53 protein-coding genes and 1 pseudogene (1 of these 54 running past the window's edge) are annotated in these 57671 nt (G+C 45.9%); 33 read left to right on the top strand and 21 right to left on the bottom strand.

The features are described 5' to 3' along the window. Window positions 1-254 carry the 3' end of an amidohydrolase gene (locus AC1RR2_RS04235; protein WP_493221054.1) on the top strand. Its footprint begins 1459 nt before the window's first position, so the window shows 254 of its 1713 coding nt (coding positions 1460-1713); its start codon lies beyond the left edge, outside the window; it ends in the stop codon at window positions 252-254. A gap of 84 nt (window positions 255-338) precedes the next feature. Here the strand turns inward: AC1RR2_RS04235 and AC1RR2_RS04230 are convergent, their stop codons facing one another. Both AC1RR2_RS04230 and AC1RR2_RS04225 read right to left on the bottom strand, forming a co-directional pair. Next, window positions 339-2168 carry an ABC transporter transmembrane domain-containing protein gene (locus AC1RR2_RS04230; RefSeq protein WP_493221053.1) on the bottom strand — a complete coding sequence of 610 codons (1830 nt, stop codon included), beginning with the start codon at window positions 2166-2168 and terminating at the stop codon, window positions 339-341. Window positions 2169-2368: 200 nt separating this feature from the next. Further along, the gene (locus tag AC1RR2_RS04225; RefSeq protein ID WP_493221052.1) at window positions 2369-5002 is read right to left on the bottom strand and encodes a prolyl oligopeptidase family serine peptidase; all 2634 of its coding nucleotides are present in this window, start codon (window positions 5000-5002) and stop codon (window positions 2369-2371) included. A 259-nt stretch (window positions 5003-5261) separates the two neighbouring features. Between AC1RR2_RS04225 and AC1RR2_RS04220 the strand changes: the two genes are divergently transcribed. From AC1RR2_RS04220 to AC1RR2_RS04210, 3 genes are all read left to right on the top strand, one after another. Next, on the top strand, window positions 5262-6212 hold the full coding sequence (locus AC1RR2_RS04220) for a DUF808 domain-containing protein (RefSeq protein WP_493221051.1): 951 nt from the start codon (window positions 5262-5264) through the stop codon (window positions 6210-6212). Window positions 6213-6410: 198 nt separating this feature from the next. Continuing rightward, entirely contained in the window at window positions 6411-7358 is a 948-nt protein-coding gene (locus AC1RR2_RS04215; RefSeq protein WP_493221050.1) for an ABC transporter ATP-binding protein, read from the top strand. Beyond that, the gene (locus AC1RR2_RS04210) at window positions 7355-8539 is read left to right on the top strand and encodes an ABC transporter permease (protein WP_493221049.1); all 1185 of its coding nucleotides are present in this window, start codon (window positions 7355-7357) and stop codon (window positions 8537-8539) included. Before AC1RR2_RS04215 ends, AC1RR2_RS04210 begins: the two co-directional genes overlap by 4 nt. A gap of 82 nt (window positions 8540-8621) precedes the next feature. Here AC1RR2_RS04210 and AC1RR2_RS04205 read toward each other — a convergent pair whose 3' ends face one another. The 3 genes from AC1RR2_RS04205 to xseA all read right to left on the bottom strand — a co-directional run bounded on the left by AC1RR2_RS04205 (window position 8622) and on the right by xseA (window position 11857). Beyond that, window positions 8622-9563, bottom strand: coding sequence for a M28 family peptidase (locus AC1RR2_RS04205; protein ID WP_493221048.1), 942 nt, complete (start codon window positions 9561-9563; stop codon window positions 8622-8624). A gap of 212 nt (window positions 9564-9775) precedes the next feature. Continuing rightward, window positions 9776-10354, bottom strand: coding sequence for a superoxide dismutase [Fe] (sodB, locus tag AC1RR2_RS04200; protein WP_493221047.1), 579 nt, complete (start codon window positions 10352-10354; stop codon window positions 9776-9778). 135 nt (window positions 10355-10489) lie between these two features. Next, window positions 10490-11857: an exodeoxyribonuclease VII large subunit gene (gene xseA / locus AC1RR2_RS04195; protein ID WP_493221046.1), complete on the bottom strand. Its 1368-nt coding sequence runs from the start codon at window positions 11855-11857 to the stop codon at window positions 10490-10492. Window positions 11858-12769: 912 nt separating this feature from the next. Here xseA and AC1RR2_RS04190 point away from each other — a divergent pair. From AC1RR2_RS04190 to AC1RR2_RS04120, 15 genes and pseudogenes are all read left to right on the top strand, one after another. Further along, on the top strand, window positions 12770-13375 hold the full coding sequence (locus AC1RR2_RS04190; RefSeq protein ID WP_493221045.1) for a MotA/TolQ/ExbB proton channel family protein: 606 nt from the start codon (window positions 12770-12772) through the stop codon (window positions 13373-13375). Window positions 13376-13379: 4 nt separating this feature from the next. Continuing rightward, complete coding sequence (locus AC1RR2_RS04185; RefSeq protein ID WP_493221044.1) at window positions 13380-13826, top strand: ExbD/TolR family protein; 447 nt, start codon at window positions 13380-13382, stop codon at window positions 13824-13826. Window positions 13827-13925: 99 nt separating this feature from the next. After that, window positions 13926-14969 (top strand): tetraacyldisaccharide 4'-kinase, encoded by a 1044-nt coding sequence (gene lpxK, locus AC1RR2_RS04180; protein WP_493221043.1) that lies wholly within the window; start codon window positions 13926-13928, stop codon window positions 14967-14969. Then, window positions 14950-15123, top strand: a complete 174-nt coding sequence (locus AC1RR2_RS04175; protein WP_493221042.1) for a Trm112 family protein — start codon at window positions 14950-14952, stop codon at window positions 15121-15123. Before lpxK ends, AC1RR2_RS04175 begins: the two co-directional genes overlap by 20 nt. A 17-nt stretch (window positions 15124-15140) precedes the next feature. Further along, window positions 15141-15887 carry a 3-deoxy-manno-octulosonate cytidylyltransferase gene (kdsB, locus tag AC1RR2_RS04170; RefSeq protein ID WP_493221041.1) on the top strand — a complete coding sequence of 249 codons (747 nt, stop codon included), beginning with the start codon at window positions 15141-15143 and terminating at the stop codon, window positions 15885-15887. Between the two features lie 231 nt (window positions 15888-16118). Then, window positions 16119-16775 (top strand): adenylate kinase, encoded by a 657-nt coding sequence (gene adk / locus AC1RR2_RS04165; protein ID WP_493221040.1) that lies wholly within the window; start codon window positions 16119-16121, stop codon window positions 16773-16775. Window positions 16776-17024: 249 nt separating this feature from the next. Continuing rightward, entirely contained in the window at window positions 17025-19199 is a 2175-nt protein-coding gene (locus tag AC1RR2_RS04160; protein ID WP_493221039.1) for a sodium-translocating pyrophosphatase, read from the top strand. Between the two features lie 213 nt (window positions 19200-19412). After that, a complete protein-coding gene (locus AC1RR2_RS04155) occupies window positions 19413-20168 on the top strand; it encodes a 3-hydroxyacyl-CoA dehydrogenase (RefSeq protein ID WP_493221038.1) in 756 nt (251 codons plus the stop codon). A 113-nt stretch (window positions 20169-20281) separates the two neighbouring features. Next, a complete protein-coding gene (locus tag AC1RR2_RS04150; protein ID WP_493221037.1) occupies window positions 20282-21499 on the top strand; it encodes a patatin-like phospholipase family protein in 1218 nt (405 codons plus the stop codon). Window positions 21500-21571: 72 nt separating this feature from the next. Further along, window positions 21572-21937, top strand: coding sequence for a guanyl-specific ribonuclease (locus AC1RR2_RS04145; protein ID WP_493221036.1), 366 nt, complete (start codon window positions 21572-21574; stop codon window positions 21935-21937). 73 nt (window positions 21938-22010) lie between these two features. Then, window positions 22011-22421: pseudogene (locus AC1RR2_RS04140) on the top strand (barstar family protein); the annotation flags it as partial. A gap of 88 nt (window positions 22422-22509) precedes the next feature. After that, the gene (gene purN, locus AC1RR2_RS04135) at window positions 22510-23139 is read left to right on the top strand and encodes a phosphoribosylglycinamide formyltransferase (protein WP_493221035.1); all 630 of its coding nucleotides are present in this window, start codon (window positions 22510-22512) and stop codon (window positions 23137-23139) included. A gap of 21 nt (window positions 23140-23160) precedes the next feature. Next, window positions 23161-24471 carry an RsmB/NOP family class I SAM-dependent RNA methyltransferase gene (locus AC1RR2_RS04130; RefSeq protein ID WP_493221034.1) on the top strand — a complete coding sequence of 437 codons (1311 nt, stop codon included), beginning with the start codon at window positions 23161-23163 and terminating at the stop codon, window positions 24469-24471. A 69-nt stretch (window positions 24472-24540) separates the two neighbouring features. Further along, on the top strand, window positions 24541-25854 hold the full coding sequence (locus AC1RR2_RS04125; RefSeq protein WP_493221033.1) for a mechanosensitive ion channel family protein: 1314 nt from the start codon (window positions 24541-24543) through the stop codon (window positions 25852-25854). 99 nt (window positions 25855-25953) lie between these two features. Continuing rightward, the gene (locus AC1RR2_RS04120; protein ID WP_493221032.1) at window positions 25954-27156 is read left to right on the top strand and encodes a DesA family fatty acid desaturase; all 1203 of its coding nucleotides are present in this window, start codon (window positions 25954-25956) and stop codon (window positions 27154-27156) included. Window positions 27157-27468: 312 nt separating this feature from the next. On the opposite strand, the gene rpmG is transcribed toward AC1RR2_RS04120, so the two are convergent. From rpmG to radC, 3 genes are all read right to left on the bottom strand, one after another. Further along, window positions 27469-27636, bottom strand: a complete 168-nt coding sequence (gene rpmG, locus AC1RR2_RS04115; protein ID WP_110257750.1) for a 50S ribosomal protein L33 — start codon at window positions 27634-27636, stop codon at window positions 27469-27471. Between the two features lie 26 nt (window positions 27637-27662). Further along, window positions 27663-27899 (bottom strand): 50S ribosomal protein L28, encoded by a 237-nt coding sequence (rpmB, locus tag AC1RR2_RS04110; protein ID WP_186890252.1) that lies wholly within the window; start codon window positions 27897-27899, stop codon window positions 27663-27665. Between the two features lie 152 nt (window positions 27900-28051). Then, window positions 28052-28726, bottom strand: a complete 675-nt coding sequence (radC, locus tag AC1RR2_RS04105) for a RadC family protein (RefSeq protein ID WP_493221031.1) — start codon at window positions 28724-28726, stop codon at window positions 28052-28054. Window positions 28727-28860: 134 nt separating this feature from the next. On the opposite strand from radC, the gene AC1RR2_RS04100 reads away from it, so the two are divergent. Both AC1RR2_RS04100 and ispH read left to right on the top strand, forming a co-directional pair. Further along, entirely contained in the window at window positions 28861-29316 is a 456-nt protein-coding gene (locus AC1RR2_RS04100; protein WP_493221030.1) for an FKBP-type peptidyl-prolyl cis-trans isomerase, read from the top strand. A 20-nt stretch (window positions 29317-29336) separates the two neighbouring features. Next, window positions 29337-30287, top strand: coding sequence for a 4-hydroxy-3-methylbut-2-enyl diphosphate reductase (gene ispH / locus AC1RR2_RS04095; protein WP_493221029.1), 951 nt, complete (start codon window positions 29337-29339; stop codon window positions 30285-30287). 51 nt (window positions 30288-30338) lie between these two features. Here ispH and AC1RR2_RS04090 read toward each other — a convergent pair whose 3' ends face one another. Further along, entirely contained in the window at window positions 30339-31550 is a 1212-nt protein-coding gene (locus AC1RR2_RS04090) for a winged helix-turn-helix domain-containing protein (RefSeq protein ID WP_493221028.1), read from the bottom strand. A gap of 155 nt (window positions 31551-31705) precedes the next feature. Further along, complete coding sequence (gene trpS / locus AC1RR2_RS04085) at window positions 31706-32776, bottom strand: tryptophan--tRNA ligase (RefSeq protein ID WP_493221027.1); 1071 nt, start codon at window positions 32774-32776, stop codon at window positions 31706-31708. Between the two features lie 371 nt (window positions 32777-33147). Between trpS and hemC the strand changes: the two genes are divergently transcribed. The 5 genes from hemC (at window position 33148) to ppa (ending at window position 37865) form a co-directional block, all read left to right on the top strand. Then, on the top strand, window positions 33148-34038 hold the full coding sequence (gene hemC, locus AC1RR2_RS04080; RefSeq protein ID WP_493221237.1) for a hydroxymethylbilane synthase: 891 nt from the start codon (window positions 33148-33150) through the stop codon (window positions 34036-34038). Window positions 34039-34041: 3 nt separating this feature from the next. After that, entirely contained in the window at window positions 34042-34830 is a 789-nt protein-coding gene (locus AC1RR2_RS04075) for a uroporphyrinogen-III synthase (protein ID WP_493221026.1), read from the top strand. Further along, complete coding sequence (locus AC1RR2_RS04070) at window positions 34827-36026, top strand: uroporphyrinogen-III C-methyltransferase (protein WP_493221025.1); 1200 nt, start codon at window positions 34827-34829, stop codon at window positions 36024-36026. The genes AC1RR2_RS04075 and AC1RR2_RS04070 overlap by 4 nt, the downstream gene beginning before the upstream one ends. A gap of 2 nt (window positions 36027-36028) precedes the next feature. Continuing rightward, complete coding sequence (locus AC1RR2_RS04065) at window positions 36029-37225, top strand: heme biosynthesis protein HemY (RefSeq protein ID WP_493221024.1); 1197 nt, start codon at window positions 36029-36031, stop codon at window positions 37223-37225. A gap of 103 nt (window positions 37226-37328) precedes the next feature. Further along, complete coding sequence (gene ppa, locus AC1RR2_RS04060; RefSeq protein WP_493221023.1) at window positions 37329-37865, top strand: inorganic diphosphatase; 537 nt, start codon at window positions 37329-37331, stop codon at window positions 37863-37865. Window positions 37866-37951: 86 nt separating this feature from the next. On the opposite strand, the gene AC1RR2_RS04055 is transcribed toward ppa, so the two are convergent. Both AC1RR2_RS04055 and AC1RR2_RS04050 read right to left on the bottom strand, forming a co-directional pair. Then, a complete protein-coding gene (locus AC1RR2_RS04055) occupies window positions 37952-38986 on the bottom strand; it encodes a serine/threonine protein kinase (RefSeq protein ID WP_493221022.1) in 1035 nt (344 codons plus the stop codon). Window positions 38987-39188: 202 nt separating this feature from the next. Then, entirely contained in the window at window positions 39189-40367 is a 1179-nt protein-coding gene (locus AC1RR2_RS04050; protein ID WP_493221021.1) for a GNAT family N-acetyltransferase, read from the bottom strand. Window positions 40368-40399: 32 nt separating this feature from the next. Between AC1RR2_RS04050 and AC1RR2_RS04045 the strand changes: the two genes are divergently transcribed. Continuing rightward, the gene (locus AC1RR2_RS04045; protein ID WP_493221020.1) at window positions 40400-42013 is read left to right on the top strand and encodes an NAD+ synthase; all 1614 of its coding nucleotides are present in this window, start codon (window positions 40400-40402) and stop codon (window positions 42011-42013) included. A gap of 37 nt (window positions 42014-42050) precedes the next feature. Beyond that, the gene (locus AC1RR2_RS04040; protein WP_186942768.1) at window positions 42051-42389 is read left to right on the top strand and encodes a P-II family nitrogen regulator; all 339 of its coding nucleotides are present in this window, start codon (window positions 42051-42053) and stop codon (window positions 42387-42389) included. A gap of 67 nt (window positions 42390-42456) precedes the next feature. Here AC1RR2_RS04040 and AC1RR2_RS04035 read toward each other — a convergent pair whose 3' ends face one another. The 4 genes from AC1RR2_RS04035 to AC1RR2_RS04020 all read right to left on the bottom strand — a co-directional run bounded on the left by AC1RR2_RS04035 (window position 42457) and on the right by AC1RR2_RS04020 (window position 48100). Further along, a complete protein-coding gene (locus AC1RR2_RS04035) occupies window positions 42457-43086 on the bottom strand; it encodes a Smr/MutS family protein (RefSeq protein WP_493221019.1) in 630 nt (209 codons plus the stop codon). 121 nt (window positions 43087-43207) lie between these two features. Continuing rightward, a complete protein-coding gene (gene trxB, locus AC1RR2_RS04030) occupies window positions 43208-44161 on the bottom strand; it encodes a thioredoxin-disulfide reductase (RefSeq protein ID WP_493221018.1) in 954 nt (317 codons plus the stop codon). Window positions 44162-44463: 302 nt separating this feature from the next. Next, on the bottom strand, window positions 44464-46137 hold the full coding sequence (locus tag AC1RR2_RS04025; RefSeq protein ID WP_493221017.1) for an alpha-amylase family glycosyl hydrolase: 1674 nt from the start codon (window positions 46135-46137) through the stop codon (window positions 44464-44466). 172 nt (window positions 46138-46309) lie between these two features. Then, complete coding sequence (locus AC1RR2_RS04020; RefSeq protein ID WP_493221016.1) at window positions 46310-48100, bottom strand: pre-peptidase C-terminal domain-containing protein; 1791 nt, start codon at window positions 48098-48100, stop codon at window positions 46310-46312. A 518-nt stretch (window positions 48101-48618) separates the two neighbouring features. Here AC1RR2_RS04020 and AC1RR2_RS04015 point away from each other — a divergent pair. Genes AC1RR2_RS04015 through AC1RR2_RS04005 form a run of 3 tightly spaced genes read left to right on the top strand, consistent with a single transcriptional unit; the run spans window position 48619 to window position 52957 of the window. Further along, entirely contained in the window at window positions 48619-50943 is a 2325-nt protein-coding gene (locus AC1RR2_RS04015) for a DNA translocase FtsK (protein ID WP_493221015.1), read from the top strand. Window positions 50944-50999: 56 nt separating this feature from the next. After that, window positions 51000-51656, top strand: a complete 657-nt coding sequence (lolA, locus tag AC1RR2_RS04010) for an outer membrane lipoprotein chaperone LolA (RefSeq protein WP_493221236.1) — start codon at window positions 51000-51002, stop codon at window positions 51654-51656. Then, window positions 51653-52957, top strand: coding sequence for a replication-associated recombination protein A (locus AC1RR2_RS04005; protein ID WP_493221014.1), 1305 nt, complete (start codon window positions 51653-51655; stop codon window positions 52955-52957). Before lolA ends, AC1RR2_RS04005 begins: the two co-directional genes overlap by 4 nt. A 36-nt stretch (window positions 52958-52993) precedes the next feature. Here AC1RR2_RS04005 and AC1RR2_RS04000 read toward each other — a convergent pair whose 3' ends face one another. Together AC1RR2_RS04000 and AC1RR2_RS03995 are read right to left on the bottom strand one after the other, a co-directional pair. Then, window positions 52994-53887, bottom strand: coding sequence for a hypothetical protein (locus AC1RR2_RS04000; protein WP_493221013.1), 894 nt, complete (start codon window positions 53885-53887; stop codon window positions 52994-52996). Between the two features lie 170 nt (window positions 53888-54057). Then, a complete protein-coding gene (locus tag AC1RR2_RS03995) occupies window positions 54058-55149 on the bottom strand; it encodes a saccharopine dehydrogenase family protein (RefSeq protein WP_493221012.1) in 1092 nt (363 codons plus the stop codon). Window positions 55150-55327: 178 nt separating this feature from the next. Between AC1RR2_RS03995 and AC1RR2_RS03990 the strand changes: the two genes are divergently transcribed. Next, window positions 55328-55774, top strand: a complete 447-nt coding sequence (locus AC1RR2_RS03990; protein WP_493221011.1) for an Lrp/AsnC family transcriptional regulator — start codon at window positions 55328-55330, stop codon at window positions 55772-55774. 125 nt (window positions 55775-55899) lie between these two features. On the opposite strand, the gene AC1RR2_RS03985 is transcribed toward AC1RR2_RS03990, so the two are convergent. The 3 genes from AC1RR2_RS03985 to AC1RR2_RS03975 form a co-directional block, all read right to left on the bottom strand. Further along, window positions 55900-56202 carry a hypothetical protein gene (locus AC1RR2_RS03985; RefSeq protein ID WP_493221010.1) on the bottom strand — a complete coding sequence of 101 codons (303 nt, stop codon included), beginning with the start codon at window positions 56200-56202 and terminating at the stop codon, window positions 55900-55902. A gap of 208 nt (window positions 56203-56410) precedes the next feature. Then, the gene (locus AC1RR2_RS03980; protein ID WP_493221009.1) at window positions 56411-56752 is read right to left on the bottom strand and encodes a hypothetical protein; all 342 of its coding nucleotides are present in this window, start codon (window positions 56750-56752) and stop codon (window positions 56411-56413) included. Continuing rightward, window positions 56745-57020, bottom strand: coding sequence for a hypothetical protein (locus AC1RR2_RS03975; protein WP_493221008.1), 276 nt, complete (start codon window positions 57018-57020; stop codon window positions 56745-56747). Before AC1RR2_RS03975 ends, AC1RR2_RS03980 begins: the two co-directional genes overlap by 8 nt. A gap of 135 nt (window positions 57021-57155) precedes the next feature. Here AC1RR2_RS03975 and AC1RR2_RS03970 point away from each other — a divergent pair, with 135 nt between their 5' ends. Continuing rightward, a complete protein-coding gene (locus AC1RR2_RS03970) occupies window positions 57156-57509 on the top strand; it encodes a hypothetical protein (RefSeq protein WP_493221007.1) in 354 nt (117 codons plus the stop codon). The last annotated feature ends 162 nt before the right edge of the window (window positions 57510-57671 follow it).

Raw genomic sequence — 57671 nt, 5'->3', positions numbered from 1 at the left:
AAGATTTTGAGCAAAAACCAGTGAAAGCTTGGTATCCAGAACAAGCAATGACGGTGAAAGAAGCCTTCCGTTGCTTTACTATGGACGCTGCCTATGCTGGACATCAGGAAAAAATACTAGGTAGTTTAGAGCAGGGTAAGTGGGCCGATTTTATTGTGATCGATCAGGATATTTTTAAAGTGCCTGTTAAAGATTTGTATAAGACTCAGGTTTTGCAAACCTGGTTGGCGGGGCAAGAGGTTTATCGTAAATAGCCGATTTGTTTGAAATTTTTGAATAAATAACGCACTCAATTTCGAGTGCGTTTTTTATTGTCAATTCATTTTTCTTTTTGGCTCTTAGACTGAAATTGGCTCCGAAATATGAAATTGCAAGGATGCTAGCTTGGCATACACGCCGGCTTGTTTCATCAAGCTAGCATGGGTGCCGATCTCAACCACTTGACCGTGCTCGAGCACGATGATTCTATCGGCTCTTTGCACAGTGGCTAGTCTATGAGCAATGATGATGGTAGTACGTCCTTGCATTGCGCTTTCTAAAGCTTGCTGTACCAGTCGTTCGGATTCTGCATCCAAAGCACTGGTCGCTTCGTCTAGTAGCATCAGGCGTGGATTTTTCAGGAGGGCGCGAGCAATTGCTATCCTTTGTTTTTGACCACCTGATAAGCGCACACCGCGCTCACCCAGGAAAGATTGATAGCCTTCGGGCAGACGTTCTATAAATTCATGCGCTGCGGCCATTTTTGCCGCCAATATGACGTCCTCATCACAAGCATCGACTCTGCCATAACGAATGTTTTCCATCGCATTGGCTGAAAAGATCACCGTGTCTTGTGGCACGATGCCTATCGTATCTCGTAAGGTGTGAAGGTCGAGATCGCGAATGTCGACGCCATCAATCTTGATGCTGCCTAGTTGTGGATCATAGAAACGTAACAGCAATTGGAATAAAGTCGTTTTTCCGGCTCCCGAAGAACCGACCAAGGCCACGGTTTCGCCTGCCTTGACCTCTAAGTTCAGTTGACTTAATGCCGCGGTTTGGGGGCGCGAAGGATAATGAAATAAAATATTTTCTAGTGTTATCCTGGCACCGTGGGTATCTTCAAGCGGAAGTGGCAACGGCTTTGCTGGCGTAGTGATCGGCGATTGAACCGATATCAGTTCTAACAAACGTTCCGTCGCACCAGCGGCGCGTTGCGCTTCACCTAACACTTCGGATAAGGCACCGATGGCACCTGCAACAATGGATGCATATAAAATAAATTGCCCAAGCTTGCCGCCGGTCATTTCACCTTGCATTACCGCGTGCGCGCCTAGCCATAAGACAAATACGATGGCTCCAAAGATCAAAAGTATGGCGATCATCGTGAGCAGTGATCTTGCTCGTATACGTCGCATCGCGGTGTTAAATGCATGCTCTACCGTAGTAGCGAAACGTTGCGCCTCGATGTGCTCGTGGGTATAGGCTTGAACCGTCGGCATGGCATTCAAAATCTCACCGGCCACAGCTGAAGCGTCGGCGATGCGATCTTGCGAATCGCGTGACAGCTTACGTACGCGTCGGCCGAATAAGATGATGGGTAGGATGACTAGTACCAGCATCACGATAATGATAGAAGACAGCAATGGGCTGGTGATAAACAGCATGACCAAGCCACCAATGAATAACAAAAGATTGCGTAAGGCTAGGCTGATACTGGTACCGACCACCGCTTGAATCAAAGTGGTATCGGTCGTCAAACGGGATAAAACTTCGCCCGTCTGCGTGGTTTCGAAAAATTCAGGGCTTTGTGTGACCACGTGTGCATAAACCGCATTGCGTATGTCGGCTGTGACACGTTCCCCTATCCAGGACACCATATAAAATCTGGCGGCGGTTGCAATACCTAAGATGACCGCGACACCGAATAAGGCTAAGAAAGTCAGGTTCACATGTTCGATACCATGGGTGCCACCATCACCAATTTTACTAAAGCCCATATCGATCATTTGCCGAAACGCATAGGGAATCGTTAAAGTCGCACAGGCAGCAATGACTAAGGCAATTCCTGCCAATATAAACTGGCGGCGATAAGGACGTAGAAAAGGCAGCAACCCGATTAATGTCGCGATGCTGCTGCGATCTGCACTGTTCTTGATATTGTCCGATTTTGTTGTGTTGGAGCTCATAAAGACCTGTTCTGATGAAGGTCAACTATTGTCGCAGCTTTTTGATGGGATCGTATTGGCATCTTATTTGCATCCTGATTTCGGTACTTAGCGAAAGAGAAATGAAACAAGGCCTCAGCATTGGCTTGTGCATAAGCGGTTAAAAAAAACGGCATACATTTTTTCTGTATGCCGTTCTTAAGTCTTATTTGTAAGAATGCTTATCTAGCTTTACCTAAATGCTGCAAAAAGAAAGTTTCGTATTTTTTGTGCCAGGCTTTCGGCTTGACCGCGCCCCCCATACCGTGTTCACCATCGGGATCTAGGAATAAATCGACCAGACTTTCTTTACCGTTTTCCAATAAGGCGCGATACACATTGACCGTGTCTTGGTATAAGACATTAGGATCTTGCATACCGTGTACCAACATTAAAGGTTTTTTCAGACCCACTGTGAGTGGTAACAGCGAATAACGACGCAGATTAGGTTTGCTTCGATCGACCTTGCCTATCGTGCGCCCGCTGTACCAGCTATTATAGTTTTCCCATTCTGTTGGTCCCGCGCCCGCGATCCCTGCCGCAAAGACATCGGGGCTGGTGTACATCGTGTATTGCGTTTGGAAGCCGCCAAAACTCCAGCCGGTCAAACCTATACGCTTACCGTCCACGCCAAGCTTTTTCTGCATGTATTTTGCGAGATCTTCCAAGTCTTCGGTTTGGGGTTTACCTACTTGTTCCCAATTTGCATCACTAAATTTGCGACCATAGTTTGAGTGACCGCGCGGATCGACTGCAACCGTGACATAACCATGTTTCGCAGCCATATACATGCCAAATAAATAGGCCGTTGCTTGAAAACTGTCAGTTTCAATAATGTGGCGATCACCCAAAGGTCCACCATAGGTGTACACAATCGAAGGGCGACTATCGCCACTGCTCCAGTTTTGCGGTTTGAAAGCATAGGCTTCAATTTTGTCGCCATGGCGATTAGTAAAACTAAAGCGTTCTGGTTGAATTAAGTTGACTGCATGCCATTTGGGATCGTGGCTGTCAGTTAAGGTCTTACTGATTACTTTAGCGTTGGCTTGCAAATCAAGTAGCTTCAGCTCTGGTCGGCTAGACCATTGACCTGCCACGCTGGCTAACTTTTGCCCACTCTCGCTAATTGCACTGGTGCGATGGAAATCACCGCTTTGTCCTAAGGCCTGCATTTCACCCGTTGCGAGAGTAACTTTGAATAGATTCATCGCAGCAAAGTCATCGCGATTTGCCATGATAAACATGGTGCTGCTGTCCGGGCTGAAGCCAAGTATCTGGTGTGCCTCAAAATCACCCTTGAGCAGGGCAGTGGCGCTACCGGTATTGGTGTCTATGCGGTAAGGTTGACGATAGCCTAGCTCATCCAATACAGCGATCAATTGCTTACCATCGGGTGTGAATCGTGGCGACACCACATCGACCACTTCGTGCCCGACTTGCTTGCGGCGCTCGAAAACGAGCTTTGGCTTTGCATTGTCGGCGCTATTGCCGACATAAATGCGTAGTAATTCTTTTTCGCGCTCCCAAGTTGAAAACGTGTATTGACTGCCATCTTTGCTGAAGGCCACACGACTCATTTCGAACCAGACATCGCCGCCGTCATTGGTGAATACAGGCTGCGGCTGGCGCATGGATTCTTCACTGACTTTGCGAATATACAAAGCCGACGCAGGCACGGTACGTTTATCGTCTGATACTTCACGACTGACCTTCTTTGCGGTGGCGAAGCGTTCGCCATAATTCATAATTTCAACCTGACGCCCTTGTGGTGCTTTGCTTGGATCGGCAGGTGCGGCGTTGGCGGTGATAGCCATCCATTGTTTGTCTTCGCTTAAAATCGTGCTGGCAAGTGAGTATTTTTTCTCGGCATCGTCGGCATGTATCAGTTCGGGATTAAGTTGGCGTAAGGCGCCATTGCTAAAACTAGCGGCATAAATACGTTTATCGTCCATATACAGATAACCACTGTCGTCCGCGCTGTAAGACAGGATGCGCTCGACTTTATCAGTTTTGGTTAGCCGTTCAATCTTTCCTGATTGTGCCTGTAAGCGGAATAGATCGCCGCGATATTGAAAGATCAGTTCTTGCGCTTGCTTAGCCCACACGAGGTTTTCTATGCCAGGGTAAAGATCATTATTTTTGAGTTTTTCTTTGGCGAGTTTTTTCTTTAACTCGTCGCGCAATTCCCATAACTCTTTTTCGACTTCCTTTTTGTCGCTGTCGTTTTTACTTGCGTTTGTGCTAGCACCTTCGACGGATTTTTCCCTGGCGGTTTCCGCATCTTTTTCAGCTTTCAATGCAGCGGTCTTGCTCTTCTTTTCGGCTAATTCGCGTTTCAATTCTTCTATGGCTGCGCGTTCCCATTGCAAGAGATCGACTTTTTCGCCGCGTAAGTAGGCTGCTTGTGCTTCCGCTTTGGCTTGGCGTTCGCTCAGTTCTTTTTCTTTTTGTTGGAGTTTTTTCTCAAAACGGTCCCAGTCTTCTGGCGCATCATAGGTTTTCATGACGGCAGGTGAAGTGATGCGACTGGTCTTGCCCGTTTCTGTGTCATGGATGTACAAGTCATTGCCTTCTTCACCGAAGGGATTCCAAGCATAGGCGAGGTAGCGACCGTCATTGCTAAAGCGTAATTGTGTCGCGGCTTTGCCTGCATACGGTTGGGCGCGATAGAGTTGTTCCAAGCTTAAGTCTGCGGGCTTCAATTTGACCACTGGTGCTGATTTGCCATTTACTTGGGCTTGTGCCAATGGACTGCTCAGTGCGAATACACTGCTGTAAATTAAAGCAATGCTGATGCTGAGTGCTTTTTTTCTCATTATGTCTCCCTTGAGTATGCGAGGTGCTCATAGCACCACGGCTAAAATTAGTAAAAATAGACTGGAAATTGGTTAAAAAGTTCCTCGGTGAAGTTCAAATGCGCTGCAGTGGTGATCAAGACAAAATTTCACCAAGATAAATTGCTAGAAGCTAGTTAATTTGTAAAGTAGAATTTTGGTTTTCTCCGAATCCACGAATTTTGAATCTCGTCGGTATTTGAACGAGAATTTTCTCCATTTATTTACAAAGAAAGATTTTATGCCTGGTGCAAGCCTTTTAACCTTACTCGACGATATTGCGACCGTACTAGATGATGTTGCTCTGATGACTAAAGTCGCAGCGAAAAAAACCGCGGGCGTTTTGGGCGATGACCTTGCATTAAATGCAGAACAAGTTAGTGGCGTTCGGGCAGAACGTGAATTACCTGTGGTGTGGGCCGTGGCCAAGGGCTCTTTGAAAAACAAAATGATTTTGGTGCCCTTAGCCTTGTTGTTAAGCGCGATCGCACCTTGGGCTATCATGCCTTTGCTGATGGTTGGTGGTGCTTATTTATGTTTCGAGGGATTTGAGAAACTCGCGCATAAATTTTTGCACAGTGAGGCAGAAGATGAAGCCCATCATACTGAATTGGTACACGCTTTGACACACGAAGAAGTGGATATGGTGCAGTTTGAAAAAGACAAAATTAAAGGCGCGATTACCACGGACTTTGTTTTGAGTGGTGAGATTATTATCATCACCTTGGGCACGGTAGCCCAGCTTGCTTTTTCAACCCAGGTGGCCGTGTTAGTCGGCGTGAGCTTGTTAATGACCGTGGGCGTGTATGGTTTTGTGGCATTAATTGTGAAGCTTGATGACATGGGGTTTTATTTGCAGCGCAATCAAGAGCAATCATGGCTACGCGCCGTGCAGCGTCGTATTGGTGATGGCTTTGTCGCTTTCGCACCGCGTTTGATGAAGGCGTTGACCGTAATTGGTACAGCAGCGATGTTTCTGGTCGGTGGTGGCATTCTTAGTCATGGTGTTCATGCTATTAGCGAATTTTCTCATAGCTTGGCGCAGGCGGCTGCAAACGTGTCTATAGTCGGACCTGTTTTGGAAAGCATTGTCCCTAGCATTGCCGATGGTTTAGTCGGGGTGGTGGCAGGTGCCTTGGTGTTGCTGGTGCTCACGATAGTGCAGCGCTTGTTTCCGCGTCGTGCCAGCTAAACTTAAGCAATAAATTTCTACAGCTCTTTTTATGCCTATAACTCGTGTCTGATGACACGAGTTTCGTCTTTGGTCATCTCTCACTGTGTAATTCTTTTTTGTTTCCCTATAGTTCAAACCAACATCAATTCGTTTGAATGTGATTGAACGACGAAAGTGAATTCTGATGAGAGCCCTTAACATTGCTTGGAGTAATTTATGATCAGTATAGAAGTGAGTCGGGTTGAAAAAACTTATAGCACGGTGAAGGCTGTGCAGGGTTTGAGTTTTACCGTCGCCCCAGGACAGATATTTGCGTTGCTAGGACCGAATGGCGCCGGTAAGTCCTCGTTAATTCGCATGTTGGTCGGTTTGACGCATGCCGATGTAGGCGAGATACGGGTGTTTGAAGATGGCAATAGATTGCCGAAAATTCCTGAAACCAGTTTTGCCTATTTACCGGAAGATCGTGGTTTGTACCCGGACAAAAGTGTCACTGACAATCTAAGCTATATCGGCAAATTGCGTGGTTTGACAAAAACAAAAATTGCCGAGCAATTGGCGTATTGGTTACCTCGTTTGGATTTGCATGAAAAAGCAAAAGACAATTTGAGTAAGCTGTCTAAAGGTAATCAACAAAAAGTGCAATTGATCAGTTGCCTGATACATCAACCTAAGCTCTTGATTTTGGATGAGCCGTTTTCCGGTCTTGATCCTATCAATCAGGAACATGTGCTGACGATTTTGAATGAGATGAAGCAACTTGGTACCACCATCGTATTGAGCGCGCATCAGATGGCATTGGTGGAGCGGCTGGCCGACTCCATGTTACTACTCAATAAAGGTCAACAAGTCGCATCGGGTAGCCTGGCGCAAGTGATAGAGCAACTGAGCCCAGAAAAATTTTATCAACTGCGTTTTGCCAATCCGGTTTCATTGGATGCATTACGACTTTGTTCCTCGATTGAAACCGCAGAACAACAAGAAGACCAAGCTTACTTGTTGCAATTGCGTGAAGACGCCAGTGTTAATCAATTGCTGCAACAAGTCATGCAGTTAGCTGAAGTTAAAGATTTCAGCCGCATACAACCCAGCTTGCATGATTTGTATTTGACGGCAGTTCAAAAACACAATGCAAACAACATATCATTGGGAGAAATAGCATGAATGTCTGGAATATTGCGCTGTTTGAATTTAAACGCTATTTCAAATGGAAGCAGGAAATTATCTCCGTTGTTTTGATGTTCGCGGGTATAGGTTTTTCTATGTTGTGGCCTCACTTGAAGTCGGCATTGGATAAAGACTATCAAGTTGCCGTGGTAGGTGATTTTGCTTTACCCAAATTGGATGGTTTTCAGTTCAGTGCGGTGAGTCCATCGACTAAAGCTGAGGTGCTTAAAAATGTTGGAGAGACCTGGCATGCAGTGATTGAAATTGCGGGAGAGCGTGAGCAAGAACGTTTGCAATTGACCGTCAAAGAAAAAGCCAGTTGGCAGGCAAAGTTAAAAACCAATCTGCAAAATTGGCAGCAAGAGCGTCAGATCGATTCTTTGCCTTTGACTGATCTGCAACGTAAGCAAATTACAGAGTTACCAGAAATTAAAACCGTCATGCTCAAGCCAGAAAAAGACGATAAAAACGAAAAAGGACGAGTGCTTGTGAGCGGTGCTTTATTATTTCTGCTGACGATAGGAATTTTCTCAGGCTTTGGTTATTTGTTTACTGGCATCACAAGCGAAAAACAAAATCGTGTGACCGAACAGTTGTTAACCCTAATCACGCCAGCACAATGGATAGAGGGAAAAATTTTGGGCATTTCTCTGTTCTGTTTTAAGACTATGTTCAGTTATGGCTTGCTGTTTTTCTTGTTCATTCAGGGTGTGGCGGTAATTTCGGATAAGCCGGATGTGTCGCTTCCTATAGGCGCTTTTGAACTGTTCACTGCCATTTTGTTTGTCGTCTTGGGAATGTTGTTGGTGAACAGTTTTATGGCCGCGTTTGCAGCGACGATAGATGATCCTAATCATTCAAGTCGTAGCATCATGATGTTTCTGCCAGCGATTCCGGTGGGGCTGGCCTACAGCGGCATTGACAATGCAGAGGGCATGATGATGCAAGTATTAAGTATCTTTCCACTGACTTCGTTTGCCGCGATGCCACTGCGCATGGCACATGCTGAAGTGCCGATGTGGCAGTGGTTCATGTCACTGACTTTGTTGTTGGCATGTTTGTGGTGGTTTAAATCTGCAGCGACTCGCGTCTTTACGATGGGGATACGTATGTATGGGAAAGAGCCGAGCTGGAAGCAATTGGCGGAGACATTCTTGTTTCCCGTTAAACACCACTAAGTCAGGTTAGAAGTCGGGTTTTTCGTCGTAAGCCTCATATGAAAAACGGCATCCTGGTTCATGATGCCGTTTTTTTCCCTGCTTAATCTTGGCGAGTAAATTTTTGATCTATGAGTTGCACGGCTTTTTGCACGATCTCTATCGCACCGTCGAAGAATTTGGAGTTCACTTTTTCCACGCTATCACCTGGCTTGTGATAATCCGCGTGATCTTCCACGCCGAAATATAAATGCGGAATGCCCGCTTTGTAAAAAGCATAGTGATCGGATTGTGAAGTCCAGTCGTTGCTACCTTGTTCTGGTCTGTCGTGATCAAACAAAAGCTTAATTCCTTGCGTGCCGTTGAGTTCCTGCAGTATTGGTTTTAAGCTTGGATTTTGATAAGTGCCGCTGACAAATAACTCGTTCTTATCGCCGCGGGCAATCATATCGAAATTGATATTCGCCGCGATGTCTTTGGGTGCGATCCACGCTTGTTTTACAAATGCGTGAGCTCCTAATAGACCTCGTTCTTCGCCATCAAAAAAAGCATATACCATGTGGTGTTTGCTTGTTTTCCCTTTTAAACTTTGTGCTACTGCCAACACACCTGCGACTCCTGAAGCATTATCATCGGCACCAAAATAAGTTTTGCCGTTATTGATGCCGAGGTGATCGTAGTGCGCTGAGATAACAAGAAATTTCTTAGTATTATTTTCCTTGGATTTTTCGCCTATTTTTTCATCCGCAAATTGGCAAGCTAAAATATTTTTGCCTTGTGTCGCTTGACTTAATTTATTGACCGGAAAATCCTGTACAAAGCTTGCACCACATGGCTTGAGGCCTAATTCAGCAATACGTTTGAGTAGATAGTCGCGCGCTAATGCGCTACCCGCGCTGCCAATTTCGCGTCCTTGCATTTTTTCGCTGGCGAGCGTTTGTAGATCTTGCATGGCTTGTGAAACCTGGACTTGCCCGAGGCAGGTCGTGCTGATGAACAAGCCGCAAAAACTAAGGGCTAAACGGATTTTTTGATGAGTAGACATAATGAGTTAACGAAAGAGAAAGATGATGCTTAGTGTGTTGCGATCGGAATTAGTTCAACGATTAGTTCAAGCTTAGTTCAATGGTCAGTGATTGCAATAAGTGTGGAATGCGACAAGGAAATCACTTTAAAGAAGAAAAAAGCCTGCGATGCTATCGCAGGCTTTCTTTGTCGCAAATGGGCTTGGCGTCTTACCAGCTAAGTAAGCTAGATTTAAGCCAAGTTCGCTGCAGCGAAGTCCCAGTTAACCAAGGCCCAGAATGCTTCCAAATATTTTGGACGTGCATTGCGGTAGTCGATGTAGTAAGCATGTTCCCACAAATCGCATGTGACCAATGGCGTATCAGTTGTGGTCAATGGTGTTGCAGCATTTGAGGTATTCACGATATCTAAAGTGCCGTCAGCTTTCTTTACTAACCAAGTCCAGCTAGAACCGAAATTGCCTACGCATGATTTTGTGAAGGCTTCTTTGAATGCATCGAAAGACCCCCATTTTGCATTGATCGCCTCAGCCAGCGCGCCAGTGGGTGCGCCGCCGCCATTTGGTTTTAAGCCATTCCAGTAGAAAGTGTGATTCCAGATTTGCGCTGCGTTGTTGAAGATGCCAGCGGAAGACTTTTTAACGATTTCTTCTAAAGTAGAGTTTTCGAACTCAGTGCCCTTGATCAGATTATTCAAGTTAGTGACATAAGTTTGATGATGCTTACCATAGTGGTATTCCAAAGTTTCTTGAGAAATATGGGGTGCCAATGCGTCTATGGCGTAAGGCAATGCTGGCAATGTATGTTCCATGGCAGATCCTATTGAGTTTAATTGAAAAGAGTACGTCAAAAATAGGGCTTTCGATCCCAACCGCTTGAGCCAATAAGTACAGGGCTGGGTGAATCAAAGCCGCCATTGTAAGCTTTTGTCTGAATGCTTGCAGAGCTAATGTGCGGGTTTGACTGCTTTCACTTGTGAAATCTCTAGCTCGGAGATATCAAGTGCGGTACGTAAATGCAATGTGTCTCCAGACATCAGCTGCTTGCCACTACGGATCAATGTGCCATCTGGTTGTTGCAAAATCGCATAGCCGCGTTCCAATGTGCGTTGCGGGTTTAGCATTTCTAGTTTGGCTTGCAGGTTATCCAAGCTGACTCTTTGCTGGCGCACATGATGGCGCATATTGCTGCTCATTTGCTGCTGCAGATTATTGAGCTTTTCGATGCCAGGCTGGGGTTTTGGTTTATTTTGTTGTAATTTCCCCTGATATTGCATCAAACGCGTTTGGGCTGACTGTACTGGCTTGTAGACAGCAAAACGCAGGCGCTGTGCGCAGTGCATGATGTACAGGCGTTTGCTGGACAAAGCGGCAGTAGGACTTTGCAAGCGGTGGCTAAGCCAGTCCAGATTTTGCGACTGGGTATCAAGTTGGCGGCGCATCTGCCTTTGCATCAGATTTTGCCAATGTGCGACGGCAGCAATCCAGTCACTGGTGGCAGTGGTCGCCATTTCTGCCGCAGCAGTAGGTGTGGGTGCACGCAAATCTGCGACAAAATCACTGATCGTAAAATCGGTTTCATGTCCGACGCCACTGATAATTGGTATCTCGCAGTGGGCTATGGTGCGTGCGACGACTTCTTCATTAAATGACCACAAGTCTTCTATGCTGCCACCGCCACGACAGACTATGAGTAGTTCGCACACCCCATCGGCTTCTGCTTGCGCAATGGCCGCCGCGATTTTATTGCCGGCGCCATCACCTTGCACCGGGCAAGGATAAATAATGACACCGACGTGGGGCGCTCTACGCTGCAAGCTGGTCAGCACGTCGCGTAGCGCGGCGGCTTTAGGACTGGTGACGATGCCTATTGTTTTGACAAAGTCAGGAATAGCGCGTTTGCGTTCTGGTGCAAATAATCCTTCTGCCGTCAGACGGGCTTTTAGTTGTAAAAAAGCCTCGTATAAATTGCCCACCCCGGCACGTCGTATTGCTTCTACATTAATTTGATAATCGCCCCGAGGTGCGTACAAACCAACTAGCGCACGCACTTCGACTTTGTCGCCCTCACGCGGAATAAAACCCGCATATTGTGCACGGCCGCGAAACATCACGGCTCTAACCTGAGCCGCACTATCTTTGAGTGTGAAGTACCAATGCCCAGAACTGGCGCGGGTAAAATTAGATATTTCACCGGATATCCACGTCAATGGGAAACTTCGTTCCAGTAATTGAGCAACGGCTTGGTTCAGCGCAGAAACTGTCAGGATAGTGTCTGTTTTTATTGGGATTTGTGTGAATAGATCTGATGCCATGAGTCGTCTGCAAGTAAAACTGTCCACAAGTAATGGAAAAGAGGCGCAAGCATGTCATGCGCGATGCTGAATGTCAAAAGTAATAGAGAATACTTTTGTAAGCATATGATTTTTAATGGTTTATTTGCTTTAAGTTGCGATCTTAAGTATCCAAGCTGGTGAAATTCCCTTAAAAATCCATGATTATTTCCCGCTAAATAAGAAAATATTTTGTGCTTATGCACAAAGTTATCCACAGGAAATTATAGCGAAAATACAAATAATGCCTAGCGGAAATTAAAGTACACGCTGCCACATTTTGTAGCAGGACTACAAAACCTAATAAAATCATTTACTTAGGATTGTGTCCTATGATTGTTCACAAAGATATCCACAATTTGTGTGCAAAACTAAGCAAAGTTTTCCACAAAATGCTTAGTTTGTAGCTTTAATCTAGCATTAATATTCATTAATTGCTTTCGATGAAGCTTTGCTCAATTTTCTTGCAGGTGATTTTTATTCTTTAAAATCAATAGTTTAAAACTATGCCCATAGTTTGTGCACATAGTTCTCCACAGTTTGTGTGTAAAACTTTTGAGCGGTGGATAAGTGACTTAGTTTTGATTTTAAGCGCTGTGCTCAAATTTGAGGCGGTATTGCTAATTTGTTTAAAATCAATGGCTTAGAATTTAGCCCCAAGGATATCCACAATCTTGCACACAGAATCTGTGCAGAACTGTGGATTGTGTGTATTTGTCTATTTTTTTGTCTGATACGGACATCGTTGTTGACCCAAGAAAAAATATTCATTGGCTGCTACTTGCCCACAGTCGGACAACACGATACATTGCGGGCTGAGCTTTTATTCATGGCTGTTGGTAGCTAGTCGCAGTTTCTACGACTTATTTAGATTTTTCTGGCAAGGAGTTTCATTTGTTTGCGATTATTCAGGCGGCTGGCTGGCCGATTTATTTCTTACTGGTGGCATCGATTGTCGCTTTGGCTTTGATTATTGAGCGAACTTTATCGTTGAGAAGGCAGCGTATTTTGCCTAAAACTCTGTTGGAAGAAGTAATTCGGGTGTATCAAAGTGGCAAAGTCAAGCAAGAAGTTATCGATCAACTTGCTACTAATTCACCTTTGGGTCGTGTCTTGGCTGCAGGTTTGCGCAATGTGAATGCACCGCGTGAAGTGATGAAAGAATCGATAGAAGAAGCGGGTAGTGCGGTGGCTCATGAACTTGAAAAATTCTTGACGACTTTGGGTACGATTGCCTCCTTGGCGCCGTTGATGGGTTTGTTTGGTACTGTGGTCGGGATGATAGAAATTTTTGGTTCGCAAAATGCGTCAGGTGCAAATCCTGCTCAATTAGCGCATGGTATTTCAGTCGCTCTGTATAACACGGGCTTTGGTCTTTTGATTGCAATGCCGGCCATGATTTTCTATCGTCATTTCCGTGCCTTGGCTGACAGCTTTGTGGTGGAGATGGAGCAGCAAGCTGTGAAGTTTGTCGATATCGTTCATAGCACGAGAAAGTAGCCGTATGAATTTTCGCAAAGGACGGGGCAAAGAAGATCCAGAAATCAACTTGATTCCCTTTATTGACGTCTTACTGGTAATTTTGATTTTCTTGATGGTGACGACGACTTATAGTCGGTTTACCGAATTGCAGATTACTCTGCCGACAGCGGATGCAGAAAAAGCACAAGAGAAGCCAAGTCAAATTGAAATCGGTATCGATGCTCAGGGGCGCTATAAAATCAATAGCGAGCCAGTGAGCTTCCTAGATGCGACTAACTTGGCGAACGATTTGAAGAAAGCGGCGGAGGCGATGAATGGTGGTAAGTCTGGTGCGTCTGATCCAGTTGTCATCATTAATGCTGATCGCGCAGCAACACATCAGTCTGTGATTGACGTGTTGGAAGCAGCCCGTATTGCTGGTTTGGCGAAGGTAACTTTCGCAGCTCAGGCTACATCTAACTCAAAATAATAAGTTAACTAATTCAAGTTGCAAAAGCAAAGGAGAAATCTCTGATGATTTCTCCTTTGCGTTTATGCAGGATGAATAACTCGACGCTAGGAGTATTTTTTGCGCGCTGCATTTGAATCATTTTTGATTAAATCCTGGTCACAGCGTGGCATATTGCCGATTTTACTCTGGCCACTTTCCAAATTGTTTGGGCTCATTCTGAATTTTCGATTTGGCTTGCTAGTACTTGGTTATCGTCCTCAGACTCAAATGCCCGTGCCTGTCATTGTGGTCGGTAATATTTATGTCGGCGGTACCGGTAAAACACCGATGGTCATCTGGCTGGTCGAGCAATTGCGTCTCGCTGGTTGGACGCCGGGTGTCATCTCACGTGGCTATGGCGCACAGGTAGAAAATATTATTGAGGTGACGACGGCTTCTTTGGCAACTGAAGTCGGTGATGAACCTTTATTAATCGTGCAGCGTACCGCATGCCCCATGATGGTGGGGCGGCACAGGGTAGAGAGTGCACAGCAATTATTAGCGCGTTACTCGCAAGTCGATGTGATTATTTCGGATGACGGTCTGCAGCATTACGCGTTAGCTCGTGACGTGGAAATTCTGATGTTTGATCAACGTGGAATCGGTAACGGTTGGCTATTGCCCGCAGGCCCTTTACGGGAGTCGGCTCAACGTCGGCGCGATTTTACAGTTCTAAATTCGGCAAATAAAGAAACTGTGCCTGGTATTGGTGATGAGGTGGTGTCCATGCATCTGCGCGCTGATGTATTGATGAATCTTTGGCGACCTGAATTAAAGCAGTCTTTAAGTGAAATGCGCGGAAAGAAAATATTGGCCGCCGCGGGAATCGGTAATCCGCAACGTTTTTTCGATACCTTAAACGCGCATGGCCTTGAATTTGTCGCCATGCCTTTGGCTGATCATTTTGCTTTTTCTGCGGATTTATTTCAGCATCTTGATGCCGAAATCATTCTTATCACAGAGAAGGATGCAGTAAAATGTCGCCAAATTGCGGGATTGAATAATGATCCGCGTATCTGGTTTCTACCTGTTTCTGCTGAACTCGACGCAGAATTTCAGACACAGTTGCTCAAGTTGCTTAAGATAACTTCGGAGAAAAAACATGGACGCACGTCTGCTTGACGTTTTGGTTTGCCCTTTGTGTAAAGGACCTTTGGTCTACGATAAAGCTGCGCAAGAATTGATTTGTAAAGCCGACCGTTTAGCGTTTCCAATTCGTGATGGGATTCCTATTATGTGGGAAGACCAGGCGCGCACCATCGATGCGGATTCGTAATAAGGTCTATTTATTCTATGAGTTTCGTTGCAATTATTCCCGCTAGGCTGGCATCGACCCGTTTGCCAAATAAACCTTTGGCCGATATAGGCGGCAAACCTATGGTGGTGCGTACCGCCGAGCGCGCTCTATTGTCGGGAGCGTCGCAGGTGGTGGTGGCGACTGATCATGCCGATATTTTTGCAGCATGCCAGGCACATGGAATTGCAGTGCAGATGACGCGTAGCGACCATCCCTCAGGCACTGATAGAATTGCTGAAGTCGCTGCCGCGATGGGATTAGCGAGTGATGCGGTGGTGGTTAATGTGCAAGGTGACGAACCTTTGATTGATCCAGTCTTGATAGCTGCGACTGCGGCTTTGGTGAATGCACAAACACCGATGGCAACTGCAGCGCATGCGATTCACGAGGTGCAGGATTTGTTCAATCCGAATGTCGTGAAAGTGGTGTTGGATAAATTTTCCCGCGCTTTATATTTTTCTCGTGCAACGATGCCATGGGCACGTGACACCTTCGCGCAGAATCAAAATGTAATGCCCGACGGTTATCAAGCGCTACGGCATATAGGTTTGTATGCATATCAAAATCAATTTTTGCAAGCCTATCCAGCGCTGCCAATTTCTCCGCTAGAACAAATCGAAGCATTAGAGCAGTTACGAGTTTTGTGGAACGGCATCTCCATTGCGGTGCATGTGACAGAGCAAAGCCCGGCTGCTGGTGTCGATACGCTAGAGGATTTGCAACGCGTCAGAACATTTTTTTGAACTTGAGACAAAAATCCATGTTGTTACTCTGTGAAAGCGTTTCAAGCGGAAAAATCTGTGGTAAATTTCGTAAAGAACAAAATAATTGACGGTGCGCTGTGCGCGTGAGTCAAGATAAAAAATCGGTAGCAAATACAGAATTTAATAAAAACTAAGCAAAAAATTTAAACGCCTTGTTCGTGCCAAAACGAACAGGGCTCACAGAATATTAAACTCGTCTAGGAAATAAAAATGCGTCTTATTTTGTTGGGAGCACCCGGAGCAGGCAAGGGCACGCAAGCCAATTACATTAAGGAAAAATTTGGTATTCCACAAATCTCTACTGGTGACATGCTGCGTGCAGCGGTAAAAGCAGGTACACCATTGGGCGTGGAAGCAAAAAAAGTAATGGATGCAGGCGGACTGGTATCAGATGACATCATCATCGGCTTGGTCAAAGAACGTTTAAAACAGGACGACTGCGCAAACGGTTATTTGTTTGATGGTTTTCCAAGAACGACGCCACAAGCAGATGCCATGAAAGATGCGGGTGTTACGATTGATTACGTCTTAGAAATCGACGTGCCAGACAGCGCGATTATTGAGCGCATGAGTGGTCGTCGTGTCCATCCTGGTTCAGGTCGTACTTATCACGTGAAATTTAATCCACCCAAAGTCGAAGGTAAAGACGATGAAACGGGGGAAGATTTAGTCCAACGTGATGATGATAAAGAAGAGACCGTGCAAAAGCGTTTGTCGGTCTATCATAATCAAACCGAAGTCTTGGTTGGCTATTATGGTGATTGGGCGAAATCGGGTAAACCAGGTGCGCCTAAATATCGCAAGATAGCAGGCGTCGGGGCGGTCGACGCCATACGTGACGCGGCATTCGCGGCACTTTCAGAATAAGAAAAGCGGACTTCGTGTCCGCTTTTTTTTGATTTGAATTTTTTCTTAATTCGTTTCTTTACCTTATTTTTACTTTTAGACGGAGGTTTCCCTTAACAATTTTCTGTACAGTTTTGTCCCAATACCAGATTCAGTTTTAAAAAACAAAAATGTCTGTTGTTCTATTTCGCTTATTTCTATAAACGGTGTGATGCGTGTGAAGCCAAAAGCAGAGCGTAATCAATACCAACAAAAATTGGAGGCGTCAACATGGTATTAAGTCTGTGGATTGTTGTAGCGTGTGGAGTACTAGCGGTACTTTACGGTTTAATTACAAGAAGTTGGATTTTGAAACAGGATGCGGGAAATGCCCGTATGCAGGAAATTGCGACGGCGATACAAGAGGGTGCGGCAGCTTATTTGGCGCGCCAATATAAAACCATCGCCATGGTCGGTGTGGTTCTATTTATAGCGATCGCGGTCTTGCCAGGACTTGGCATGGTTACTGCGATTGGTTTTCTGATTGGTGCAGTACTCTCGGGCGCTTGTGGCTTTATCGGTATGAATGTGTCGGTGCGCGCCAATGTGCGTACAGCGCAGGCGGCCACCAAAGGTATGAATCAAGCTTTGGATGTGGCATTTAAAGGCGGTGCAATTACCGGCATGTTGGTCGCTGGTTTGGGCTTACTCGGCGTCGCGCTATTTTATATGTATCTGAGTAGTGGCTCTGCTGGTGGTATGTCGCAGCATGATGTGATTAAGCCTTTAATTGGCTTAGCCTTCGGTGCTTCTCTGATCTCTATTTTCGCCCGTCTCGGTGGGGGTATCTTTACCAAAGGTGCGGACGTTGGTGCTGACTTGGTGGGTAAAGTCGAAGCCGGTATTCCTGAAGATGATCCACGTAATCCGGCGGTGATTGCCGACAACGTGGGTGATAATGTCGGTGACTGCGCAGGTATGGCAGCAGATTTGTTTGAGACTTATGTTGTGACTTTGATCGCGACGATGTTGCTCGGTGCTTTGATGGTAACGACTGCTGTGACAGAAGCCATTGTGTATCCTTTGATGTTGGGCGCGGTATCAATTCCAGCTTCGATTGTTGGTTGCTCACTGGTTAAACATACTCCCGGTCAAAAGATTATGTCGGCCTTGTATAAGGGCTTGTGGTGGGCCGCTGGTTTGTCTTTGATTGGATTTGTGGCAGTGACTTATATGCTATTCAAAGACGATGTAATGCGTCAGCAAATGTTGGTCTCTGCGGTGGTTGGTATTGTTCTGACTGGATTAATGGTCTACATCACTGAATACTATACCGGTACCGATTTCAAACCAGTTCGCCACATCGCGGAAGCGTCAACGACGGGACATGGAACGAATATTATCGCGGGTCTCGGCGTTTCCATGAAATCCACGGCATATCCAGTTTTGGCGGTGTGTGTTGCTATTTTAGTGTCGTATAAATTCGGTGGTGGATTGTATGGTATCGCGGTAGCAGCAACGTCGATGTTGTCCATGGCGGGTATTATTGTTGCACTCGATGCCTACGGTCCGATTACCGATAACGCGGGTGGGATCGCAGAGATGTCAGGCATGGATGAGTCTGTACGTGCAATCACTGATCCGCTCGATGCCGTCGGCAACACCACGAAAGCGGTCACTAAAGGTTATGCGATTGGTTCTGCTGGCTTAGCCGCCTTGGTTTTGTTCGCCGATTACACGCATGCTTTGAGCTCTGTCGGACTTGAAGTGAAGTTTGACCTATCTGATCCGCAAGTTATTGTTGGATTGTTTATCGGTGGCTTGATTCCTTATTTGTTCGGCGCGATGGCGATGGAAGCGGTAGGACGCGCTGCTGGTGCGGTGGTGGTGGAAGTGCGTCGTCAGTTCCGTGATATCAAAGGCATTATGGATGGCAGCGGCAAACCAGAATACGATAAAGCGGTCGATATGCTGACTGCATCGGCGATCAAGGAAATGATTTTGCCTTCTTTGTTGCCTGTGGTTGTACCTATCTTAGTTGGTTTGACGCTCGGCCCTGCCGCCTTAGGCGGGATGTTGATGGGGACGATTATCACTGGTTTGTTCGTGGCGATTTCCATGACTACTGGTGGCGGCGCTTGGGATAACGCCAAAAAGTATATTGAAGATGGTCATTTTGGCGGCAAAGGTTCCGAAGCGCATAAGGCTGCGGTAACTGGTGATACCGTCGGTGATCCTTACAAAGATACAGCCGGTCCTGCGGTAAATCCTTTAATCAAAATTATTAATATCGTGGCTTTATTATTGGTGCCTTTGTTCCCATTGGTACCATGGCTGAAAGCGCCAACACAGCCAACACCGGTGATTTCACATAAAGCGGATGTATTGCCGCAAATGGAAGCGCCCGTTGGTTTGGATGTTGTAAAAGTGAAAGCAGCATCCGCGAGTGAGGCTGCATCTAAGTAGATACGCGTTGGTATTGAAGTGTTGTTAATGAAGGGCAGTGATTGTGATGCAATCGCTGCCTTTTTTATTGCCCACGTATTTTTTACTTTCTACAAATCGCGAAAAGCGAGATAATTGACGTTTACGTTAACGTCATGGCTTTTAGTTCGAATTCAGAATTTCTTAGGCTTTTGACGACATTCTTATTCAATTAAATTCAAAGTAGAGGAAAGCATGCAAATTCAAAACAATGTATTCATTATCACTGGCGGCGCATCAGGTTTGGGCGAGGCTACTGCGCGCATGATTACAGCCAACGGCGGTAAGGTCGTGATCGCTGACGTGCAAGTCGAAGCAGGGCAAAAACTAGCCGCTGAGTTGAATGCAACTTTCGTGAAATGTGATGTCACACAAGAAGTTGATGGACAAGCTGTGGTCGCTGCAGCGACTGCTGCTGGTACTTTGCGTGGTTTGATCAATTGCGCCGGTGTTGCACCTGCCGTCAAAACCGTAGGCAAAGAAGGCGCACATCCTTTGGAATTGTTTCAACGCGTGGTAAATATCAACTTGGTCGGCACTTTCAATATGGCGCGCCTGGCAGCAGAAGCGATGAGCAAAACTGAGGCCGTCCAAGACGAACGCGGTATCATTATCAATACCGCCTCTGTTGCTGCATTTGATGGTCAAATGGGGCAGGCAGCCTATGCATCTTCTAAAGCGGCCGTAGTTGGTTTGACCTTGCCTATGGCACGCGATTTGTCACGTAACGGTATTCGTGTAATGACGATTGCGCCAGGTATTTTTGAGACGCCAATGCTGTTAGGGATGCCACAAGAAGTACAAGATGCTCTGGGTAAAATGGTGCCGTTCCCATCTCGTTTGGGTAAGCCAAATGAATACGCGCAGTTAGCAAAGGCTATCATCGAAAACATGATGTTGAACGGTGAAACGATACGCCTGGATGGCGCAATACGCATGCAACCAAAATAAGTTCCGCAATTTCGCTCCAAAAATCACAGTTTATTGCTTTCTTGCAGACATTTGTCTTGTACGCGAATACACTAGAAGCATAAGAAAAATTTGATTTTTGGAGCTGGATAGGAATGAATAGTAATGCCACGACAGGCTTGATATTGACCGGTGGCGGCGCCCGTGCCGCTTACCAGGTTGGTGTTCTCAAAGCGATCTCAGATATTCTGTTGGAACAAGGCTGGGATCCTAAAAAAAACCCCTTTGGTATTATTTGTGGCACTTCTGCAGGTGCCATCAATGCGACCGCGCTCGCCTCTCGTATTGATCATTTCAAAGAATCTGTCGATAGTATCCTGCATGTTTGGAGTAATTTTGAAGCAGCGCAAGTGTATAGGGCTGACTCCTTGGGCGTGATACGGTCCGGCGCGCGCTGGTTGTCGATTATGTCTTTCGGTTGGCTTCTAAATAAATGGCGTAAGTCACCGCCGACTTCCTTGCTTGATAATTCTCCCCTGGCGGGCCTGCTACATCGTATGCTGGATATGGAGCGCCTGGACAAGGCGTTCGAAACGGGCGACTTGCAAGCCTTGGCGGTGACGGCGTCTTCTTATACAACTGGGCACCATCTCACTTTCTATCAGACGCTAAAGGATATTGAGCCATGGGTTCGTAGTCAGCGATTATCGCAAAGGGATTTCATTGGCGTCCAACACTTACTAGCGTCATCTGCCATTCCGTTTATCTTTCCTTCAATTCCCTTAAATTGGGGTGGTCATCTTGAATATTGTGGTGACGGTTCTATGCGTCAACTGGCACCGATTTCTCCCGCGATACATTTGGGTGCGAATAAGGTGTTGATAGTCGGTGCAGGGCGTTTGTCTGAGCCACCGCGTCAGAATTTTGATCTGGCGACTTATCCAAGTCTGGCTCAAATTGCAGGTCATGCGATGTCGAGTATTTTCTTGGATAGCTTGGCGGTCGATATTGAACGTCTGACCCGGATTAACAAAACCTTGTCGATGTTACCTCCCGATTTGCTGGAAAAGACGCCTTTGAAGCCAGTGGATTTGTTGGTGATCGCACCTTCTGAGCGCTTAGATGAGATCGCCAGCCGTCATACGCAAAGTTTGCCATTGCCTGTGCGTACCATGTTAGGTGGTATCGGCGCCACCGATGTACGTGGTTCAGCATTAGCGTCGTACTTGTTGTTTGAGGCCAGCTATACACAGGAATTAATTGCTTTGGGCGTTCAAGATACTTTGGCTATGAAGGCGGAAGTGATTTGCTTCTTTCAGGCACAGAGCGTCACCAAGCATCACGAACCTGAGGTAGAAACAGCCTTAGCTTAAAACCTGATTTGACTGGCAAGTGCCAGACGTGCGATTATACTTTCTGATCTTATTTTCAACTGTGTCTCTCCGATGCGATTTCATTTACGACATTTATTGCTACTTGTTGCGCTGTATCTAAGTATCTGTTTCACTGCTTTTGCCGGCGATGTGGGTCAGATCAATGTGCGTGACTTACCACCAGAAGCAAAGCAGACTTTGCGTTTGATTCAGCAAGGTGGGCCTTATCCGTATGAAAAAGATGGTTCAGTGTTCGGTAATTATGAACGCCAATTGCCCAAACGTGCCCGTGGCTATTATCATGAATTTACTGTGAAGACCCCCTACGCAAGAAATCGTGGTGCCAGACGCATAGTTGCTGGCGGGGAACGTCGACCCTATATCGAGTTTTACTATACCGATGATCATTACGCGAGTTTCAAGCGAATTAAGGAATGAGCTAAGTATTCTGCGTAGAAGGCGAATGTAATCTAATCGTAGTTTGTTGTTATAAATATTACTTCCACCACCAATTGAGGATGAAATGAGTTTGTTAAGCACGGTTAGCCCCAATGCAGTGCAGTCGATCAGAGCTTTTCGTAGCCCAGACCTGCAAGCAGAAGCCACCGCCACTGGCCAGCATTTTTTGTACGCTTATTGCGCTCTTGCCTCGAATAAGCAAGAAGTATTGAATTTGATCGCCGACTCATTTGGTTTTCCTAGTCATTTTGGCCATAATTTTGATGCACTTTATGATTGTTTAACCGATTCGGTGCACAAAGCCGGGTTGCAAAATGGCTTCGTAGTTGTGATTGAGCATCTGCCAAACACGGAACACTTTGATAAAGAATTGCGTGAAACTTTACTCGATGTGTTTCGGGATGCTGCTGATTATTGGGCAAAAAAGAAAATCCCGTTCAGGGTCTTTTACTCCTTCGAATAGTTGGTTTAAATGCATTCAAAAAGCCTGAATTCGACTCAATTCGGGCTTTTTGCTTGGGCTTAGACCGGTACAGAGGTACAATGCCGCAATGAAAAAAATCGTCATCCTTATTTCTGGACGCGGTAGCAATATGCAAGCCATCGTCCAAGCCTCACAATCCCAACAATGGCCGGCACAAATCGCAGCGGTAATCAGTAATAAGCCTGATGCAGCGGGTTTGGCGTATGCCGCAAGCCAAGGTATTGCCACCATGGTGGTGGAAAGCAAGGCTTTCCCAAATCGCGAAAGTTTCGACGCAGCCTTACAGCAAGCGATTGATAATTTTCAAGCGGATTTGGTAGTGCTCGCTGGTTTTATGCGTATCTTGACGCCGCAATTCGTTCAGCATTATGAAAACCGGATTATGAATATTCACCCATCCTTGCTGCCTAGCTTTGTTGGTTTGCACACGCATCAACAAGCTTTGGATGCCGGCGTGAAGTTTCATGGCGCAACCGTGCATTTCGTTACCGCGGAGCTCGATCATGGACCCATTATTGATCAGGCTTGCGTGCGCATTGAGCAAGGTGACACCGAAGATAGCTTGGCACAGAAATTACTGGTCAAAGAACATCAAATTTATCCACGCGCCGTGCGTTTATTCGTTGAAGGCAAACTAGTGGTTGAAGGCAATCGCGTGATTGTTAATGGATCCGAAGCAGATAGCTGCGCGATCTAATCGTATTTACAGAGGAAGAACATGAGATTACCACCCGCCATGATAGGCCACACCGAAGCCGTGTTGCGCGAAGTATTGCGCTTTACTGGCCCTGCCGACGGCACTTTATCTCGTTATTTTAGAGAAAATCCCCGTTTAGGTGGACGTGAGCGCGGCGTGATCGCCGAAGCAATTTACGGTTTGCTAAGGAATAAGAGTGTCTACACCAGTTTCTCAGAATCAGGTACTGGCTCTGCGATGCGCCGTATCACTTTGCTGGGCTTGGCGGATGCGGTTGGTATCGACGCCTTAGGTGGTCTGAGTGAAGAAGAGGATGTTTGGTTGCGCCGAGTGATGGAAATTGACCGTAGTCATTTGCCGCATTCTTTGAAGTCGAATTTGCCTGAATGGTTGTGGCAAAAACTATCCACTAAATTTGGCGATGAAGAAGCGATGAAATTGGCGAATGCTTTGAACACGCCAGCTTCTTTGGATCTGCGTGTGAATGCCTTGAAATCGAATCGTGAAGACGTCATCGCGTCGCTAGCACAGGCACCGATTTTGGCCGAAGCGACTCCCTATTCCGCGTTGGGTCTGCGTATTATCAAAAAACCGTCCATACAAAATCTGCCACTGTTCAAAGACGGGACAATAGAGGTGCAAGATGAAGGCAGTCAAGTCTTGGCGCAATTGGTCGGCGCAAAACGTGGTGAAATGGTGGCAGATTTTTGCGCCGGCGCAGGCGGCAAAACTTTAGCTTTGGGGGCAGCGATGCGTAACACGGGTCGCTTGTATGCCTTTGATATTTCTGAAAAACGCCTGGCAAAATTAAAGCCGAGATTGGCGCGTAGTGGTTTGTCGAATGTGCATCCGGTGGTCATTGCACATGAACGAGATGCCAAGATTAAACGCTTAGCAGGTAAGTTAGATCGCGTCTTAGTTGATGCGCCGTGCAGCGGTTTGGGTACTTTGCGTCGTAATCCTGATGTGAAATGGCGTCAAACTCAGGTTGGCGTTGCAGAACTCAATGTCAAGCAAGCATCGATACTCGATAGCGCAGCGCGCTTGGTCAAAGGAGGCGGTCGCTTGGTGTATGCGACTTGCAGTATTTTGGATGAAGAAAATGAAGGTATCGTTGAACAATTTTTGGCGACCCACCCAGACTTTACTTTACTGCCTGTTTCTCAAGTATTGGAAGAACAAAAAATCCAATTAGAAATGGGTGATTATCTGAAGCTCTATCCCCATGTACACAATACGGATGGCTTCTTTGCCGCGGTGTTCCAACGTAATAAGTTGGTAGCAAAATCGGTGCTTGCTGCTGAGGTTGATACAGAAGCAGATGCAGAATAATTTTTCAGACTCAAATTCAGGTAGCTCGTTTTGTTTAAGTTTTTAGCGCAAGTCTCCTCGACGCAAATTATGGAAACACAATCACTGACGCGTCTTATTGCTGAAATATCGGCAGACTTGGGTAATCCAAGTTTGCTTTTTCAATTACTCGCGTTGCTGACTTGCTTTTCACTAGCGTGGTTGGTGTCGCGTAGTATTCAACGTTTTTTTGCCACGGTCGATCAAACTTCCGGCGTACTCAAAATTGGTGTGGAGAGTTTTTCACGGGTCTTGTGGCCATTGTTGGCGTTGATATTCTTGTTTCTCTCGAAGTTAGTCATTGGTAAATTTCAACACACAGGTTTGTTGAAACTATTCTTTCCTATTCTCGGTTCATTTGCCTTAATACGATTTAGTTTCTATGTGTTCCGACGCGCTTTCGTGCGCGATGGTACGGTGGGGAATACCTTATTGATTTTCGAGAAGGTATTTGCCGGTCTGGTTTGGCTGGGATTGGTGCTGCATTTTACTGGCATGTGGGAAGAGATTTTCCAGGCCTTAGAAGAGGTCATTCTGCCACTAGGAAAAAGTAAGGTCTCTTTGTTGGCGATATTGCAAGGCATCGCTTCGGTCGCTTTAACCGTAGTCTTGGCCTTGTGGCTTAGCGCTATGATAGAAGCAAGGCTGATGCTTATTCCTAGTATGCACTCTTCCTTAAAAGTGGTGCTGTCCCGTTTGGGGCGTGCCATTTTTATTTTGATGGCGATACTAGTTAGTTTGTCTTTAGTAGGGATTGATCTGACCGTCTTATCGGTATTCGGTGGGGCACTGGGCGTTGGTCTGGGTTTGGGTTTGCAAAGAATTACCAGTAGCTATGTCTCGGGATTTATTATTTTATTTGATCGCAGTTTGTCTATCGGCGACATGATTACGGTTGATAAATTCAGCGGATGCGTCACACAAATTAATACTCGTTATACGGTTCTAAAAGGATTAGATGGCGTAGAGTCGATTATTCCCAATGAGATGCTAGTCTCAAATCCAGTGCAGAATTTATCGTTGACGGATCGTGCTGTTGTCGTCACAACCGACTTTACGGTGGCGTATGACACTGACTTGGATGGATTACTACCTGCATTAGTTGAAACTGTAACGCAAGTGCCGCGAGTCTCTCCAAATATCGCACCATCGGCATATTTGCTTCGTTTTGGCGCCGATGGATTCGAGGTACGGGTGGGATTTTGGATCGATGATCCTGAGAATGGCCGTACTAATATCACCTCCGAAGTGAATCGTGCAATTTGGTCTTTATTGCAAGAGCGTGGCGTGCAGTTGCCATTTCCTCAACGCGAAGTTAGGGTTTTTCAGGTGCCAGTAAAACCGCAATCCCAGAATTCGGCGTAGAATAATCATGTTTTTGAGAAATTTTTTTCGAACTTATGCTTGATGTGTTTTGTGTCGCATTGAGCACCTAGTTTGTCTTTATCTGGAGTGGTATATATTTTGAGTAACTTCATAGAGTTAGTCTTGGATTTTTTTAGCAGTGGCGTGACTGACGCTACTGGTTGGCAGGTCTTTATTTTTACCATGGTGGTGACGCATATTACGATCGCCAGTGTGACGATTTTCTTGCATCGCTGTCAGGCGCATCGTGCTTTGGAATTGCATGCAATTCCTAGTCATTTTTTCCGTTTTTGGTTGTGGCTGACGACAGGTCAAGTCACCAAAGAATGGGCTGCCGTGCATCGTAAACATCATGCTAAATGTGAAACGGAAGAAGATCCACACAGTCCGGTGACGCGTGGTATTAAGAAGGTTTTATTGGAAGGTGCGGAGTTATATCGTACTGAATCCAAGAATTTAGAAACGATCAGCAAGTATGGTCACGGCACGCCAGATGATTGGATGGAACGTAATTTGTACACGCGTTTTAGTTGGCAAGGCGTAGCATTGATGCTGATCATTGATATCATTTTGTTTGGTGCGATCGGTGTTACGGTGTGGGCAGTGCAGATGTTGTGGATTCCAATTACCGCCGCTGGCATTATCAATGGTATCGGCCACTACTGGGGCTATCGCAACTATGAGTGTGCAGATGCAGCGACGAATATTGTGCCTTGGGGTATTTTGATTGGTGGCGAAGAGCTGCATAATAACCATCACACATTTGGCACCTCGGCGAAGTTGTCTTCTAAATGGTATGAGTTCGATATCGGTTGGCTCTACATTCGTATCTTGGAAACCTTCAAATTGGCCAAGGTAAAGAAACTGGCACCGCAGCCTAAGTTTGATGCCGCCAAGATGGTGGTGGATGTGGAGACTTTGCAGGCCGTGATCGCGAATCGTTATGATGTGATGGCGAAATACGCCAAATCATTGAAGAAGACCTGGCGTACTGAGTTTGAGCGCTTGCGTGATCAAGCCATGTTGGAAAAGAGCTTTCTGAAAGCGGTGAAGAAAAATTTACAGAGAGAGCCTGCTAAATTAGAAGCGCCGCAGCAGCAACAATTGGTGGAATTATTTAATCACAGTGCGGCTCTCAAGACTATGCATGATATGCGTTTAGAGTTGAATGCAATTTGGGAACGTTCTAGCGCCACTCGCGAACAATTGGTCGCGCAGTTGCAAGATTGGTGTCAACGTGCAGAGGCTTCTGGTATTAAGACTTTGCAAGAATTTTCTTTGCGTTTAAGAAGTTACGCATAATTAGATTGGTAAAAAAATGGCGCTTGAGGCGCCATTTTTTTATGCCTGCGATTTTGTTCTTTTTCAGTTTTTGGACTGGGCTAAGACACTTCAAGGCATGCACATAGAGAAGCTTAGAAGCTTGCATCGCGCGCTTTATTGACATCTTGCACTTCAGCTTATGGTCGTTCAGAGGCGTTGGGCTTGATTCATCAAGGCCATACAATCTTAAGTATAAGAAGTAGCTCAATACGTTCTATTACCAGGCGAAAAAAAACCTGCGAAATTTCGCAGGTTTTTTGACATTCTACTCAAATCAGAATCAAGTAAAGCTTACTTAATTTTGGTTTCTTTGTAGATAACGTGCTTACGTGCCTTTGGATCAAACTTCATGATCTCCATTTTTTCAGGCATCGTACGTTTGTTTTTTGATGTCGTGTAGAAGTGACCTGTACCAGCAGTCGATTCTAATTTGATTTTGTCGCGACCAGATTTAGCCATGATATTTTCCTAAAAATAGTTTCTGCTTAAACTTTTTCGCCGCGAGCACGCATGTCAACCAAAACGGCATCGATACCGATTTTGTCAACTACACGCAAACCTGCGTTAGACAAACGCAGGGAAACCCAGCGATTTTCTGATTCTACGAAAAAGCGACGATTTTGCAGGTTAGGCAAAAAGCGACGTTTAGTTTTGTTGTTCGCATGGGAAACGTTGTTGCCAACCATTGGCCCCTTCCCAGTAACTTGGCATACACGCGCCATGTTTAGCTCCTTAATGATTTCCGAAATTGGAAAAAACGAAAGTATAACTAAAAAACTTCGAAATATCAACGACTTGTGAAAAACAATTGTGTCTTTTATCGAGTTCAAAATTTAACAATTTGAGTTTCCCCTATGAGGCGGTGTGCTATGCACTACATTTGTCCATGTTCGGCAAAAGAGTGCACCGTGTTGTTGGCAACGATAAAATGGTCTAAAACTCTGACGTCGACCAGTGCAAGCGCCGATTTTAAGGTTTGTGTCAGGCTTAAATCGGCCTGACTTGGCTCGCATGTGCCAGAGGGGTGATTGTGCGCCAGAATGATGCTGGCGGCGTTCTGTGCCAGCGCGCATTTGACCACTTCTCTCGGGTAAACGCTGGCATGACTAAGGCTGCCACGGAATAGTTCCTGTGCGTTGATTAAGCGGTTTTTAACGTCGAGAAATAGGACGACGAAAGATTCATACTGCTTATTGCCTATGTGTAGCTGTAAGTATTGTTTTACAGCTTGGGGTGAAGATAGGGATGAGCTGGTTTCTAGTTCTTCTGAGATAGAGCGTTTTGCTAATTCCAAGACTGCTTGTAGTTGCGCATATTTGGCGCTGCCAAGTCCGTGTACTTGGGCGAATTCTTTTAAGTTGGCCGCGAATAGAGCGCGTAATGAGCCAAACTGTAACAACATATCGCGTCCTAAATCGACCGCGCTTTTACCTTTTACGCCGACCCGGAGAAAGACAGAAAGTAACTCTGCATCAGATAAAGCAGGCGCCCCATGTCTAATTAAACGTTCGCGCGGGCGTTGATCTTCAGGCCAATGATTGATTCCCATCGTATTTCTTCGCTTTTCAAAAGGGGTGTGCAGAGATTTTCCAGTTCGACTGACTTACAATAGAGGCTGAGCGCTACACCAAGCCAACTAGATCAAAGTTGAAACAAAGTCACAAATTAAGCTGAAAGTGAATTATGTCTGAAAAGTCTTTACTTGTCGTTAACAATGGTGCGTATTTAACCTTGCACTATCGCCTTGCAACTCTGGATGGTGAGGACATCATTTCCACTTTCCATGAAAGTCCAGCGACCTTGTTGTTGGGTCAAGGTCAGTTATCTCCTGGCTTGGAGCATGCCTTGTTGGGTTTGGAAGAGGGCTCCCATACGACACAAGAGCTGGCACCTGAACAGGCTTTTGGCCTGCGCAATCCTGATCTTGTGCAACGCGTTTCATTGAAGACTTTGCGTGAAAATTCGGCTTATGGAGAAGAGTTTAAAGTGGGCGATCTGATCGATTTTTCTGCGCCGTCTGGCGGCAAATTTGCCGGTGTGATTCAAGAATTGGACGAGGATTCTGCCTTGTTTGATTTTAATCATCCCTTGGCAGGCCAACGCGTTTTGTTTGAAACCAAGATTATCGGCATACTGTGAGTGCCATTGTGAGTGAGATGATGAGCGAATTAAACCAAGAAATTTTATTAGCGCAACCGCGCGGATTTTGTGCTGGCGTTGATCGCGCTATCGATATCGTAGAGCTGGCTTTAGCACAGTTTGGGGCGCCCATTTATGTGCGGCATGAGATCGTTCATAATGCTTACGTTGTCAATGATCTGCGCGAAAAAGGCGCAATTTTCATTGAGGAACTTGATGATGTGCCGACTGGCAGTACTTTGATTTTTTCAGCCCATGGTGTCTCGCAATTGATACGTGAAGATGCGGAAAAGCGTGGCTTGAAGATTTTTGATGCAACTTGCCCTTTAGTTACAAAAGTGCATATTGAAGTGTCAAAAATGCGCAAAGAAGGTCGTGAAATTATTATGATAGGCCATCAAGGTCATCCCGAAGTTGAAGGCACGATGGGGCAGAGCGAAGGTGGCATGTACCTGGTGGAGACGGTAGACGATGTCGCCAACTTGCAAGTTTCAGATCCTGCTTTGTTAGCCTATGTGTCGCAAACGACTTTATCTGTCGATGATACTGCCGACATTATTGCGGCGCTCAAGGAAAAATTTCCATTAATCGCAGAGCCCAAAAAAGGTGATATTTGCTATGCCACGACAAATCGTCAGGCTGCTGTGAAGTTCATGGCGCCGCAAGTCGATCTGGTCATCGTGGTCGGCAGTAAAAATAGTTCAAATTCAAATCGTCTGCGTGAAGTCGCACAGAAGATGGGCACTGCATCCTACATGGTGGATAAGGCTGCTGATATTGATCCTGCATGGTTGGACAACTGTGTCCGTGTCGGTGTCACCGCTGGCGCATCGGCACCTGAGATTTTAGTCAATCAAGTGATCGATCAATTGAAGTTGTTTGGCGTCAAGAGTGTACGCACCTTGGATGGCGAGGAAGAGAATGTCACTTTCCCTTTGCCGAAAGGCTTGGTTAATTCAGTCAAGCAATGAGCCCGCTAAATTTGTCACTAAATTTACGACCCAAATAGCCACTGAAAGAAGTTAAAAAACTTCTTTCAGTGCCGCCTTTAATTGTTTGTTATCGCAGCGTGTGATCTTGACTTGCGGCGTCCGATGCCAATCCGCAAATGCCTGCAGCGTTTTTGTTAGATCTTTGCTTAATGCGTCGCTGAATTTGACCTCGTCTTCGAGATGCAGAGCCTTGATCTCCATCACACCGTCTTTCCTGTGCGCTTTCGCGTCGATACGGCCTATGATTTTACCGCGTCGCAAAATAGGTAAAGTGAAGTAGCCAAATTTACGCTTCGCTTCTGGTGTGTAGCACTCAATACGATAATCAAAGTCGAAGAATTCTAAGGCGCGTTTTCTATCCCACACGACCGGGTCAAACGGTGACAACAAACAGGTATGTGTCGCCCGTAATTTACCCGCAATTGCTTGATCAATCAGTGCTTGTTGATCTGGGTGGAAATAAGCGGCTTCTTGCCAGCTATCGACTTCAATTTTTTGCAATAAACCCTGTTGATATAAAGTCTCTGCCTGAATCGCTGGTACTAATTTTTTCATTCTGAAATAATCAGCGATCCAGCTTGCTTTGCAAATGCCCAAAGCCCTTACAGTATCTAAGACTTGATCTCGATGATCGTCAAGTGGGGTACGTAAATCGCGTTGATCATTCCAGTTAGGATGTACGCGTTCAGTCAGATCATAGACCCGGTGAAACTTTTGGCGACGGGCCACCATCACTTTGCCGGTGGTGAATAGAACTTCTAGCGAACGTTTCTCGGGTTTCCATTCCCACCAACCGCCCGCTTTACCATCGGTGCGCTCAAAATCGGCCGAGCGGCAGGCGCCCAATTCTTTGATGTGGTTCAGGATTTGTTCAACTTGACTGGCGTTCTCTTTTAGCCAAGTTTGATTAAATTTCCAACCCATAGCATCGGGATTGAGCATTTGATGGCGGTAGCGGCCAAAGCTTTCTATAGGGAGAAAACAAGCTTCGTGCGACCAGTATTCAAATAAGCGACCTTCTTCCAAATGTTGCTCTAACCATTCAGCTTGATAGTCGCCAAGCCTGCTCCATAAGACCAAATAAGGGCTACGCGCGACGACGCTGATAGTATCGATTTGCAATACACCCATGCGCCGTATCATGTCGAGTACATGATCCTTATTGGCACGACGCTTGGGTGGGCTCAATAAGCCTTGAGCGGCTAGATGGATGTTTCTGGCGGCGGTCAGGCTGAGTGGCATGGTTTTTTGAAGAGAGGAAAGTAAAACGAAAAAGCTTAACCGCAGAGGCGCAGAGAACGCAGAGGTTTTTATGAGTTTTGACGTGTGTTTGACACAATTTCATAAAGTCGTATTCTGCGCCCGCGTGGCGAAAATCGTTTGCTTTTTACGCGTGATTAAAAATGCTTCAAACCAATCGCCGCTTTAACTTCGTCATTGGTTCGGGCTGCAACTTCACGGGCACGATAAGTGCCTTCTTTGAGCAATTGCAAAACATGACCACGATCTTTTTCGTATTCCTGACGACGCTCACGAATGGGACGCAGCATGTCTTGTAAGACAGCTTCAAGGCGGGTTTTGACTTTGCTGTCACCGAGACCGCCACGTACATAGTGATCTTTCATCGCTTGCAGTGCTTCTTTACCGGTATCGAAAGCATCGAGATAAGTGAAGGCGACGTTGCCTTCTAAATGTCCCGGATCTTCGACTTTTAAATGTAGTGGATCGGTGTAGACATTACGGACTGCCTGCTTGATTTCAGCTTCGGTTGCACCGAGATTAATGGCGTTGCCTAGCGATTTACTCATCTTCGCTTTGCCGTCGATGCCCGGCAAGCGGCCAATTTCTGGGACTAGCGCTTCGCATTCAACCAAGATATCTTTTTTTGCTAAACGATTGAAGCGGCGCACAATTTCGTTGGTTTGTTCGATCATAGGAATCTGGTCATCGCCAACTGGCACCAGCGTCGCTTTGAAGGCAGTAATATCAGCTGCCTGGCTGACCGGGTAGGTGAAAAAGCCCGCAGGAATGTCGCGTTCAAAATTACGCAAGATGATTTCTTGTTTAATCGTTGGATTGCGCTCCAGACGAGAAATCGTGACCAAGTTCATGTAGTAGAACGTAAGTTCAGTCAATTCAGGGATTTGAGATTGAATAAAGATGGTCGATTTACTTGGATCGATACCAACTGCCAAATAATCTAAGGCCACTTCGATCACATTATTATGAACTTTCGCAGGATCATCCATATTGTCGGTCAAGGCTTGCGCATCGGCGATCATGATGTATTGCTTATATTGATCTTGGTAAGTGACGCGATTGCGCAAGCTGCCAACGAAGTGGCCTAAGTGCAAGGGCCCAGTGGGACGATCCCCAGTTAAGATCAAATGCTGTTTATTGGCAGAAGGTTGGGATGATGCGGAAGATTCGGAAGTGACTTCTGCTGGTTTTGCTACTTGCTCGCTCATGAGGTGTCCAAAAATGGTGGAGATAAGAATCTGTATAAATAAGAAATTGGAAAATAAAAAAGCCGCGCTTCTCAAGAAGGGCGGCATTGGCAATTTTGTATTTGTCTTCGTCGAAACTGGGCGCCGCCCTTAAGTTAAGGTGCTACGCCAATAGCCATTGCGGTGTGTGAATGTCGGTTTCATGTAGGCATAATGCCGTTTTTCACTGTTTTTTGTCAAGATTTGTCTATCTGCACATGGTAAAATCGCGCGCTCCTTACAATTTGGGTGAGAGTGTTTTCTTGCCTTTTTGAATAAAAAATTAGAAAGTCTGCGAAGTGAATTCAGCGCCCTCCAAACTTATCATTGCCTCCCGCGAAAGCCGTCTTGCCATGTGGCAGGCAGAGCATGTCCGTGCCCGCTTGCAGACTTTGTATCCCACATGTGATGTGCAAATACTAGGCATGACCACCCGTGGCGATCAGATTTTGGACAGAGCTTTGTCGAAAGTAGGGGGCAAGGGATTATTCGTCAAAGAATTAGAGGTGGCGATGGAAGAAGGGCGCGCTGATTTGGCGGTACATTCTTTAAAAGACGTCCCCATGGAATTGCCAGAAGGTTTTTTATTGGCCGCTATTCTTGAGCGCGAAGACCCGCGGGATGCCTTTGTGTCGAATCAGTACGCTACTTTAGCGGAGTTGCCCACTGGCGCAGTCGTCGGTACCAGTAGTTTACGCCGCCAGGCTTTGATTTCTGCGCGCTTTCCTCATTTAGTGATTAAGCCTTTGCGCGGTAATTTGGACACTCGTTTGCGCAAACTCGATGAAGGTGAATACGCCGCGATTATTTTGGCCGCCGCCGGTTTGAAGCGACTCGGTTTGCCTGAGCGTATTAAGGCTTTTTTGGAACCCTTAGAAAGTTTACCGGCAGCTGGACAAGGCGCGATGGCGATAGAGATCCTGTCCTCTCGTGAAGACTTGCTGACCGCGTTGGCGGCTTTAAATCATTTAGCAAGCTCGCAAGCCGTATTGGCAGAGCGCACGGTTTCTAAGGCTTTTGGGGGGAGTTGTCAGATTCCTTTAGCGGCATTTGCCGAAATCGACAATGGCACTATGCATTTGCGCTCTATGGTGGCTACCCCTGATGGGACACAATTCGCTAAGGCTGAAGTTCATGGTAAAGCGGAAAATTATCAAGCGCTAGGTATGGAGGTCGTCACTGTCTTGCGCGCACAAAACGCAGATGCGATCTTGGCAGTGTGCCGCGAAACCGAACAGCCATAAATCGTGAGTCAGGTGCCAACGGTCATCATCACGCGCCCGCCACATCAGGCGCAGAATCTAGTGCAAAAGTTAGCGCAATTGGGACGGCAGGTTGTGGTTTATCCTTTGTTTGAGATCGAGGCGGTAAGCGATAATCCGGAACTGGATTTGGCAGTACAGAATTTGACTGCGTTTGCTTTGGTGGTATTTGTGAGTCCAAATGCGATTGACGCTCTATTTAAACGCGAATCCGCACTTGCCTTGACTTGGCCGAAAGCTGTTGCGATAGGCGTCGTGGGCGTTGCCAGCCGTCAAGCTTTGTTCAAGTATGGTATTGATGAGCATAAAGTCAAAATTTTTTGCCCGACCAATCATGAACGCACCGATTCTGAGACTTTGCTGGTGGAGCTGGATTTACCCGCTTTGCGGGGACATAAGGCGCTGATCGTGCGAGCCGATTCTGGTCGTGATTTTTTGGCCGAAGCTTTAAGTGCGGTCGACGTTGAAGTGCAATCTCTGACCGCCTATAAACGAGTAAAGCCTATTTTTGATGAAGAAAAACGAGCTCAATTGATCGATTTTTTGCAAGGACACTATGATTGGGTGATTACCAGCTCCGCTGCGCTGAAAACCCTGTTGGAGTGGTGTTCTCAATTGAATCTGGAAAACGCAGTCGCCAAAATGCAACAGCAACATCTGTTTGTTCCTCATTTCCGTATCGCTGAGGTAGCAACAGAACTAGGATTTAAACATGTTAGCCTAAGCGCTTCAGGCGACGAAAAGCTCTTACTCGCGTTACAATCACACTTATGACTGAACAAACTCCCTCTACTGAAGATATGTCGACCAATAACACGACTAATTCAACTAATACGGCTGAGACTAACTCGACAGCCGTGCCCGCGACGCCGACAGTGGCAGTACCCAACTCAGTTGCATTGGATGAGAATGGCAAATCTGCACCGCTTTGGATGAGTCCGCCTTACCTGGTCTCGGGTGCCTTGGCGATCTTGCTTGCCGTGCATTGGTATTCCTCCCAAAATCAAATGACGGCTCTGCGGGAAGAAGTGGCGCGTCGTTTGCAAAATGCCGATATTACGAACAGCGAAATAAAAGGTATTGCCAAAGGCGTTCAAGAATCATCTAAAGAAACCCAGGCTAAAGTCAGCATCTTAGAAGCAAAGCAAACCGAAGCTCAGGGGCAGCAAGTTGCTCTTGAACAGCTTTATCAAGATTTGTCTAAAAATCGTGATGAGTGGGCCTTAGCAGAAATCGAACAAGTATTGGCGACCGCAAGTCAGCAATTGCAGTTAGCCGGCAATGTGCAAGGCGCTCTAATTGCGCTGCAAAATTCGGACGCGCGCCTGGCGAAAGCTGAAAAGACACAATTTATCGTGGTGCGTCGTGCCATTGCCAAAGACATAGAAAAGCTCAAAGCATTGCCACAAATCGATTTGACCGGTTTGGTGTTACGCCTCGATAGCGTGATTGCCCAAGTTGATAATATCCCTTTATGGTCAGATGAAAAAGCGCCAGTGGTAGCGACACCGCCGAAAGCGCCGCTGCGTGTCTTGCCGCGTGGTGCAAAAGCGAATAACGAAAAAGCAGATAACGCGGGTGAAAGTAGTTTTACTGCGAAACTACAAGACCGCTGGCAGAGTTTTTATAGCGAAATGTGGACAGAAATGAAGCAGTTGGTGCGTATTCGCAATGTCGAATCTCCAGACGCGCTTTTGTTGTCGCCGACACAGGCCTACTTCGCTAAAGAGAATTTGAAATTACGTTTGTTGAATGCACGTCTGGCATTGTTGTCACGTAACGAAGGGGCATTCCGCAGCGACATGATTTCAGCACAAGATTTAATTACGAAGTATTTTGATGTGCGCTCAAAGCAGGCTCAAACCGCGCAGTCCTTATTGAAACAAATTCAGAGTAATAACTTGTCGATAGAAATGCCCGCTTTGACTGAAAGTCTTAATTCTGTCCGCAACTTCAAGATGAAACCTTAAGCATGCGTATTTTTATCCGAATTCTTATTTTATTTGCCTTAGCCGCAGGCTTGGCCATTGGTGGTCGTTTCAATACCGGAAATGTGGTCTTGTTTTATCCACCAATGCGCATGGATGTTTCGCTAAACTTCTTTCTGGTGTTGTTAGCGCTGCTGTTTATTGCTGTGTATTTCATCGTCAGGACAATTGCAGTTACGGTGGAAATGCCCAAGAAAGTCGCGGAATATAGGCAAAGTAAGCGTGAGCGAGAAAGTAACCGTGCTTTACGCGAGGCTTTAAAAGCCTTGTTTGAAGGGCGTTTTGGCCATGCCGAAAAATCCGCATCAAAAGCGCTGGATCTTCCAGAAAACAAGGCCTTAGCGGCTTTGATCGGTGCTCGGGCAGCGCATCATATGAGTCAGTTTGAGCGCCGTAGCGCCTGGTTTGCCAGGATAGAAGAAGACAATGCCTACAAAACAGCGCGCTTGGTTACTATGACTGAGCTGTATGTAGATCAGCACAAGGCTGAGCAAGCCTTGGATGCAGTGCGCGAGCTAAATGCACGTGGTAAGCGCCATATCCAGGTATTGCGTTGGGCTTTGAAGGCGAATCAACAGGCAAAAAATTGGAGTGAGGTTGTTAAGTTGGTGCGTACGCTGGAGAAAAATCATGCCATTCATCCTGCACTGGCAGGACGCTTGCGTGAAATGTCTTATGATGCGTTGTTAAAGGAACATGGGCATGACGCTGAGTCGCTACGTCGGGTTTGGAGTGAGGTGCCTTCAACGGAACGTAAAAATCGTTATATCGCAGTGAGTGCTGCTGCTGCATTTACCAAATGCCAGGTATTGGATGAAGCCCGAAGTATCGTAGAAAAATCCTTGAATGAGGATTGGGATAATCGCTTGTTACGGATTTACCGTGAAGCTGCCGCCGCCGAAGGAACAGTCGCTTTACGATCTCAAATCGAAAATTGTGAAGCTTGGCTGAATACGCAAGCGAAGAACCCCGAACTGGAATTAACATTGGGTGTTTTGTGTTTCAATCAAAAGCTTTGGGGTAAAGCACAGGTACATATGGAGGATGCTTTAGATCACGCTCAAGAGCCGCGCACGATACGAGAAGCAAATTTAAGCTTGGCACGTCTGCACGAAGCCATAGGTCAAACCGCAGAAGCAAACAAGTACTACCGGCAGTGTGCGATAGCGACGACTTTGTAATTGGCATTTGGTGTGCGGCCTGAATTTCTATTGCGCCGCACCAAAATGTCTTAAAAATCGTTATAATCTATCGATTGTGTTTGATTTACTTTGAAAGTGTCTTATGAGTTTAAATAAAGTAGCTGCAGGTCGTGATTTGCCTAATGATTTTAACGTCATCATCGAGATCCCTATGAACGCGGATCCGATCAAGTACGAAGTAGACAAAGAAAGCGGCGCGATTTTTGTTGACCGTTTCATGGGTACAGCGATGCATTATCCATGTAACTACGGTTATGTGCCAAATACGATTTCTGGCGATGGTGATCCGGTTGACGTGTTGGTGATTACACCATTTCCTTTGATCCCTGGCGTTGTAGTGCGTTGCCGTCCTATCGGTATCTTGAATATGCATGACGAAGCAGGTGCAGATGGTAAAGTGTTAGCCGTACCTATCGACAAAATTCTGCCTATCTATCAGCACTGGCAAAAACCAGAAGATTTGAACATTTTACGTCTCAATCAAATCCAGCATTTCTTCGAACATTACAAAGATTTAGAGCCAGGTAAATGGGTGAAAATTGATGGATGGGGCGGCACAGATGAAGCCCGTGCAGAGATTTTGAATGGTGTGGAAAACTATAAAAAGTCTTTGGCTTAAAAGTCGTTATTCTTAGTCGGCGTATTCTCTATGAAAAAAGCACTCAATTTCGAGTGCTTTTTGTTTTGAAAAAATACCAAATTGTTTTAAGAGCGAAATGCCATTACTGCTAAAAATGCTGCAATTATAAAACTACCCCAGCCCAACCAAAACAAAGTGCCTTTTTCTTTCCAATTCACCGTACCACTGCTTTTTGACACTTCACCTTTGGCAGATTGACGGCGCGCACGCTTTTCACCTGCTAAAAACTTATTCAATGCCAGCGCCATTTCGGCCGCACTCTTGTAGCGCCTATGTGGTTTTTTCTGCATTGCCTTCATGACGATGTGTGCTAATTTTTCTGGCACATTGGGGTTGATCGCATCGGGAGATTTTGGTGTCTTATGCGTGATGTTGTAGAGCAGCTTGTCAAAGTCAGAGGCGGAGAACGGCTTTTGTCCGGTTAATAATTCATACAAGACTGCGCCTAGGGAATAGACATCGGTTAATGCTGTAACCGGTTGGCTGGACGCTTGTTCGGGCGACATATAGTTCGGTGTCCCCATGATATTGCCTTTGAATAGGGTTTGCGGTTGACCGTTTTCATCGAGCACCCGATTAGGTACCCGAGCAATTCCAAAATCCACCACTTTAGGCTGATTGTTTTCGACGATGAAAATATTAGCGGGTTTGATATCGCGGTGAATCACGCCTTGATTGTGGGCAAAGGCTAAGGCATTTGCGATCTTGTAGGCAATGCCAGCTGCATCGAGGACGTCAAAGCGTTTGCCGCTTGCCATTAGTTCACGTAAATCTTTACCTTGCAAGAATTCCATCGCGATGAAGGTGGTGCCACCCTCACTGGAGGCATCGTAAATCGTCACAATATTTGGATGGGACAGTCTGCCTGCAGCACGTGCTTCGTTGATAAATTGTTGTTCGCGTTGCTTTTTATCAGTAGCGCCAACCGGATTATTCAAGATCTTAATCGCTACAGCGCGATCTATGATGGGGTCGTGACCAAGTAATACATTGCCATTGGAGCCGCTACCGAGCTTGTCAGTCACAGTAAAACGGCCGATTCTACGCATAGGCATTTTGGCAGATGCGGCTGGGCTGTTTAAATGTGGAGTTTGATTCATACTCAGTACAACCTTGAATTAAATATATCTAACCATCTGCTAATGATGAGGCGAATGGATTATTTTTGCATTCGCACATTCTAATGGATTTGATCATGATGAATGACAATCAGACCTGCTTTCTGTACAAATTTGTTGCAAATTCAGTTTAGCTGAAGAATTGATTTTCGATTTCTTTGCTAATACCACTTGTCAGATATTCCTAATTGCTTGGACTAATTATATTTTTAAAAGGGGAGTGTTCGTGAAGCTCATCTAGATAGTTGTCGATACCACCTTGTTCGCGTTGCAAAAAGTGGGCAACCGCATCGGCAAATGCTGGTTCGTTCAAAAAATGCGCTGAGTAAGTTTTTTGTGGCAAAAAGCCACGCGCCATTTTGTGCTCACCTTGTGCACCACCTTCAAATATTTGAATTTTTTCTTCTATGCAAAATTCTAAAGCCTGGTAATACGCCGTTTCAAAATGCAGGCAGGGCAAGTGTCGCAGACAGCCCCAATAGCGCCCGTAGATTGTTGTCTTATTATGTATAAAGAGCGCGGCGGCGATTCTTTCATTATCTAAGCTGGCGATGATCAGGAGAATATGGTCTGGCATAGACTGACCAATGCGCAGGAAGAAATCCAGATTCAGGTAAGGACTAGAATGATGTTCGGCGTAAGTGCGGTCATAGCATCGCTTGAAAAATTGCCAGTCGGTTTGAGTTATGTCTTTACCGCGCAAGCGCAAAAATTGAACACCGCTTTCCTGTACTTTACGTCGCTCTGCACGTATGTTCTTTCGCTTCTTATGTTCCAAACTACTTAAGAAATGTTCGAAGTCTTGAAAGCCCTGATTTTGCCAATGGAATTGCACCCCTTGCCTTTGCATAAATCCCTGGGCTTTGAATATTGGCATTTCATTGGAACTTGGAAATAACACATGACAAGACGAATAGGCGCCGCTTTTTATTAGAGATAATAAGTGTTGCAGTAGGATTTTTTCGGCGCTGGGTGAGCTGCTAAGCAGACGGTTGCCTTGCACGGGCGTGAAGGGTATCGCTGACAAGAGTTTGGGATAGTAGGACAGCCCATGTTGTTGATAGGCATTTGCCCACGCCCAGTCAAACACATATTCACCATAGGAGTGCAATTTTTCATATAAGGGCATAGCGGCAACTAGTGTTTCTTGCGTTCCGATTTGTTCCCAGACGCAAATGAAACGCGGAATCCAGCCCGTTTCTGCCGACGCAGAACCCGATTCATGTAGTGCATGTAAGAAAGCAAATGACAAAAAAGGATAGGGCTGTGTTTGCAACTGCACTAAGCCATCCCAATTTGCTTGCCCAATCTCCGATAGAGAATCGACCAAGCACATGCGATAATGTGAGACTTCAGAATTCATAACTCGGCTTTAAATCTTTATCGTTAAATCTTATGACAGTAAAAGTTGCTATTGCTCAAATGAACAGCATTGTCGGTGATCTCACGGGCAATGCTCAGCAAATTCTCGACTACGTGGCGCGTGCCTCGGCACAAGCTGCCGACATTGTGGTGACGCCTGAACTATCGCTGGTTGGTTATCCTCCAGAGGACTTATTACTTCGTAGTGCGTTTTGTCAGCAAACTGAGCTTGCACTGCAAAAGTTGGCGCGTGACTTGCAGCCATTTTCTGATGTGCATGTCTTGGTCGGACATCCATTGGAGCAGCATGGACAGCACTATAACGCGATTTCGGTTGTGTTGAATGGCAACATCACGCATACCTATTTGAAACACGCTTTGCCGAATGACGCGGTGTTTGATGAGAAGCGTTATTTCTGCACGGGAGATGACCCTGTGGTATTCGACGTGAAGGGTACCAAATTCGGCATCAATATTTGTGAAGATGTTTGGAATGGCGACGCGCCGCAATTAGCGCGTGCTGCGGGAGCGCAAGTCTTACTTGCACCAAATGCTTCTCCGTTTCACATGAATAAAAGTGATTTCCGGATTGAAGTCATGCGTCAAAACATCAGCAAACTAGGTATGAGTTTGGTGTATGCGAATTTGTTGGGCGGTCAGGATGAATTGATTTTTGATGGCAACTCCTTTGTACTCGACCAAGAAGGACGAGTTTGCGCACAGCTAAAACACTGCGAAGCGGATTTGCAGATGGTTGATTTTAAGGATGGTGTGCCGCAAGTCAGTGCGGTAGCACAGACTTTATCCGTAGAAGCGCAGATCTATCACGCCTTGGTGTTGGGTGTGCGTGACTATGTGACGAAGAATGGTTTCCCTAGTGTCTTGATTGGTTTTTCGGGTGGCGTTGATTCGGCTTTGACTTTAGCGATTGCGGTTGATGCTTTGGGTGCAGACAAGGTGCGTGCGGTGATGATGCCTTCGCCGTATACCGCTGATATTTCCTGGTTAGATTCGCGCGAAATGGTGAAACGTATCGGCGTGCGTTACGACGAGATTTCTATCAATGAATGTTTTAGTGCATTCAAAAATACTTTGAGTCAGGAATTTGCCGGCTTAAAAGAAGATACGACGGAAGAAAATATTCAGGCACGCATACGCGGTACGATATTGATGGCGATGTCGAATAAGTATGGCTCTATCGTTTTGACAACCGGTAATAAGAGCGAGATGGCGGTTGGTTATTGCACTTTGTATGGTGATATGGCAGGTGGTTTTGCGGTGATCAAAGACGTTGCGAAAACCATGGTGTATCGACTTTGTGCGTATAGAAATTCAATAAGCGATGTGATTCCTGAGCGCATTATTACGCGGCCACCGTCGGCGGAATTGCGTCCAGATCAAAAGGATCAAGACTCCTTACCTCCATACGATATTCTTGACGGAATTATGCAGCGCTATATGGAAGAAAATCAGTCACGAGCTGAAATTATCGCGGCAGGTTACAGCGAAGCCGATGTGGAGCGTATCACGCGCTTGATTAAAATTAATGAATATAAACGACGTCAGGCGCCGGTGGGTATTCGCATTACGCATCGTGCCTTTGGACGTGACTGGCGTTATCCGATTACATCGAAGTTTCGCGATTAAGTTAGTAGACACATAGTAGACAATCAGTGAGGAAAACATGAAACAAATTACCGCTATCATCAAACCATTTAAATTAGATGAAGTCCGCGAAGGTCTGGCTGAAGTCGGCGTTACCGGTCTGACAGTGACGGAAGTCAAAGGTTTTGGGCGTCAAAAAGGGCACACTGAGTTGTATCGTGGTGCTGAGTACGTCGTCGATTTTCTGCCGAAAATTAAAGTTGAAGTGGTAGTTGATGATAAGGTTTGTGATCACGTAGTTGATGCCATCATTAAAGCTGCGCATACAGGCAAAATCGGCGATGGCAAAATTTTTGTGCAGAATGTCGAGCAGGTGATACGTATTCGTACTGGTGAGACTGGATCAGAAGCCGTCTAAATTTCCCGAGGTAAAACAAAGCAGGCGCGAATCAGGTTGATGATTCGCGCCTGTTTTTTTGATAGATTTAGGAGGCTCGCAGTAAAACTATCAAGGCGCCAGAGCCGCCGTCTGCTGCGGTCGCTTGACTAAAGGCAATCACTTCATCTTTCTGTATCAGCCAATTCCGCACCTTGTTTTTCAACACAGGTTCTTTGTTGATCGAACCTAATCCCTTGCCATGAATAATCCGCACACAGCGATAGCCACTACGTATACATTTACGTAAAAATTCGCCGAGATTGTCACGCGCTTGGTCACGGCGCATGCCGTGCAAATCGAGCTGCGCTTGTATGACCCAAGCGCCTTGACGCAATTTTTTTGCCACGTCGATGCCTACACCAATTCGGGTGTAGCTGAGATTTTCATCTGACTCTAACAGGGTTCCCGCATCGAACTCGTCGGATAAAGATTCCTGTAGTGCTTTTTGTTCGTCTTCAATATGTTTGTAAGCGATTGGTTTTGGTTTTTTGGGGATTGCTTGGAATTTTTCTGGCTGTTTTAAGATTTGCACTTCGCCTATGCTGCTGCGAAAAATATTCGCTTCGATTGCTGCTTGCTTTTCGCGCGCTATCCGTTCCGCCTCAGCTTTTTCGCGTTGCGCTTGTTGTTCTTTGAGTTGTTTGCCAACTTGTTGAAGGTCAGCAAAAGATTTCATTGATGAGGCCATGAGGAAGTTTGCCGATGAAAAAGGAATTTAGAAACTTTTGCCGCAGTGGCGCAGAGGCGCAGAGGTTTTTGAAAAGACTCTGCAATCTCTGCGCCTCTGCGGTTCAAATTTATTCTTCTAAGAAACGCTGCGCATCGAGTGCAGCCATACAGCCTGTACCAGCGCTGGTAATAGCCTGACGGTAGATATGATCTTGCACATCACCTGCTGCAAATACGCCTGGAATATTGGTGGCCGTTGCCATACCTTCGTTACCCATCTTGGTGATGATATAGCCGTTTTTCATCTCCAACTGACCTTCAAAAATACTGGTATTTGGCTTGTGACCAATCGCGATGAAGACACCGTGTAAAGGTATAGCGCTCACAATACCATCGGCGGATTTGATATTGATACCGGTCACGCCAGAGGCGTCGCCCGTAACTTCATCCAGAGTGTGATTCCACTTCACTTCGATCTTGCCCTCCGCAACTTTGGCCATCAAGCGGTCTATCAAAATCGCTTCGGCACGGAATTTATCGCGACGATGAATGACAGTCACTTTGCTGGCAATATTTGATAAATACAAGGCTTCCTCTACCGCAGTGTTACCACCACCGACAACGGCGACTTCTTTACCGCGATAAAAGAAACCATCGCAAGTGGCGCAAGCGGACACGCCTTTGCCCATGAAGGCTTCTTCGGATGGCAGACCCAGATATTGGGCGGAAGCGCCAGTCGAAATAATTAAAGAATCGCAAGTGTATTCAGCTTGATCACCGATTAAGCGTATCGGTTTTTCTGTCAGTTTGGCAGTGTGAATATAATCAAAAATAATTTCTGTGTTGAAGCGTTCTGCGTGTTCTAAAAAACGTTGCATCAATTCTGGACCTTGTACGCCATTAGGATCGGCTGGCCAGTTTTCGACATCTGTCGTTGTCATCAATTGACCGCCTTGTTCTACGCCTGTGATTAATACAGGATTTAGATTGGCGCGTGCTGCATACACGGCTGCGGAGTAACCAGCTGGGCCAGAGCCGAGAATCAAAACATGGGCGTGCTTAGTTGATTTAGGTGTAGACATGATGGTTCCGATGTAAAAGGTCGACGAAAATGACTTCTTGAATATTAAATAAGTGCTTAAAACCCACTTTTCTGGCAACAAATCCATATTTTGATTTGCGAAGATCGCCATTATCCCAGATTTGCAGTAACTTGACTTTATGCAGGTCAAGGAATGCAGCGAATGCTAGCTAGGTGTAGGAATAGAGAATATAGGGTGCCCGAAGTTGGCATTGCCCTAAGCATGATAGCGATGGGGGGGGCGGCGCAGGTGGTTTTGCGCCTATTTGCATCTATTCGTGCCAGAAAAACTTCAAGGCAGGCTTAATTTATCGCGAAAACAAGAATCGACTGGGCGGGTAAGTTGATATTAGCCGACCCATTCGTATCGCTACTCACATTGAGGCTGTTATTCGGATAAACACTGCTTAATCTTGCATTGGCAGGCAGGTTTTTAATTAGGCCTAAGCTGGCGTTATTGCCGTAGTTAATGATGATGACGCTTTTTTCATTGCCGGATTGACGTTGAAAACTGAGGATGCCGTTTTCTACCATCGCGTTGATGTAATTGCCAGAATTAAGCGAGTTGCGTTGCTTGCGTAGACTGATCAAGTCTTTGTAAAACTGCAGCAGGGAGTTGGGATCTTGGCGTTGCGCTTCCACATTTTGACCGCTGACATTGCCAGATAAAGCACGGAAAGGCGTACCCGTTGTAAAGCCAGCATTGTTGCTATTACTGTTCCAGCTCATGGGAGTACGTAACTTGTGATCTCCTGTCAAATTAGTGGCGCCTGCCAAACCAATTTCCTCGCCATAATAGATGAACGGTGTTCCGGGTTGTAATAAATAAGTGGCTGCCGCGAGTTTGTATTGTGCGATGTTGCCGTTAAGCTGATCCCAAAGTCGTGCCCCGGCGAATTCATCATGGTTGGAAATCATCGTCGACATAGTTAGGGGTGCGCTGTTGAAATAGTCGGCGACTGCTTGGATCGCGCTAGTTTGCCCTTTGGCTGCATTGACGATATCGTAATTGTGTTTGAAGGCGAACGCATTGCCACAGGAGTTGTTTGCTGCAAAGGCGAGGGGATTGCCGGGCGCTTCACAAACGATGTAGCGTTTATCGTATTGCGCAATGTTTTCACGTACTTTGCCCATCACGGCGATGCTCTCGGGTTGGCTCTCCCATGCGCCAGCATTGTTTTCGATCAGATTGCCAACGGCATCAAATCGAAAGCCATCGGCTCCGCGATTGAGCCAGAAACGTAAATTGTTTTGATGGAATTCAAGCACGGCAGGATTGAGTAAATTGAAGTCCGGCATACCAGAGTAGAACGCGGCGAAGTAGGCACCATTCTTGGTGTTATACCAGGGATTATTGCCAAAAATATTCCAGCCGCCCGGTGCGATATCTTTCCACACATACCAGGCGCGATAGGCATTATTGCTGGTATCGGCAGAGTTGATAAATGCAGGATGCGTATTCGCACTGTGATTCATCACATAATCAAGTATCAGGCCTATGCCACGTGCATGGGCTTGTTTAACTAGTTCATCGAAATCGGCCAGCGTGCCGTATTGCGCTTCAATATCTCGATAGTCCTTTACCGCGTAGCCGTGATCTTTGTCCTCACTTTGGGTAATAGGCATTAGCCATAGGCCCTTGATACCCAAATCCTGTAAATAGTCCAGGCGTTGTATCAATCCACGGATATCGCCGACACCATCACCATTGCTATCCTGGTAGCCGCGCACGTAAATTTCCATAAATGGGCCGTTGCGCCAGTTATCCGATAAAGCGCTACCAGGATCATTTTTATTCACGACACTGGTATTCACCGCAGGAAGATTGGCACTTGGCGTCTCTACTGTTGGTGTGTTGGTCGAAGAAAAATTGATCGTACTAGAGGTGCTGCCACCGCCACCGCAGGCGCTGAGGATAGTCATAGTGACTAGGGGAAGTGTCAGGGTGCGGAATAATTGAAGTGTAGTTTTAGTCATTTTATGTATTTTAATTACCGTTCGTTTGTCTATCGTTATCCAACTAACTATCTTCATTCTAGTATTAAACTTTCGAACATTGTTTACTATTTGTAGTAAAACTACATATTTTATTTGTAGAATAAAAAAAGCGACTCGAAAGTCGCTTTTTGCGGAGTGGGGGGGTAATTGATTAATTAATATCTAGTAATGCCTTTTTTATGGTGTACGGACCGCTGTAACTCCCTGTTGCATTCTTATAGCCTTGGGTTTGTCCATCGCGTTTGAAAGTCAATGTGAAGGAAAGTGGATTATATGAATCGGATGGCGCTGTGCCAGTGCTGGAGCTAGGCGTCTGATCTATCAGGTGTTTGAATATAGCACTGGAGCTGCCGACGCCATTTGCGTCCACAGCAAAGATATTACTGGAATTGAGTGCGTTGCTAAATTGATAGCTAACGCCACCGCTGCCTATCAATAATGTTTTGCTGCTGGTGATAGTGCGATCACTGAATTTGAAACTGTCACCCGCAGTTAAATAGGATAAGCGCACGCTGCTGGCATTAAATTTTGTCCCAGTGCCAAAATTGCTGGTGGTTGCTTCAGCCACGAATACGCCCCCCGTTCCATAGACGGTCGCAATATCTCCGTTAAGGTAAAGCGCCGTGTTTTGATCGATGCCATAAGACACATTGGGGCCTATATTTTTTAAGGCGGCGATGAATCTTCCCAAGCGACCTGAGCGACTGGCGCGATTATCAAAATGGGTATCAATATTCGCGTTGGGTACAAAGCCAAAGCCTTTAATCTTAGTACCAAAATCGACATTGCTAGGGTGACTCAGACAACTAGGTGCGGGCGTACCATCTGAGGCGGGAGCGACGTAAGGGCAGTTTGCCGGCGTGATGCTGCGTAGCGTATTTTGATTCAAATAGCCTATGCTGATGCCTTCACCGTAGGAAGTTGTTGGCGCAATTGCAGTGCCTGCAGAGTCGCCTGCATAAATGAAATTGCCTGCTGCATAGCGTGCTCGTATGGCTGCTAATAATGGCGTATCGCTGCCGTCGTCTTTGAGGAAAGTCCGTGCTAAACGTGATTGATCACCGCCTATCACATAAACCAGGTCAGCTTGATTGATTATGGCGATATTGGCCTGGCCCTGACTGCTGGAATTGTTCGAATTATTTGCATAGGTATCGTGGTGACTCAAAATGTGCTTGGGTGAAAAACCATGACGTTGAAATAGATTGTAGTAAGACCAGGCACCAGATGCGGTGTCATTGGTAAATTTATCGACACCATCGGCCTGATTGATCGCTGCAGCAGTGATAATTGCTACACGCGGACAAGGTGTGCTATTCCAATCTGCGCTGCAATTGGACGTGCTATTGATGTTGGGTACTGTGGTGTTTTTGCCAGTAGCCTGACGTAAGCCCGCCACGAAAATACCGGTATTTTCTTGTAAGATCAGCCCGCCATTTAGCCACACTTTGCCAGTCACGACTGCAGTGATAGGTGGTGTGACAGGTGGTACATCAGGATTGCCGCCAGCACTTGGGAATGTGAGGTTCAAAGTGTAATTGCCACTACCCGAATAGCTCTTGACTCGAACATAATAAGTACCGGCGGCAGGTGCATTATAGGTTCCAGTTTCGGGGTTATTGCTAGTCGATTTGTAGCTGACATAAGCGCCCGTTGCAGGATACAGATACCAATCAAGATCGACACCCGTCCCGTGCGAAAGTTTGACGGTAATTGTGCCTGCCGCGTTGACATCGAGTTTGTACCAGTCGTAGTCACTGGCTGAGCTCAGACTACCTGTGATGGTGGTGCCAGAGCATATTCCTGTATTCGCAGCAGTATCGGTGTTGTTCGGTTCGACTTCGTTGGTGCGGCAAGCGGCCGCACTTGTCATGCTCATGAGCGAAGCTAGTAAAGTCGCCAGTAGCATAGAACTGGCTTTCCATAAGTTGAGGTTTTTCAATTGTTTGTCTCCGAAATAATAATGGTGTACGGCATTCTTTCGAGTGTGTCTGCAGCGTAGAGACAGCAGGCATTTCTTGATCACGTCGAAAGTGCGGAATACATTCTTAAGGTCGGTCGCTTTTGAATCTGAGACAGTCGGTATCTGGTGATGTGCACTTAATGCACGTAGAACTAAGTCACTCAATAACTGTCTAAATTTTTACATTTTATTTTTTATGTAAACCGATTGACATTGAATATAACCTGATTTCTTGAAAAAAGAAATTTTTTTTGGACTTCTGTTGCTTCTGACGTTTTTCCATTGAGATGTAATTTAAGAAATGTCTGTATAAATGCGACTATTCCGTTGCTATATGAACGTTCACCACGCATTAAAGCTCGGACGCTGAGGGTGTGTTTTTTTTACTCTTACCAATGAAACTGAATAGTCGCGTATAAATTTAGAAATACTTGGTCAAATAGCCTATTCCCCAGCTTTTGCCCTACAATCATGTCTGCTTGTTTTCTCTAAGAACTATGACGAATTCCAACGAAGTTTATCAACGTAGCCGTAATGCACCGTCCAGTGCACCTTTACCGAATCGCCTTGTCGTTTTGTTGACAGAGGTGCGTTGGTTGCTGTTCGCTGCGGTCAGTGTTTATTTGATGCTGATATTCGCAACTTATTCACCACTTGATCCCGGTTGGTCGCGCGTGACCGAAGTGTCGCGTTTTCATAATTTGGGTGGGCGGGTTGGTGCCTATATCTCAGATTTATTCTTTTTTATTTTTGGTTTTTCCGCATGGTGGTTTTGCCTGGCGATCATACGCATGGTGTGGTCTGACTATCGCAAGGTGAATAATAAACTGGCCGAGATGGAAGTTGAGACGCCGCACAGTCTAGAAAAAATTATTCAGTGCACAGGTTTTTTTCTGATGCTGTTTGGCTGCATGGGCATAGAATCCTTGCGACTGTATTCATTGAAAGTGGCATTGCCTGGTGTGCATGGCGGTGTGTTGGGAGAGCTGATTGGCCACCTGAGTTCGTCGGCTTTTGGCTTTACGGGTGCGACGCTATTGCTGCTATTGCTGATCTCACTTGGTTTTAGCCTGTATTTTCATATCTCTTGGTGGCAAATTGCCGAAAATACAGGTGCTGCAATTGAAGGCACGATTGAATTTTTCCGTAAAAAATATACCGATCACGAGGATCGTAAATTAGGTGAAAGCGCCGCCGTTAAACGTGAAACGACGGTGGTACAAGAACGTGCAAAAATTGTTGAAGCGCCGCCGATACGAATAGAGCCGCAAGTGGTTACCGTGCAAAAATCAGAACGCATCGAAAAAGAACGTCAAGTTTCTTTGTTCAACGATATGCCTGATACCAACCTGCCGCCATTGTCTTTATTAGACGAGCCGCCGCTTACGCAAGAGACCGTGAGCATAGAAACTTTAGAGTTTACCAGCCGCCTTATCGAGAAAAAATTATCTGATTTTGGCGTGGAGGCGAAAGTGATTGCCGCTTACCCTGGCCCTGTAATTACCCGCTATGAAATTGAACCTGCGACAGGTGTGAAAGGTAGCCAGATCGTTGGCTTAGCGCGTGACCTGGCACGTTCTTTTGCGCTGACTTCGATACGCGTGGTCGAGACCATTCCCGGCAAAAATTATATGGGCTTGGAGTTACCAAACCCTAAACGTCAGATCGTGCGTTTAACCGAAATTTTGAGCTCTAAAGTGTATAACGATAGTGCTTCGAATTTGACCATCGCTTTAGGTAAGGATATCGCCGGTCATCCAGTGGTAGCGGATCTGGCCAAGATGCCGCATCTTTTGGTGGCGGGTACCACGGGTTCAGGTAAATCAGTGGGAATTAACGCCACGATTTTATCTTTATTGTACAAATCAGACCCGAACGATGTCAGGATGATTTTGATCGATCCCAAGATGTTGGAGATGTCGGTGTATGAAGGCATCCCACATTTGTTAGCACCTGTGGTTACCGATATGCGCCAGGCCGGACATGCCCTGAATTGGGCGGTGAATGAAATGGAACGCCGCTATAAATTGATGTCAAAACTGGGCGTGCGTAATCTCGCAGGATACAACATGAAGATCGCTGAAGCGGCGAAGCGTGAAGAGCATATTCCCAATCCATTTAGCTTGACGCCCGATGCACCAGAGCCTTTGGAAAAGCTTCCGACCATTGTTATTATCATCGATGAATTAGCTGATTTGATGATGGTGGTAGGTAAGAAGGTCGAGGAATTGATCGCACGTATTGCCCAGAAAGCACGGGCAGCGGGTTTGCATTTGATCTTGGCAACACAACGCCCATCAGTCGATGTCATTACCGGTTTGATTAAAGCGAACATCCCTACACGTATTGCCTTTCAGGTCAGCAGCAAAATTGACTCACGTACGATTCTCGATCAGATGGGCGCGGAGTCTTTGTTAGGTATGGGTGATATGTTGTACATGCCGCCCGGCACTGGTTTGCCCGTGCGCGTGCATGGTGCTTTTGTGTCCGATGAAGAAGTGCATCGTGTGGTGAAATATTTGAAAGAACAGGGCGAGCCAAATTACATCGAAGGTATTTTAGAAGGCGGCGTGTTAGAAGAAGGCGGAGATGCGCTGGCACCCGGTGAAGGCGGCGGTGAAGCGGATGCTTTGTACGATCAGGCGGTCGCTATCGTATTGAAAAATCGCCGAGCCTCTATCTCTTTGGTTCAGCGACATTTGCGCATTGGTTATAACCGCGCCGCACGTTTATTGGAGCAGATGGAAACCAGTGGTGTCGTTTCAACCATGCAATCGAATGGCAATCGTGAGATTTTGGTGCCGGCAGGTAATGCTGAGTAGACCTTATTGCTCGCTGTTGCGTTAAGAAAAGATGTTCACAAAACAGAATTGGAAATATTTTGAAATCCTTACAAAAAAGTAGGTCTCGTATAAAAATGAGTGCAATAGCCTTGAGTCTGATGTTCGCGGGATTGAGCGCGGCACAAGCTTCGGCGATTGATCAATTTAAATCTTTCGTGGTGAATACCAAAACAGCGAAAGGCGATTTTTCCCAGACCCAAGTCAAAATGGTGGGTGGTAAAGCGCAATTAGGTAAAACTGCATCGGGTGTTTTTAAGTTTGCACGCCCCGGTAAATTTGTCTGGAGTTACCTCAAACCTTATGAACAAGTTTTACAGGCGGACGGTGACAAGCTGTATATGTACGACAAAGATTTAAACCAAGTCACCATCAAAGCACTGGGTAATGCGATAGGCTCAAGCCCAGCCGCGATTTTGTTTGGTAGCGTTGATCTGGAGAAGAATTTCACCCTGAAAGATGCCGGTGTTAACAACGGTATTGAGTGGTTAGAAGCGATACCAAAAGAGAAAGATAGTCAGTTTGAATTAATCCGTATTGGTATGAAGGATGGTCTGCCTGTCGGTATGGAGTTACGTGATAGCTTCGGTCAAATCTCTACGGTGAACCTGATTAATTTCGAAAGAAATCCCAATTTCGCAGCAGATCATTTTAAATTTGTCGTACCCAAAGGTGCGGACGTGAATCGCCTATGATGTCTATGTCTGCAGCCCCGGCATCACTGCACCAACCCTTAGCCGAGCGCCTGCGCCCAAGTTCACTGACAGAAGTCATTGGCCAGCAGCATTTGCTGGGCGAGGGCAAACCTTTGCGTGTTGCGTTTGAGTCGGGTGAGCCGCATTCTATGTTGTTGTGGGGGCCGCCCGGTGTCGGGAAGACGACTTTGGCGCGTTTAATGGCACAAGCGTTTCAAGCCGAGTTTATTGCCTTGTCGGCAGTCCTGTCTGGTGTGAAAGATATCCGCGATGCGGTTGAACGTGCAGAATTCGTGCGTGCAACATCACAACGTCGCACCATTTTGTTTGTAGACGAAGTTCATCGTTTTAATAAGAGCCAGCAAGATGCATTTTTACCGCATGTAGAAAGTGGCTTGTTCACTTTCATAGGCGCAACGACCGAAAATCCCTCTTTCGAAGTAAATAGTGCGCTACTGTCGCGTGCCGCCGTGTACGTGTTGAAATCCTTGACCGAAGATGATCTGACTTTGATGTTGGATAAAGCTTGTCTGCAGGAATTAGATGGTCTGCAATTTAGCGTGGAGGCAAAGCAAAGTTTGATTGCCAGTGCGGATGGCGATGGGCGAAAACTACTGAATAATCTTGATATCACGGCACGAGCTGCCCAGGTAAAAGGCCTGAAAGAAGTTGATATTCTTTTGTTAGCTGAATGTTTGGGCGACACGCTGCGTCGCTTTGATAAAGGTGGCGATGCGTTTTATGACCAGATATCTGCTTTGCATAAATCAGTGCGCGGTTCGAATCCTGATGCTGCTTTATATTGGCTGGTGCGCATGATCGATGGTGGCACTGATCCACGGTATTTAGCGCGGCGCATCATTCGTATGGCGAGCGAAGATATCGGTTTGGCCGACCCGCGCGCATTACGGATTAGCCTCGATGCCGCGGAGGTCTATGAACGTTTAGGTTCTCCCGAAGGTGAGTTGGCTTTGGCTGAAGCGGTGGTGTATTTGGCTTGTGCTGCAAAATCCAATGCTATCTATATGGCTTACAAACAAGCCCGTGCTTTTGTGGCGAAAGATAAGTCGCGTGGCGTACCTGAACATTTACGCAATGCGCCGACTAAGCTGATGAAGGAGCTTGGTTACGGAAAGCTCTATCGTTATGCGCACGACGAACCGAATGCGTATGCAGCGGGTGAAACTTATATGCCGGAAGGTCTGGAAGCGCTGCACTGGTATGAACCCGTACCGCGCGGTATGGAAATTAAAATCGCAGAGAAGCTGGCTTACCTCAGACAGCTAGATGACAACAGCTAAGTTAATACGGTGTGCTGAGTTATTCGGGCATGTTGTCTACCAAGCCTGAAACCACAATTCTGGTCTATGCAAAGGCATAGATGTCGGCGTCAGCAAGGGATTCTTGAGATAGATAATCGTGCGTTGTTTAAGATTGGCACGTTCTATCGATGCTTGATTGTATTTTTGAAATAGACGTTCAAAAACCCCATTTGCAATTATCTTTTCAAAACCTATTCGTAAGTCTTCTGCTAGTTTGGGGCGGCGTGGCGTTATGAAAAAATAGCAAGCTGTCGGATAATGCAAAATAATATTTTGCTCAACTTCAATCTGATGTTGGCGATGATTGGCAAGATCACCCCAGATTTCAAAAATCGAGCGCGGAAAGTAATCAAAACGCCCAGCTTCCAACATCGCAAATAGGGGATCGTAGGCGTTTGAAGTGAATACCGTTAAGTTATTTGCTTTTAAAATATTCACGTCAGGCCAGTCGATTCCTTGTCCCGCAGCATAGGGTTTTAGATCGTCGAGCTTTTTAATACCAGCAAAAGCCGTTTTCATTTTGCTGGTGATGAGCCCTATGCGCCATCCGATCAGACCTTTTTCTATGGGAATACGTATCGGAATTAATTTTTTCTCGCGATCATCCGTCGTCATGCTCCACAAAATATCTACTATTCCATCCGGCTTAGTCATTTCATAAATTGATCGTCCTTGTAGCATACGACCTTGAGTAGCAACTACTTTGTAAGGACGTGGGGAGTGAAGGATGATTTGTTTTAATAGTTCTTGGATGTATGCTTCGTTCGGATCGACTTTGACATCGAGGCGAGGAATATTGATTTGCAAAGGTTCTTGGATTTGGGCTCGTAATGAAGTGGCCACGATTGCGAATGCGACAGCAAGCAAAATATGAGCAGCCATTTGTGGCAAATTGTATATGCGCCTCACTTTTTTCTCCCTATAAGCTGCGCAATTTTTGATTACTTTTAAGGCTAAGTATAGGTCGAAATAACGTAAAAAGTGAGGCATATCTTCAATTCCTCACATCAGCGTCGGAAACTGATCAAAAACAATTCTTGCACCAGAAACGGCGAGAATTTTTGCCGATGCGTTCGGGGTCACGATGCATAGTAGCGACCAAAACGATTCTCACAAAATTCTTTAAAACTCGCTTGTTCCTGGCGTACTAAGCCTTGTTGCGGTAGCTTTCCCGCCAATAGTAATTCCACCATGGTGCAAATGCCGGATGCGGTGGTCAATTGGATTGCTGAGAGCAATTGGCCATTAACTTCTTGAGCATAGATTTTCTTTGCGTAAGTTTCTTGTTCTAGTCTGCCATTACGTTGACCGATCACACTTACAAAGGTCAACACCACATCTTGCTTGGTCATAGGGATAGAAGTTTCTAGCACCTCTTTTAAGATGTGGCGGCGTTCCAGTTTACCCAACTCTAGATCGCGAATCAGCATTTTGACGATATCGCGATGTCCCGGATAACGTACTGTTTTGTAATTCAGGTTTTGTACTTTGCCTTCTAGCGATTCACATAAAGAACCTAAACCACCAGAGGTATTAAAGGCTTCATAGTCGATACCATCGAGAGAAAAATGCTCAACTTCTTCTAATGCTGAGGTCTCGCGTTGGCGCCCATCGACGATGGCTTCACAAGGATTGCAGTACTCGTTTATTAAACCGTCGGTGCTCCAGGTTAAGTTGTATTTCAAGGCATTATTCGGAAACGTAGGTAGTGCACCAACGCGCAAAGTGACGTCACGCAAACTATCAAATTTGTTCGCTAGCTCATTGGCAACGATAGAAATAAAGCCTGGCGCCAGCCCGCATTGAGGAATAAAAGCGCTGCTGGCATTAAAGGCAAGATCCTTCACCGTGCGCGTACTTTCTACATCTTCGGTCAAATCGAAATAGTGTGAATTATTTTCTTTAGCCGCCTTGGCGATAATCGGTGTTAGAAAGTAAGGACAAGCAGACATGGTGACTTGTTGATTTCGGATTAAGGCGCTCACTACATCATGATTGCTCAGGTCGGCCTGAATTGTTTTTACGCCAGGAAATCGCGCTTGTTCTACATATAACAGTCGTTGCTGATCGCGATCCGCGACTGTTATCTCGTAGTCACCTGTATGGGAGAGTAGATTCAGGATGGCATCGCCGATTTTTCCTGCACCGAGAAGAATTAATTTGGTTTTCATTTTTTGCTCCTATTTATCTCTGTTGAACATGGAAAAATTTGTGTACTTATTTTTCTAGTGTAGTTGCCATGAGTGTCAGATAATAGAGCTGAAAATGACGTCATATTGTGTAATGACGATACAATATGACGATAAAAGACGATGATTTGATTTATTTTGATTCGGGAAGGCGTGACAGATGAAAGCTGCTTTAGATGAAGTTGATAATAAAATTTTAGCTTTGTTAATGGATAATGCGAGAGTTCCAGTCACGACGATTGCCAAGCAAATAGGCATAGCACGCACTACGGTCATTGCGAGACTGCAGGTTTTGGAAAAACGTAAGGTGATTGCTGGCTATGGAGTAAAACTTAATCCTGTTATGTATCAACCTGTAGTCCGCGCCTATGTTGGCCTTTCAGTAGAAGCACGCAATGCGCTTGGCCTCATTAAGTTTTTAGAACAGTTGCCAGAGGTAGAAAGTTTGTGCGCCGTGAGTGGTGCGATTGATTATATGTTGACCTTACGTTGCGCCAGCACGGAGATTTTGGATAAATTATTAGATCAAATCGGTAATCGCGATGGCGTACGCCAAACCTCGACTTCAATTATTTTGAGTAAACGTATAGATCGCTCTTCGATTTAAGTGCGATTAAGGAGACGCAAAACCTTGTTTTAAGAAATGGGAGCTGTTGCTTGGGTGTAAACGAAAAATGGTCTGAAAAACAGACCATTTTTTGTCTAAGCTTTCGGCTATCGAAGGCTCATTGATTAAGAATTACTCTGTGCTTTGCTGGAAGGTTTTTTGTCGTCGTTATTCTTCTTCGCATTAGCAGGCTCGCTGAATTTCTGCGAACTTTGTTGTAAAACCTGTAAATGCACCGACGCTTTATCCATACCGCTACGATCTATCTGCATTGCACCTTGACCACCATTAGCCCCATCCGCCGGGCAGTTCTCTTGGCAAGCTGCTTGCGTATTCATCTGCGAAGGAGAAACCACAAACTCTTGGCTAAAGGCGAGACTCGTAAATGCCGCCAAAGTAATACCGAGAGAAATTTTTTTCGTATTCATGATAGTCAAAGCTCCAAATGAATCGCAGTGAAGCGAGAAGTGTAAATCAAATTGGTATGCATGCGTCAAACTAATTGTAATTAATTTGTATCAAAAAAATGTCTTGCCGACAATTTTCTTGGTGTCCGTGGTTTTTGTAATAAGTTACTTTGTGATTTGCCTATTTCTATAAACAGAAATCCTGATAATCACCAATATTTTGTCTTGATTAAGTCAATTTCTGCATTGAATTTTGATTCATGTCGTTTACTTGTTGTTGTTTTTCCTGCGCTTTGTCAAACGATAACTTGTCGGCTGCGCTGAGGCGTTTTGCAGAAATCGTGATGGTTTGCATGTTGCTGTTGATTTGTTCTTTGTCGTAATCTGCTTTTTGTTGAAGACTCAGACGTTTCGCTTTGACGACGACGGTTTGTGTATTGCTAGCCCAGCCATTTGATTTGTTCGATGCAGTGACGTCTATTGGATTTGAGGCAAAGCTGGCTGCGCAAAAAACGCTATTGATGGCGATTGCCGTGAATAGTGACAGGGCGTTTTTTAAGTGTTCAGACATGATGGTTTTCCTTCGAATAAGGTGATGCATGAGTAGATTTGATGTCGCCACTGTAAAGAAGTGCTGGCCGAATCGCCAGCGAGATGTGATGAAATGCAGAATCAACGGTATCAAGCCCTGTTTTTCCAACGCAGCTTGCTTTCACGCCAATTTCAGAGTGAGGTAAGCGATCATGTTGACTATTGCTGGTGGTAAACAGAATGGAATTGGTCAGACCCTTGCGTGGCGATTTTTGCTTGGTTTTACCGTGGCTAGATAGGAGATGCATGCGCATAATCCGTTCACCCCGCGCGTCCTGCACTTCATACCGTTAAACATTAATTTGGTCGGATTGGGGATGTCAAGTTCAATACGATGTCTTACAGTGCAAATGCGTTCACAGTTTCTTTATCAAGGATCAATCATGAAAAATTCTAGCAAACAGTATTTGTATTCCGTCTTACGCCAGGCCTGGCAGGAGTTGCGTGCAGTTGGAAATAAGGCTGCACAGGTGTTGATGCGTACACCCTTGCCACGTCTATTAATGTTGTGTATTGGTGTCGCGTTGCTTCTGACTATCGTGCCCTTAGTATTGACACTATTTGTGATATTTATGTTGATTAAGCTGTTCTTGCTATTAGTCGTGATGAATGTGCGCGGCCAAAAAACAGCAAGTGATAGAACAATGAGCGATAGAGCTGCGTGGTCTTATAAAGAAAGCGAAGAGGCGCAATTGGTGCGCGTTGAACAAATTACTTTGCGTCGTGAAGATAAATAAAGGCGAATTCTAGGATGAAGTGCAATTTATGAACGGTACCGGTTGATGAGGGCAAGATGCGATAGCATTTGTGCCTTTTTGACCTGCCAGTCGAAATTGCATAATGAACTACACACATCTCACCCAAATAGAACGATACCAGATTTACGCATTAAGAAAAGC

Source organism: Undibacterium sp. GW821-FHT11H02 (assembly GCF_058808015.1).
The sequence above is the reverse complement of the archived record's forward strand: the minus strand, read 5'-3'. Positions and strand labels throughout refer to the sequence as shown.

Bases quoted from the DNA above. Each gene is read 5' to 3' on its own strand.
- AC1RR2_RS04230 (WP_493221053.1), bottom strand. From the start codon at position 2,168: ATGAGCTCCAACACAACAAAATCGGACAATATCAAGAACAGTGCAGAT.
- AC1RR2_RS04225 (WP_493221052.1), bottom strand. From the start codon at position 5,002: ATGAGAAAAAAAGCACTCAGCATCAGCATTGCTTTAATTTACAGCAGT.
- AC1RR2_RS04220 (WP_493221051.1), top strand. From the start codon at position 5,262: ATGCCTGGTGCAAGCCTTTTAACCTTACTCGACGATATTGCGACCGTA.
- AC1RR2_RS04215 (WP_493221050.1), top strand. From the start codon at position 6,411: ATGATCAGTATAGAAGTGAGTCGGGTTGAAAAAACTTATAGCACGGTG.
- AC1RR2_RS04210 (WP_493221049.1), top strand. From the start codon at position 7,355: ATGAATGTCTGGAATATTGCGCTGTTTGAATTTAAACGCTATTTCAAA.
- AC1RR2_RS04205 (WP_493221048.1), bottom strand. From the start codon at position 9,563: ATGTCTACTCATCAAAAAATCCGTTTAGCCCTTAGTTTTTGCGGCTTG.
- sodB (WP_493221047.1), bottom strand. From the start codon at position 10,354: ATGGAACATACATTGCCAGCATTGCCTTACGCCATAGACGCATTGGCA.
- xseA (WP_493221046.1), bottom strand. From the start codon at position 11,857: ATGGCATCAGATCTATTCACACAAATCCCAATAAAAACAGACACTATC.
- AC1RR2_RS04185 (WP_493221044.1), top strand. From the start codon at position 13,380: ATGAATTTTCGCAAAGGACGGGGCAAAGAAGATCCAGAAATCAACTTG.
- AC1RR2_RS04175 (WP_493221042.1), top strand. From the start codon at position 14,950: ATGGACGCACGTCTGCTTGACGTTTTGGTTTGCCCTTTGTGTAAAGGA.
- kdsB (WP_493221041.1), top strand. From the start codon at position 15,141: ATGAGTTTCGTTGCAATTATTCCCGCTAGGCTGGCATCGACCCGTTTG.
- adk (WP_493221040.1), top strand. From the start codon at position 16,119: ATGCGTCTTATTTTGTTGGGAGCACCCGGAGCAGGCAAGGGCACGCAA.
- AC1RR2_RS04160 (WP_493221039.1), top strand. From the start codon at position 17,025: ATGGTATTAAGTCTGTGGATTGTTGTAGCGTGTGGAGTACTAGCGGTA.
- AC1RR2_RS04155 (WP_493221038.1), top strand. From the start codon at position 19,413: ATGCAAATTCAAAACAATGTATTCATTATCACTGGCGGCGCATCAGGT.
- AC1RR2_RS04150 (WP_493221037.1), top strand. From the start codon at position 20,282: ATGAATAGTAATGCCACGACAGGCTTGATATTGACCGGTGGCGGCGCC.
- AC1RR2_RS04145 (WP_493221036.1), top strand. From the start codon at position 21,572: ATGCGATTTCATTTACGACATTTATTGCTACTTGTTGCGCTGTATCTA.
- purN (WP_493221035.1), top strand. From the start codon at position 22,510: ATGAAAAAAATCGTCATCCTTATTTCTGGACGCGGTAGCAATATGCAA.
- AC1RR2_RS04130 (WP_493221034.1), top strand. From the start codon at position 23,161: ATGAGATTACCACCCGCCATGATAGGCCACACCGAAGCCGTGTTGCGC.
- AC1RR2_RS04125 (WP_493221033.1), top strand. From the start codon at position 24,541: ATGGAAACACAATCACTGACGCGTCTTATTGCTGAAATATCGGCAGAC.
- rpmG (WP_110257750.1), bottom strand. From the start codon at position 27,636: ATGGCTAAATCTGGTCGCGACAAAATCAAATTAGAATCGACTGCTGGT.
- rpmB (WP_186890252.1), bottom strand. From the start codon at position 27,899: ATGGCGCGTGTATGCCAAGTTACTGGGAAGGGGCCAATGGTTGGCAAC.
- radC (WP_493221031.1), bottom strand. From the start codon at position 28,726: ATGGGAATCAATCATTGGCCTGAAGATCAACGCCCGCGCGAACGTTTA.
- AC1RR2_RS04100 (WP_493221030.1), top strand. From the start codon at position 28,861: ATGTCTGAAAAGTCTTTACTTGTCGTTAACAATGGTGCGTATTTAACC.
- ispH (WP_493221029.1), top strand. From the start codon at position 29,337: ATGAGCGAATTAAACCAAGAAATTTTATTAGCGCAACCGCGCGGATTT.
- AC1RR2_RS04090 (WP_493221028.1), bottom strand. From the start codon at position 31,550: ATGCCACTCAGCCTGACCGCCGCCAGAAACATCCATCTAGCCGCTCAA.
- trpS (WP_493221027.1), bottom strand. From the start codon at position 32,776: ATGAGCGAGCAAGTAGCAAAACCAGCAGAAGTCACTTCCGAATCTTCC.
- hemC (WP_493221237.1), top strand. From the start codon at position 33,148: ATGTGGCAGGCAGAGCATGTCCGTGCCCGCTTGCAGACTTTGTATCCC.
- AC1RR2_RS04070 (WP_493221025.1), top strand. From the start codon at position 34,827: ATGACTGAACAAACTCCCTCTACTGAAGATATGTCGACCAATAACACG.
- AC1RR2_RS04065 (WP_493221024.1), top strand. From the start codon at position 36,029: ATGCGTATTTTTATCCGAATTCTTATTTTATTTGCCTTAGCCGCAGGC.
- ppa (WP_493221023.1), top strand. From the start codon at position 37,329: ATGAGTTTAAATAAAGTAGCTGCAGGTCGTGATTTGCCTAATGATTTT.
- AC1RR2_RS04055 (WP_493221022.1), bottom strand. From the start codon at position 38,986: ATGAATCAAACTCCACATTTAAACAGCCCAGCCGCATCTGCCAAAATG.
- AC1RR2_RS04050 (WP_493221021.1), bottom strand. From the start codon at position 40,367: ATGAATTCTGAAGTCTCACATTATCGCATGTGCTTGGTCGATTCTCTA.
- AC1RR2_RS04045 (WP_493221020.1), top strand. From the start codon at position 40,400: ATGACAGTAAAAGTTGCTATTGCTCAAATGAACAGCATTGTCGGTGAT.
- AC1RR2_RS04040 (WP_186942768.1), top strand. From the start codon at position 42,051: ATGAAACAAATTACCGCTATCATCAAACCATTTAAATTAGATGAAGTC.
- AC1RR2_RS04035 (WP_493221019.1), bottom strand. From the start codon at position 43,086: ATGAAATCTTTTGCTGACCTTCAACAAGTTGGCAAACAACTCAAAGAA.
- trxB (WP_493221018.1), bottom strand. From the start codon at position 44,161: ATGTCTACACCTAAATCAACTAAGCACGCCCATGTTTTGATTCTCGGC.
- AC1RR2_RS04025 (WP_493221017.1), bottom strand. From the start codon at position 46,137: ATGACTAAAACTACACTTCAATTATTCCGCACCCTGACACTTCCCCTA.
- AC1RR2_RS04015 (WP_493221015.1), top strand. From the start codon at position 48,619: ATGACGAATTCCAACGAAGTTTATCAACGTAGCCGTAATGCACCGTCC.
- AC1RR2_RS04005 (WP_493221014.1), top strand. From the start codon at position 51,653: ATGATGTCTATGTCTGCAGCCCCGGCATCACTGCACCAACCCTTAGCC.
- AC1RR2_RS03995 (WP_493221012.1), bottom strand. From the start codon at position 55,149: ATGAAAACCAAATTAATTCTTCTCGGTGCAGGAAAAATCGGCGATGCC.
- AC1RR2_RS03990 (WP_493221011.1), top strand. From the start codon at position 55,328: ATGAAAGCTGCTTTAGATGAAGTTGATAATAAAATTTTAGCTTTGTTA.
- AC1RR2_RS03985 (WP_493221010.1), bottom strand. From the start codon at position 56,202: ATGAATACGAAAAAAATTTCTCTCGGTATTACTTTGGCGGCATTTACG.
- AC1RR2_RS03980 (WP_493221009.1), bottom strand. From the start codon at position 56,752: ATGTCTGAACACTTAAAAAACGCCCTGTCACTATTCACGGCAATCGCC.
- AC1RR2_RS03975 (WP_493221008.1), bottom strand. From the start codon at position 57,020: ATGCATCTCCTATCTAGCCACGGTAAAACCAAGCAAAAATCGCCACGC.
- AC1RR2_RS03970 (WP_493221007.1), top strand. From the start codon at position 57,156: ATGAAAAATTCTAGCAAACAGTATTTGTATTCCGTCTTACGCCAGGCC.